The organism is Paraburkholderia sp. JPY419 (assembly GCF_050435705.1).
Taxonomy (GTDB): Bacteria; Pseudomonadota; Gammaproteobacteria; order Burkholderiales; family Burkholderiaceae; genus Paraburkholderia; species Paraburkholderia youngii.
This window is the reverse complement of record NZ_JBNDKV010000004.1, coordinates 1,955,015-2,012,685: the sequence shown is the minus strand read 5'-3', so window position 1 is coordinate 2,012,685 and position 57,671 is coordinate 1,955,015. Positions and strand designations below refer to the sequence as shown.

Genomic DNA, 57,671 nt, shown 5'->3' with positions numbered 1-57,671 from the left:
ACTTCGCGGCGAACCAGTTGCCGCCGGTGCGCGGATTTTGGACCATCACCGCGTACACGAAGGATGGCGCGCTGAGCGAGAACGCGCCGGCGCGGCTCGCGGTTGGCGATCGCAATGGCGCGCGCCGCAATCGCGACGGTTCGCTCGACGTGGTCGTGTCGTCGACGCGCAGCCGCACCGGCAACTGGCTGCCCGCACCGCGCGCGGACATGCAACTGGTGCTGCGCCTGTATGCGCCGAAGCCGCAAGCCACCGACGGCAGCTGGCAGCCGCCGCCGGTCGTGCGGCAATGACGTGAACGGCGCGCGGGCAAAGCGCGCGCCGTCCGGTGTCGTTATCTAACGCTCGCGATAATTTTCTTCGCGAGAAAACCGGTCGGTCAGCAGCACGAATCGTCAAGGCGGGCCTGACATTCCTGTCTAACCATTGATTCAAGACTTATACTGCCGCATGCGGGATTTCTGTTTTTCGCGGCGGGCTTGCCGCCGCATTCCTCCACATCGAGCATGGCAAGCCTCAATAAAGCATCGTTAGCCTCCTCCATTCAGACTGTGCGCGCAGTCGCGCAGTCGCACCGTACGCGGCGAATTCTCGTCGGTCTGTTGATCTTCGTCGTCGTAATCGGCCTGCTCGGCTTTTTCGCGGCGCCGCCGCTGATTCGCCATATCGCGAGCCAGCAACTGAGCAAGCAGCTCGAGCGGCCGGCGTCGATCGGCCGCGTGGCACTCAATCCGTACACCCTGCGTTTCGAGGCCGACAACGTGCATATCGGCGAGCGCGGCGGCGCCGGCGACTTCGTCGATATTTCGCGGCTCATCGTGAAGCCGTCGTGGAGTTCGCTGTTTCGCGGCGCGCCTATCGTCAATGAAGTGCAGGTCGATTCGCCGCGCTTTCATCTCGTTCGCCTCGATGCGCAGCACTTCAATTTCAGCGACCTGATCGAGAAGTTCGCGAACCAGCCGGCAAAACCCAACAGCAAACCGACGCAGTTCTCCGTCTCCAACATTCGCGTCGAAAACGGCCAGGTCAAGTTCGACGACCGCGTGCTCGGCACGAGCCACGTGATCGATCAATGGAAGCTCGGCATTCCGTTCATCGCGACGTTGCCGTCGAAGACCGATATCTTCGTCGAGCCGCTGCTGCGTGCGCGCATTGACGGCGACAGTCAGCTCGCGATCGACGGCAGGACCAAACCGTTCGCGGCGTCGCGCGAGTCGGAAGTGTCGCTGCGCTTCGACGATCTCGACGTGCCGAAGCTGGTGTCCTACGCGCCATCGAAGCTGCCGGTGATCGTGCAGTCGGGCAAGCTGTCCACTGACCTGAAGCTGAACTTCGTGATGGCGAACGACACGCCGTCGCTGCGCGTGGCCGGCACCGTCGACCTGAACGACGTGGACGTGCAGGATCAGGGCAAGGCGCCGTTCTTCGCCGCGCGCGCGGTGCATGTAGCGGCGGCATCGCTCGAGCCGTTGAAGAGCGTCTATCACTTCGACGATATCCGCATCGACGCGCCGAGCGCGAGTGTCGCGCGCGACAAGGACGGTGTATTGAGCGTCGAGCATATGTTTGCGCCCGCGCCCGGAAAACCGGCGGCAAAGGAAACCGCGGACACGAATGCCAAGCCCAAAACCGCCGCCGCCGAAAAAGCGGCCCCGCCGTTCGACGTCGCGATCAAACGTTTCATACTCAACGATGGCACCGTCAACGTACACGACGAGGCCGCGTCCCGTCCGGTCGAAGCCGGTCTGCAAAATCTCGCGGTCACGCTGACCGATTTCTCGACGCTCGCGTCTGCGCCCGCCCATTACACGCTGAACACGAACCTGAGGGACGGCGGCGGTTCGCTCGCCGCCGACGGCACGGTCCGCCTCGCAGCGAAGACGGCGAGCGCGAAGCTCGATCTGAAGTCGCTGAAGCTGCCGCCGCTGCAGCCGTATCTCGACACCGCAACGTCCGCGCAGGTGCTCGACGGTGCGTTGTCCGCGACGACGAATATCGACGCGAACTGGTCGAAGTCGCCCATTGCGCTGACGGTTGCGGACACGAAGCTGGACATGCAGAAGGTGAAGCTCGCGACGCGCGGCGACAAGACGCCGGTGATCTCGCTCGCGCAGGGCAACGTGGTGGTCAAGCAGGTCGACGTCGCGGCGCGCACGGCCGACGTGACGAGCGTCGACGCAACCGGCCTCGCGGTCGACGCGCAGCGCCTGAAGGACGGCACCGTCAATCTGAACGCGCTCGCGGGGTCGCATCAACAGGCGACGGAGCGCACGGCGATTCACGCGGCGAAAAAGGCGCAGGCCGAGGGCCCCGCATGGCGCTACAAAATCGGCGAATTGACGCTCAAAGACGCGACCGCCGAGTTCACCGACAACATGACGGCGCAGCCGGTCAAACTGAGCTTCACGCCGGTGCAGTTGAAGGTGCAGCAGATCAGCGACGACCTGAGCCGACCGCTGCCCGTCGATCTGCAGGCGACGTTGAACAAAAAGGGCACGCTCGGCGTAAAAGGCGACGTCACGGCGACGCCGCTCAAGCTGGCCGTCAAGGTCAACGCGAATCAGCTCGACGCGGCCGCGTTCGAGCCGTACTTCGGCAGCAAGCTGAACGCGTCGCTCGCTAGCGCGCTGCTGAATGCGAACGGTGATCTCTCGGTCAGCCAGGCGAAGTCGCTGAAGGCGAACTTTCGCGGCGACATGGCGCTCGTTGCCGTGCGCATGATCGACAAGGCGACCTCCGACCCGTTCGCGGGCTGGGGCTCGCTTGCGCTGACGAACCTGAAGGCCGATTACGACGAGCACGGGGGGACCGTGGTCGACGCGGGGCGTGTGACGTTCTCGAAGTTCTATGGCCGCGTGCTGCTCGACGCGCAAGGCAAGCTGAACTTGAAGGATGTGGTCGCGCACGAGGGCGGTACGACGCAGCCGCTGACGCGCAGCAAGAGCGGCTCGCACCCGATTCCGCTGACGCCCGAGGCGGTGTCGGAAGCGGTCGCGGCGTCGGCGCCGGCGGCGGTCGCGGCAGCATCGGCTGCGGCGCCGGGCAATGCAACCACCACGCCTGCGGCCACCGCCACGGCCGCGACGCCGCCACAAAATCCGCTCAAGATGCACTTCGGGCAACTGGTGTTGCAACAGGGCCGCGTGACCTATACCGACAACTTCGTCAAGCCGAACTACACGGCGAACCTCGTCGACATTCAGGGCACCATCGGCGCGTTCGGTACCGAAACGACCACGCCCGCACCGGTCGATGTCGCCGCGAAACTCGCGGCCAACGGTCCGCTGACGATTCGCGGCACCGTCAATCCGCTGATTGCGAAACCGGCGCTCGATCTGACCGCGACCGCGCACGACATCGAGCTGACCAACCTGACGCCGTATTCGGCGAAATACGCGGGCTATCCAATCACGAAGGGCAAGCTCAACGTCGATCTGCACTATCAGCTTGCGAACGACCAGCTGAACGCGAACAACCACTTGTTCATCGATCAGCTGACGTTCGGCGATCATATCGACAACGACACCGCGACCAAGCTGCCGGTGCGTTTCGCAATCTCGCTGCTGAAGAACTCGCGTGGCGAGATCGACGTGAACCTGCCGGTGTCGGGCTCGCTGTCGAACCCCGAGTTCAGCATCGGCGGGCTGATCTGGCATGCGGTGCTCAATCTGCTCGAGAAGGCGGTGACCGCGCCGTTCTCGCTGATCGCGCATGCGTTCGGCGGCAATGGCGAAGACCTCGGCTACGTCGAATTCGAGGCCGGCTCCGCCACGCTCACCGACGCCGACAAGCAGAAACTCGACACGATCGTCAAGGCACTCACCGACAAGCCGTCGATCCGCATGGACCTGATTGGCCGCGTCGATCCGAAGGTCGACGAGCCGGCGCTGCGCACGCGGTACGTCGATCAGATGGTGAAGCGGCAGAAGATCAAGGACGCGGTGGGTAACGGCGAGAGCGTCGATCCGTCGACGGTCACGGTCGATCAGAAAGACTACGAAAAGTATCTGACCAAGGCCTACAAGTCCTCCGACTTCAAGAAACCGCGCAACTTCATCGGCATGACGAAGACGCTGCCGGACGACGACATGAAGAGCGCGCTCGCGGCCAACGCGCCGATCGACGACGCAAGCCTGCGCCAGCTTGCGCAGCAGCGCGCACAGAGCGTGCAACAGTACCTGGAGGGCAAGATCGACAGCAGCCGCGTGTTTATCGTCGCGCCCAAGATGAATCCCGACGATATCAAGGACAAGGGTGCGACGACGCGGGTCGATTTCGGCTTGAAGTGATGGTGGCGGGCGATCAGGTCTGTTGCTTATCACCCGACAGATTTTGCCGCGGCGTATCGTGCAGGCGCGGGCACATGGCAGTGGGAAACCGCTTTCGTCCAAAGCGGAGGCGGTATCCCGAGCACCTTTCTGCGTAATGGCATAAGCCTTGCGAGTGGTCCGGTCACTCCCATCCCGACACAAGGACCATTGCCATGACGACTCTTACCATCCACGATTTGCCGCGTGTCGATCTGCTTGACAGAAAAGGCATGCACGCCATCCAAGGCGGTTTGGCGCTCTCCAGCGTGCTAGCTCCCACGGAGCCATGTCGATTGGCCATTCCGACTGATCCCTGTCGGTCGGTCATTCCCACCGAACCCTGCACGTCCTTCGCGAGCTAGGTGCGTTCCCGTCGAGTTGGGCACCAGAAAAACAAACGCGCCGGACATGGCGTACCGGCGCGTTTCATACAGGACACGTCTTTAGACGTATCTATCGGGACCGTTTAGTCCTGCGGGATGCTCGCTGGCTCTTACCGAAGCCCCGCGAGCGGCTTACATAGCAGTGGTCAGAGTCAGTATTCAAAGGCATTCCCTCCAAGGTGAAGTTGAGCATTCAGCCTGCGTTGCATCAGGAGGACACGTCTCACGGGGCGCCGCGGCCAGGGGACGGCGTGCGGCCGTCATATGTGCGCTGTGCACGAGCGCGGCGCTGACGCCCGGGGGTGAGACGCATCCCACACACGTCTTCTCATGATCGAAGACGCCCTCGGCGGCTACTCCAACTACTTCAACTGTTTGCCGCCTCAAGGAAAATGTAAGGGATTTCCCGCGAACAAGAAACCAGGCAGGTTGTCGCGCGGCATGTTGTCGTGATACCGAACTCCGCGTCAGGTTCGAGTCCCCTTCGCATCCTGCGTGGCACGCCGAGAAGAACTAAAAAAAAGCCCGACCTGAGGTCGGGCTCCAAAGTCGGCTGCGCCCTCCACAGGACGCAGCCCCTGCAAAACAGCGAGGCTACATGCGTTGCCGTGAGGCTCAAGCAGCCAGCAGCGAGCGCAGCACGAACGGCAGAATCCCGCCGTGCTTGTAGTAGTCCACTTCGATCGGCGTGTCGATACGCAGCAGCACCGGAACGCGCTTGTCGCCGTCCTTGCCGTGGATCACGAGCGTGACTTCCTGTTGCGGCTTGAAGTCGTCGCCGAGGCCTTCGATGTCGTACGTTTCTTCTCCGGTGATACCGAGCGACTGTACGCTATCCGAGCCCTTGAACTGCAGCGGCAGAACGCCCATGCCGACGAGGTTCGAACGGTGGATCCGCTCGAAGCTGCGTGCGACCACGGCCTTCACGCCCAGCAGCTGCGTGCCCTTGGCCGCCCAGTCGCGCGACGAACCCGTGCCGTACTCTTCACCCGCGAACACGATGGTCGGCGTGTCGGCGTCGATGTACTTCATCGCCGCGTCGTAGATCGACAGCTGTTCGCCGCTCGGCTGGTGAATCGTCAGGCCGCCTTCGACGCGCGTGCCGTCCGCCTTTGCCGGGATCATCAGGTTCTTGATACGGACGTTCGCGAACGTGCCGCGCATCATCACGTCGTGGTTGCCGCGACGCGAGCCGTAGCTGTTGAAGTCGGCCTTCTGCACGCCGTTTTCCTTCAGCCAGCGGCCTGCCGGCGAGTCTTCCTTGATCGAGCCTGCCGGGCTGATGTGGTCGGTCGTGACCGAGTCACCGAAGATGCCCAGAGCGCGCGCGCCCTTGACCGGCGCGATGCTGGAGGCCGGCGTCATCGAGAAGTCCTTGCCGAAGAACGGCGGCTCGGCGATGTAGGTCGACTTCGGCCAGTCGTAGACCTGACCTTCTTCGCCCTCGATCTTGCTCCACAGGTCGCCCTTCTTCGTGAGCTGCGAGTAGTTCTTGCGGAACGCGTCGGCATCCATCGCGTACTTCAGCAGCGCGTTGACTTCGTCGCTGGTCGGCCAGATGTCGCCGAGGTAGATGTCCTTGCCGCCCTTGCCCTTGCCGACCGGCTCGGTCATCAGGTCGCGCGTGATGTTGCCGGCGATCGCGTACGCGACGACGAGCGGCGGCGACGCGAGGAAGTTCGCGCGGATGTTCGGGTGGATACGCGCTTCGAAGTTACGGTTGCCCGACAGCACCGCTGCCGCGACGATGTCGTTCTTCGTGATCGCTTCGTTCAGTTCCGGCGTCAGGTCGCCCGCGTTGCCGATACAGGTCGTGCAGCCGTATGCGGCCAGCGTGAAGCCGAGCTTGTCGAGGTACTTCAGCAGGTCGGTCTTCGTCAGGTACTCGGTGACGATGCGCGATCCCGGAGCCAGCGACGTCTTGATGTGCGGAGCAACCGTCAGGCCAGCCTCGACAGCCTTCTTCGCGAGCAGACCGGCGGCGAGCAGCACGCTCGGGTTCGACGTGTTCGTGCACGACGTGATCGCGGCGATCAGCACGTCGCCGTTCTTCACGTCGACGCCGTTGCTCGTCGTGTATTTGGCGTCGAGATCGGCGGCCTTCTTCGCGAAGCCGTTTTCAGCGACCGGCTTCGAGAACAGGTCGATGAAGGTCGACTTCACGTGGCCGATCTCGATGCGGTCCTGCGGACGCTTCGGGCCTGCCAGCGACGGCGCGACCGTGGCGAGATCCAGCGTGACGACCTTCGTGTAGTCGATGTCGCCATCGTCCGGAATGCCGAACAGCTCCTGCGCCTTGAAGTAGTTTTCGAACGCCGAGATTTCCGCGTCCGTGCGGCCCGTGCCGTGGAAGAACTCGATGGTCTTTTCGTCGACCGGGAAGAAGCCCATCGTCGCGCCGTATTCCGGCGCCATGTTGCCGATCGTCGCGCGGTCCGGCACCGACAGCGAGCGCGTGCCTTCGCCGAAGAACTCGACGAACTTGCCGACGACCTTCTCCTTGCGCAGCAGTTCGGTGATCGTCAGCACGAGGTCGGTCGCGGTCACGCCTTCGATCAGCTTGCCCTTCAGGTGCACACCGACGACGTCCGGCGTCAGGAAGTACACCGGCTGGCCGAGCATGCCTGCTTCGGCTTCGATACCGCCTACGCCCCAGCCAACCACGCCGATGCCGTTGATCATCGTCGTGTGGCTGTCCGTGCCGACCAGCGAGTCCGGGTAGTACACGGTGTCCGCGCCGTCGGCCTTCTTGTGCACGCCGCGCGCGAGATATTCGAGGTTCACCTGGTGAACGATGCCGACGCCCGGCGGCACGACCTTGAACGTGTCGAACGCCTGCATGCCCCATTTCATGAACTGATAGCGCTCGTTGTTGCGCTGGAATTCCAGCTTCATGTTCAGGTCGAGCGCGTTCTTCTCGCGGAAATGGTCGATCTGCACCGAGTGGTCGACGACGAGGTCCACCGGCACCAAAGGCTCGATCGACTTCGGATTCTTGCCGACGGCCTTCGCGACGCCGCGCATCGCGGCGATGTCGGCGAGCAGCGGCACGCCGGTGAAGTCCTGCAGCACGACGCGCGACACGACGAACGGAATTTCATCGACGCGCGCCGCGTTCGGCTTCCAGTTCGCGAGTTGCGTGACGTGTTCTTCGGCGATTTTCTTGCCGTCGTAGTTGCGCAGCACCGATTCCAGCACGATACGGATCGAGACCGGCAGACGGTCGATTTTGAGGTTCAGAGCCTTGCCGAGTTGTGGCAGGGAGTAGAACTTGCCTTTGCCGGAACCGCTGTCGAATTCCTTGAGCGTTTTGTGGAGGTTGTGGGCCATGGTGTTTTCCTTGGTTTGGATCGCGGAACTACAGTACTCAGCCTAGATGACGTAAAAATCGACGTATTCATTGACCGGCGTCGCTTCGAGCTTGGCCTGGTCGAGCGAGACGTCGAGAATCGCCAGTTGTTGCTTGACCGGAAAGCGCCGCGCGAGGTTGGTCTTGAACTTCTCGACCAGCAACGGAATACCGTCGTCACGACGGCGCTTATGACCGATCGGGTATTCGACTACGACTTCCCCGAACTTCGACCCGTCGTTGAATTCGATCGTCAGTGCATTGGCGATCGAACGCTTCTCCGGGTCGTGATAATCCTTCGTGAACTGTGGATCTTCTACGCATTCCATTTTCGCGCGCAACGCATCGATACGCGAGTCCTGCGCCACTGAATCTTCGTAATCGGCAGCAGTCAGACGGCCGAAGATCAGCGGCACCGCGATCATGTACTGGATGCAATGATCACGGTCGGCCGGATTGTTCAGCGGGCCTTTTTTATCGATGATGCGAATCGCGGCTTCGTGCGTGCGGATCGTCACGCGGCGAATGTCTTCGACGCGCCGGCCTTGGCGCGAGAGCTGCGCATGCAGCGCGAGCGCGGCTTCCGCGGCGGTTTGCGCGTGGAACTCGGCCGGAAACGAGATCTTGAACAGCACGTTTTCCATCACGTACGAGCCGTACGGACGCTGGAACCGGAACGCGTTGCCGTTGAACAGCACGTCGTAGAAGCCCCACGTTTTCGCGCTGAGCACCGACGGATAGCCCATCTCGCCGGTCTTCGAGATCAGCGCGAGGCGCACGGCGCGCGCGGTGGCGTCGCCGGCAGCCCACGATTTGCGCGAACCAGTGTTCGGCGCATGGCGGTAGGTGCGCAGCGCCTGCCCATCGACGAGCGCCTGCGATACCGCGTTGATCAGCTCTTCGCGCGTGAGGCCGATCAGCTGGCCGACCACCGCGGTCGACGCGAGCTTGACGAGCAGCACATGATCGAGCCCGACCTTGTTGAACGAGTTCTCGAGCGCGATGCAGCCTTGAATTTCGTGCGCCTTGATCATTGCGATCAGGACGTCTTTCATCGTCAGCGGCGCTTTGCCGGCTGCGATGGCGGTACGCGAGAGCCAGTCGGCCGTCGCGAGAATGCCGCCGAGGTTATCGGACGGATGGCCCCATTCGGCCGCGAGCCAGGTGTCGTTGAAGTCGAGCCAGCGGATCATCGCGCCGATGTTGAAGGCGGCCTGAACGGGGTCCAGCTGGAACGACGTGCCTGGCACCTTCGCGCCGTTGGGGACGATCGTGCCTGCCACGATTGGTCCCATCAGCTTGGTGCAGGCCGGGTAGGTAAGCGCCTCGAGTCCGCAACCGAGCGTGTCGATCAGGCAATGACGCGCGGTTTCCAGCGCGAGCGCGCTGTCGATCCGGTAATCCAGCACGTAGTCGACGATATCGACCAGGACGGCGTCCGGGGCGGGTCGTACGTTGGAGATCGGGGCGGACATCGGGGGCTTCCCTGGCGGCGAAAATCAGTTGCCGGTCTTGTTAATCGCGTTCGATTGCGTTGCTGCGGGCGCGCCCTGTTCCATCGCGACCGTCTTGCACTCGTCGGCGAGACGCGAGCTGTCCTTGTCCTGGAACAGCATGGCCTTCGTCGGGATCACGACGAGGTCCATACCGGATGCCGCGTCGTGGAAGCGGTCGGCGCCCGTGGTGGTCGCTTCGCGCGGCAGGTTGTAGTTCTTGTTCGCCCAGTGAACCGTGACGATCTGGTCACGCTTCATGTCGCCTTTCATTTCGAAAGCCAGACCGTCCTTGCACGACCACTTTTCCGCCCCTTCCGGGATCGGATCGACCTTCGCTTCCTTCACCGGATTGGCCTTGCGCTTGACCAGGCGGCGCGGCTCCGGGCGCTTGGCGACGGCCTTCTTCGTGGTGGTGGTGGCCGTGTCCGCAGCAGCGGCGTCAGTCGCGACGGTCAGCATCGTCGTAGACAGGGCGCCAATCATGGCGGCGATCATCAGCTTTTTCATGGAAAAACCTTTCTATCAAATCAGTTAAACAGTGCGCGGACGACCGGTCCGGCGGCCGCGCGGGTTGAACTGCACGCGCTGTGGAGCGCACAGCGACCGCTATTTTCTCCTATTTAGCGGCACGTACTTTAAATTCTCGGGTCCGATGTAATTCGCGCTCGGCCGGATGATCTTGTTGTCGACGCGCTGCTCGATGATGTGCGCGCTCCATCCTGCCGTACGCGAGATCACGAACAGCGGCGTGAACATCGCGGTCGGCACGCCCATCATGTGATAAGACACCGCGCTGAACCAGTCGAGGTTCGGGAACATCTTCTTCGCTTCCCACATCACCGATTCGAGCCGCTCGGCGATCGAGAACAGCTTCATGTTGCCTGCTTCCTTCGACAGCTTCTTCGCGACTTCCTTGATGACCTTGTTGCGCGGGTCCGAAATCGTGTACACCGGATGGCCGAAGCCGATCACGACTTCCTTGTTCTCGACGCGGCGGCGGATGTCGGCTTCGGCTTCGTCGGGTGTCTGGTAGCGCGACTGGATGTCGAACGCGGCTTCGTTGGCGCCGCCGTGCTTCGGGCCGCGCAGCGCGCCGATCGCGCCGGTGATCGCCGAATACATGTCCGAGCCCGTGCCCGCGATCACGCGGCCCGTGAACGTCGACGCATTGAACTCGTGCTCCGCGTACAGGTTCAGCGACACGTGCATCGCCTCGACCCACGCCTTCGACGGCTCGACGCCATGCAGCAGATGCAGGAAATGGCCGCCGATCGAATCGTCGTCGGTTTCGACCTCGATGCGCTTGCCGTTGTGCGAGTAGTGATACCAGTACAGCAGCATCGAGCCGAGCGAGGCCATCAGCTTGTCGGCGATGTCGCGCGCGCCGGGCAGGTTGTGATCCTCCTTCTCGGGCAGCACCGTGCCGAGCACCGACACGCCGGTGCGCATCACGTCCATCGGATGCGCGGCGGCCGGAATCCATTCGAGCGCGGCCTTCACGTTGGCGGGCAGGCCGCGCATCGACTTCAGCTTCGTCTTGTAGGCGGTCAATTCGGCCTGCGTGGGCAGCTTGCCGTGGACCAGCAGGTAAGCGATCTCCTCGAATTCGCACGCCTCGGCGATATCAAGAATGTCGTAGCCGCGATAGTGCAGATCGTTGCCGGTCTTGCCGACCGTGCACAGCGCGGTGTTGCCCGCGGTCACGCCCGACAGCGCGACGGATTTCTTCGGTTTGAAGCCGCTTTGCGTTTCGTTGCCGCCTGTTGCGTCAGCGGCTTGCGTCGTCTCGCTCATGTTCCGCCTTCTCCTGTGTGCCGGCTCATCGCTGCCGCCGTTTGAAAAACGCGTCGCTTATGCCACTGACTGTCCGTTAGCGCCAACTTGCGCAAAGAGCGGCGCCGCTTCTTGAGGAACAGCGCGGCCGGTGTTCTGCGCGCGGCGCAGCACCGACCAGTAATAGCGGTAGCTCGCACGGTCGTGCAGCGTATCACCGTGACGCGTCGGGCCCCAATGCGCGGACTGCGCGGCCAGCAGGATTTCGGTGGCCGTCGCGATTTCTTCGTCGCGCGGCGCGAACGCGGCGACGATCGCCTCGATCTGCGCCGGATGAATGCTCCACATGCGCGTGTAGCCGAATTCATTGCGGGCGCGCTGCGCGTCATTTGCGACCACGCTCATGTCGCGCACTTCGGTGCTGACGTTGTGCGACGGCACCTTGCCGTACGCATGGCAGGCCGCCGAAATTTCGAGCTTCGCGCGCCGCACGAGCGGATGATCGAATTGGCCCGGCGAGCGCATCGCGGTATCGGGGATCGCGCCGTCGTGCGCGGAGACGAAGTCCATCAGGCCGAAGCTCAGCGCCTCGACGCCTGGCAGCGCGGCCAGTTCGAACACGCGCGTGAGCGCGCCGTGAGTTTCGACCAGCAACTGCACCGGCACCGGCTGCGCGATGCCGAGCTCGCGCCGCGTCGCCTCGATGAACGCGATCATTTCGGCGGCATCGTGGACGTTGCGGATTTTGGGCAGCGTGATATAGGCGGGTGCCCGCTTTGCGGCGCGCAGAATCAGGCGCACGTCGTCGCGCCAGTGCGCGTGAGCGAAGTCGTGGATGCGTACTCCGACGCGGCCGAAGCGGTCGTGCTCGCTGCCCAGCAGCGATGCGACCAGTTCCGCGTGCTCGGCCTCGCGGCCGACCTGCGCGCCGTCTTCGCAATCGAGTGTGATATCGAACACCGGGCCGAGTTGCTGCTGTAACGCGAGCGACTTCAGCATCAGCTTTTCGCTTCCCGCGTAGTGGTCGCAGGCAGGCAGCACAGCGGGCGGCGCTTCGCCCTCAAACAGCACTTCGGCGGGTGTGAGAACGCGCATCTTCGGCGTGTGGGGCGTGGTGAGGATTAGGAATGTCGGATTCGGGTGTGCTCTGCGCAAGCGCAGTCGGGCGACGGCAAAGCACGTTCGAATCAGAGGCGAACGGTGACCATCGCGGCGCCATTCGCACGAAAAAAACCGGAACCCGCCGCGCTAACGCTTCGGAGTTCCGGTTCATCGGCATCAGATCAGATGCTTAGCCGAGCAGGTGCTGAACGCCGTCGCGCTCTTCCAGCAGTTCCTGCAGCGTGGCGTCCATCTTTTCGCGCGAGAACGCGTCGATTGCCAGACCTTCGACGCGCTTGTACTCGCCGTTTTCGCAGGTCACGGGCACGCCGTAGATGATGTCTTCAGGGATGCCGTACGAGCCGTCCGACGGGATGCCCATCGTAACCCACTTGCCGTTCGTGCCGAGCACCCAGTCACGCACGTGATCGATCGCAGCGTTAGCCGCCGATGCCGCCGACGACAGGCCGCGCGCTTCGATGATCGCCGCGCCGCGCTTGCCGACGGTCGGGATGAACGTGTTGCGGTTCCATTCGTCGTCGTTGATCAGCTTGGTCAGGTCTTGACCTTCGGCCGTTGCGACGCGGAAGTCCGGGTACATGGTCGGCGAGTGGTTGCCCCACACCGCGAGCTTTTCGATCGACGCGACCGGCTTGCCCGACTTGGCGGCCAGTTGCGACAGCGCGCGGTTGTGGTCCAGACGCAGCATCGCGGTGAAGTTCTTCTTCGGCAGATCCGGTGCCGACTTCATGGCGATGTACGCGTTCGTGTTGGCCGGGTTGCCGACCACCAGCACCTTCACGTCGCGGCTGGCGACTTCGTTCAGCGCCTTGCCCTGAACCGTGAAGATTTCGGCGTTGGCCGACAGCAGGTCCTTACGCTCCATGCCCTTCGAACGGGGACGTGCACCGACGAGCAGTGCGATGTCGGCGTCCTTGAACGCGACCTTCGGGTCGTCCGTGATCACGACGCCCGACAGCAGCGGGAATGCGCAATCATCCAGTTCCATCACGACGCCTTTGACGGCGGCTTGCGCTTGCGGCAGATCGAGCAGTTGCAGGATCACCGGCTGGTCCTTGCCGAGCAGGTCGCCATTGGCGATGCGGAACAGCAGGGAGTAAGCGATTTGACCTGCGGCGCCGGTGACGGCAACGCGCTTTGCGGGCTTAGCCATTGAGAAATCTCCAGGACGATGCGTTAGACGCTAGGGAAAACGCCATTCTATATGCGCGTTCAGCGAAGCGTTATGAAACACGGCGGAATTCACTGTTCGCGTGCGGGCTCGGAATGTGCCGAGACCGGGCGGCGCGTTGCGGCAAGACCGCCGTGCCGGAAATCCGTACTACCGAGCGGGACGGGATGGCCCAGGGCTTACGCCGGGGCCGCAACTGCACGGTGCGAGCTCCTGCGAACAGCGCGTTTCGGCGAGTGTCGGGCCAGCGGCTGCAACACGGAACAGCACGCGAATGCAACGGATGGCGGCGAATCGAAACCTGGACTGCGTAGGGGACGGCATGGTGCAGAGTGGCGGCCGGAGCGTCGCGGCGCTGCATCAAACAGCTGCCGCAAAATCCCGCAAACCCTTGCTCGACAAGGAGTGTAGGAGTCGAAACTCACAAAGTCAACAGTATCTTATGTCTTATATAAGACACATCTATCGAAGGGAAAACCCTAGACGTGCCCCGGCGCTTTATGATGAAATGCGCGCATGAATTCGAACCCGGCGAATCCTGTAAACCCGAATGGCCAAGGGGCCGCGGGCGAAGCTGTATCCGCTGTTTCCGCTGCCGCGTCGCCGACCTTCAGCCCCTTGTATCAGCAAATCAAGGGCTTGATTACGCAAAGCCTCGAAAGCGGCGAATGGAAGCCGGGCGAGATCATTCCTAGCGAAGTCGAACTGGCCGCGCGTTTCAAGGTGAGTCAGGGTACGGTGCGCAAGGCGATCGACGAGCTGGCCGCCGACAACCTGCTGGTGCGCCGTCAGGGCAAGGGCACGTTCGTTGCGACGCACAACGAAGAACGCGCGCAGTTCCGTTTCCTGAGATTGCTCGCCGACGACGGCGCGGAGCATCCGCACGTGAGCCGTCTGCTCGAATGCCGGCGGCTGCGCGCATCGGCGGAAATCGCCCGGCAACTCGATCTGAAGCCGGCCGATCCGGTCGTGCTGATCAAGCGTTTGCTGCAGTTCGACGGCGAAGTGACCGTGCTCGACGAAATCTGGCTGCCGGGCGCCGTGTTCCGCGGGCTCACGCTCGAGCGGCTTTCGGAGTACAAAGGTCCCCTCTACGCGATGTTCGAGACCGAATTCGGCACCCGCATGATTCGCGCGACGGAAAAAATCCGCGCGGTCGCGGCGGAGCCTTCCGTGGCAGACCTGCTGCATGTGCCGGCGGGTTTTCCGTTGCTCTCGGTCGAGCGAGTGTCCTATACCTATGGGGACCGGCCGGTTGAGGTCCGGCGAGGTTGGTATGTCACAACCGGGTATTACTATCAGAACGATCTGAGCTGAATCGGGCTGAAACGAGGCGCGGCGTCCCACACGCGTGCCGATCGGAAGGCGCTTTCATAGCGCGCGCAGCAAGGACCTGGCGTGGTTTTCGCTGCAGCGCGATATAAAAAGGCGCTAAAATTGCGGATTAGTGTGACTACATAGTAGGGGTCTAGCATGGCAGAAGCGGTAAAGAAACCGAGGCCGGAATTCCGGAACATCGGTATTGGGCAAATATTGACGGCATACCGTCTCCCGCTGGCGGGGCGCGTGTCGATTCTGCATCGTGTGAGCGGTGCCTTGTTGTTTCTTTTCCTTCCGTTCCTGCTGTTCCTCTTCGATCAGAGCCTGACTTCCGAACTGAGCTTCGAAGTCTTCAAGGGCTTCCTCTCCAACATCATCGTCAAGCTGATCACGCTGGTTCTCGCGTGGGCTTTCCTGTTCCATTTCTGCGCCGGCATCCGTCACCTCTTGATGGATACGAATCACGATGCCGTGTCGAAAGAAAAGGGCAAGTCGACCTCTATCGTCGTGTTTGTCGTGTCGTCGCTGCTTACCATCGCATTCGCGGCAAAAACTGTTCGGAGCATTCTAAAAAATGGCAGCCAATAACCGAATCGGTTCGAAGCGTCTCGTCGTCGGCGCGCATTACGGTCTGCGCGACTGGCTCGCGCAACGCGTCACCGCCGTCGTGATGGCGGTGTACACGGTGATTCTGCTCGCGTGGTTCTTCCTCGCACGCGACTTCTCGTACGACGGCTGGGCGTCGATCTTCGCGACGCAGTGGATGAAGCTCGCCACGTTCGTCACGCTTCTCTCGCTGTTCTATCACGCGTGGGTGGGTGTGCGCGACATCTGGATGGATTACGTGAAGCCCGTTGGCACGCGTCTCGTCCTGCAGGCGCTGACGATCCTCTGGCTGCTCGCATGTGCGGGCTACGCTGCGCAGATTCTCTGGAGAGTATAAAAGCATGGTTGCAATCAAGAATTCTCTGCCGCGTCGCAAGTTTGACGTGGTTATCGTCGGCGCGGGCGGCTCGGGGATGCGCGCGTCGCTGCAACTGGCGCGCGCCGGTCTGTCGGTCTGCGTGCTGTCCAAGGTGTTTCCGACGCGTTCGCATACGGTCGCGGCCCAGGGCGGCATCGGCGCTTCGCTCGGCAACATGAGCGAAGACAACTGGCACTATCACTTCTACGACACGATCAAGGGCTCCGACTGGCTCGGCGACCAGGACGCGATCGAGTTCATGTGCCGTGAAGCACCGAACGCCGTCTACGAACTCGAACACTTCGGCATGCCGTTCGACCGTAACGCCGACGGCACGATCTATCAGCGCCCGTTCGGCGGCCACACCGCGAACTACGGCGAAAAGCCGGTGCAACGCGCTTGCGCAGCGGCTGACCGTACCGGTCACGCGCTGCTGCACACGCTGTACCAGCAGAACGTTGCTGCCAAGACGCAATTCTTCGTCGAATGGATGGCGCTGGACCTGATCCGCGACGCCGACGGCGACGTGCTCGGCGTGACCGCGCTGGAAATGGAAACCGGCGACGTCTACATCCTCGAAGGCAAGACCACGCTGTTCGCCACGGGCGGCGCAGGCCGGATCTTCGCGGCATCGACCAACGCGTTCATCAACACCGGTGACGGCCTCGGCATGGCGGCCCGGTCGGGCATCGCGCTGCAGGACATGGAATTCTGGCAATTCCACCCGACCGGCGTGGCCGGCGCGGGCGTGCTGATCACAGAAGGCGTGCGCGGCGAAGGCGGTATTCTGCGTAACTCGAACGGCGAGCGTTTCATGGAACGCTACGCGCCGACGCTGAAGGACCTGGCGCCGCGCGACTTCGTTTCTCGTTCGATGGACCAGGAAATCAAGGAAGGCCGCGGCGTGGGTCCGAACAAGGATCACGTGCTGCTCGACCTATCGCACATCGGCGCCGAGACGATCATGAAGCGTCTGCCGTCGATCCGCGAGATCGCGCTGAAGTTCGCGAACGTCGACTGCATCAAGGAGCCGATCCCGGTCGTGCCGACCATCCACTACCAGATGGGCGGTATTCCGACGAACATCAACGGCCAGGTCGTCGGTACGCCGAAGGGCCACGAAGAAGTCGTCAACGGTTTCTACGCAGTGGGCGAATGCTCGTGCGTGTCGGTGCACGGTGCGAACCGTCTCGGCACGAACTCGCTGCTCGACCTCGTGGTGTTCGGCCGTGCTGCCGGCAACCACATCGTCAAGCACGTGAAGGAACTGAAGGAACACAAGCCGCTGCCGGCAGATGCAGCCGACTTCGCGCTGTCGCGTCTGGCGAAGCTCGATAGCTCGTCGTCGGGCGAGTACGCCCAGTCGGTCGCGAACGACATCCGCGGCACGATGCAGAAGCACGCTGGCGTGTTCCGCACCTCGGCGCTGCTGGCCCAAGGTGTCGAAGCCATCCGCGAAGTGGCCGCACGCGTCGACAATATCCATCTGAAGGATAAGTCGAAGGTGTTCAACACGGCCCGCGTCGAAGCGCTGGAAGTGGCGAACCTGATCGAAGTGGCGCGCGCCACGATGGTCTCCGCCGAAGCGCGCAAGGAAAGCCGTGGCGCGCACGCGCAAAACGACTTCGAACATCGCGACGACGAAAACTGGCTGCGCCATACGTTGTGGTTCAGCGAAGGCGATCGCCTCGACTACAAGCCGGTGCACATGAAGCCGCTGACCGTCGAATCGGTTCCGCCGAAAGCGCGTACCTTCTAAGGCACAAGTCAAAGGAATTCAGAGAAATGGCCAAGCGTACATTTGAAATTTACCGCTACGATCCGGACAAGGACGCCGCTCCGCGCATGCAAACGTACGAGATCGAAATCGACTCGCACGAACGCATGCTGCTCGACGCGCTCGTCAAGCTGAAGGCGCTCGACGAAACCCTGTCGTTCCGTCGCTCGTGCCGCGAAGGCGTGTGCGGTTCGGACGCAATGAACATCAACGGCAAGAACGGCCTCGCGTGCCTGACGAACCTGAACGACCTGCCGCAGAAGATCGTGCTGCGTCCGCTGCCGGGCCTGCCCGTCGTGCGTGACCTGATCTGCGACTTCACGCAGTTCTTCAACCAGTATCACTCGATCAAGCCGTACCTGATCAACGATACGCCGCCGCCGGAAAAGGAGCGTCTGCAGTCGCCGGAAGAACGCGACGAGCTCGACGGCCTGTACGAATGTATCCTGTGCGCGAGCTGCTCGACGTCGTGCCCGAGCTTCTGGTGGAATCCGGACAAGTTCGTCGGCCCGGCCGGTCTGCTGCAAGCCTACCGCTTCATCGCGGACAGCCGCGACCAGGCAACCGGCGAGCGCCTCGATAACCTCGAAGACCCTTACCGTCTGTTCCGTTGCCACACGATCATGAACTGCGTCGACGTTTGCCCGAAGGGCCTGAACCCGACCAAGGCAATCGGCAAGATCAAGGAATTGATGGTTCGCCGCGCTGTCTAGTATCAATGAGCCCCGCGCTCCCTGGCGCAGGCTGTCCCCGAGAGGGCAGTCAGCGCGCCTGGGCGCGGCGCGGGGTGTACCGACATGACCGATACATCGCATCAGTCCGACCCTCTCCGCCGCGCGCGTCTTCGCTGGCGCGCACGGCGGGGCCTGCTGGAAAACGACCTGATTTTCGAGCGTTTTTTCAGCCGATATGAGCATGACCTCAGCGATGCCGACGTTGGCGCACTCACGCGCCTGCTCGAGCTGAGCGATAACGACCTGATGGACTTGCTGCTCGCACGCAAGGAACCAGAAGGCGATCTAGCCGACCCGGACGTGGTCCGGGTTCTGGAGTTGCTGCGCAATGCTTGAGCGCCGCCAGTCCGTTGTTCCAGGCGTGCAATTATCGAAACCCTGTATTCATACTTCGATTGAGGATGTGCTATGACCCCGTCAGATGTTAAAGCCACGCTATCGTTCAGCGACAATTCGCCGAGCGTTGAAATGCCGATTTACAAGGGCACGATTGGCCCGGATGTAATCGACATTCGCAAACTGTACGGCCAGACCGGCAAATTCACGTACGACCCGGGCTTCATGTCGACGGCGGCGTGCAATTCGGCGATCACCTACATCGACGGCGACAAGGGCGAATTGCTCTACCGCGGCTACGCGATCGACAACCTCGCGCAGAACGCCGACTTCCTCGAAACCTGCTATCTGCTGCTGAACGGCGAGCTGCCGAACGAAAAGCAGAAGACCGAATTCGTCGGCACCGTCACGAAGCACACGATGGTGCACGAGCAGATGCAGTTCTTCTTCCGCGGCTTCCGTCGCGACGCGCACCCGATGGCGATTCTGGTTGCCGCAGTCGGCGCGCTGTCGGCGTTCTATCACGACTCGCTCGACATCAATAACCCGCGTCACCGCGAAGTGTCGGCGATCCGCATGATCGCCAAGCTGCCCACGCTGGTCGCGATGGCGTACAAGTACAGCATCGGCCAGCCGTTCGTGTATCCGAAGAACGACCTGTCGTACAGCGCAAACTTCATGCGCATGATGTTCTCGAATCCGTGCGAAGAGTACGTGGTCAACGACGTGCTGGTGCGCGCGCTCGACCGCATCCTGATCCTGCACGCGGACCACGAGCAGAACGCGTCGACCTCGACCGTGCGTCTCGCCGGTTCGTCGGGTGCGAATCCGTTCGCGTGTATCGCAGCGGGTATCGCGTGTCTGTGGGGCCCAGCGCACGGCGGCGCGAACGAAGCCGCGCTGAACATGCTGGAAGAAATCGGCTCGGTCGACAACATCCCTGAGTTCATCAAGCAGGTGAAGGACAAGAACTCGGGCGTGAAGCTGATGGGCTTCGGCCACCGCGTGTACAAGAACTACGACCCGCGCGCGAAGCTGATGCGCGAAACCTGCCACGAAGTGCTCGAAGAGCTGGGCCTGCACGACGACCCGCTGTTCAAGCTCGCGATGGAACTCGAAAAGATCGCGCTCGAAGACGAATACTTCGTGTCGCGCAAGCTGTACCCGAACGTCGACTTCTACTCGGGTATCGTGCAGCGCGCGCTGGGCATTCCGACGTCGATGTTCACGTGTATCTTCGCGATGGCGCGTACGGTCGGCTGGATCGCGCAGTGGAACGAAATGATCGCCGATCCTGAGCAGAAGATTGGTCGTCCGCGTCAGCTGTTCGTCGGCGAGACACTGCGTCAAGCGAAGCCGATTGCACAGCGCTAAGCGCTGATCGACCGCGATACGCGCGCCTGGCCGCGGCATTCGTGCCGCGCACAAGCGCGAAATCGGAGCAAATGAAACGCCTCAACGGGTCTACCGTTGGGGCGTTTCCGTTTCTGCGGCCGCCGCGGATCGCGCATGCGGCGCATTGGCGCCGCCGCTCGCCGATGCTTGCCGGGTAACACCGATACAGGTATTGGCACTACCAGCCAACTCCATGTTTTTTATCGGTTTTTTCGCTGTTTAAGCAGTCCATCGCGGTGCGTCGCGTGGCATAATCGACCGACACAGTCAGCCCGCAGTCATTACTACCCCGCATACCATGGCACAGACTCTCTACGACAAATTGTGGAACACGCACGTGGTCCACACGGAAGACGACGGCACCGCGATTCTCTACATCGACCGTCACCTGCTGCATGAAGTGACCAGCCCGCAGGCGTTCGAAGGCCTGAAAATGGCTCACCGTCCGGTGTGGCGCATCAGCGCGAACCTGGCCGTGTCCGATCACAACGTGCCAACCACGGACCGCAGCCACGGCATCGCCGATCCGGTCTCGAAGCTCCAGGTCGACACGCTCGACGCGAACTGCGACGCCTTCGGCATCACGCAGTTCAAGATGAACGACCAGCGTCAGGGCATCGTCCACATCATCGGGCCGGAACAGGGCGCTACGCTGCCGGGTATGACGATCGTCTGCGGCGACTCGCACACGTCCACGCACGGCGCGTTCGGCGCGCTCGCGCATGGCATAGGCACGTCGGAAGTCGAGCACGTGCTGGCCACGCAAACGCTGCTGCAGAAGAAGAGCAAGAACATGCTCGTGAAGGTCGAGGGCCAACTGCCGCGCGGCTGTACCGCGAAGGACATCGTGCTCGCGATCATCGGCAAAATCGGCACCGCGGGCGGCACCGGTTACGCGATGGAATTCGGCGGCTCGACGATCCGTTCGCTGACGATGGAAGGCCGCATGACGGTCTGCAACATGGCGATCGAAGCGGGCGCGCGCGCCGGCATGGTCGCCGTCGACGACACCACGATCGAATACCTGAAAGGCCGTCCGTTCTCGCCGCAGGGCGTCGAGTGGGATCACGCGGTCGAGTACTGGAAGCAGTTCAAGTCGGACGAGGGCGCGCATTTCGATCGCGTGGTCGAGCTGAACGCGGCCGAAATCGTGCCGCAGGTCACTTGGGGCACGTCGCCGGAAATGGTCACACCGGTCGACGGCCGCGTGCCGGATCCGGAGCGCGAGAAGGACCCGGTCAAGCGCGACGCGATGGAGCGTGCGCTCAAGTACATGGCGCTCGAGCCGAACGCGCCGATCGAGTCGATCAAGCCGGATAAAATCTTCATCGGGTCGTGCACCAACGCGCGCATCGAAGACATTCGCGCCGCGGCTTACGTCGTGAAGAAGCTTGGCCGCCGCGTCGCGCCGAACATCCGTCTGGCGATGGTCGTGCCGGGTTCGGGTCTCGTGAAGGCGCAGGCGGAGCGTGAAGGCCTCGACAAGGTCTTTACCGAGGCCGGGTTCGAATGGCGTGAGCCGGGTTGCTCGATGTGTCTGGCAATGAACGCCGACCGGCTCGAGCCGGGCGAGCGCTGCGCGTCCACGTCGAACCGGAACTTCGAAGGTCGTCAGGGCGCCGGTGGGCGCACGCACCTGGTGAGCCCCGCAATGGCCGCGGCTGCGGCCATCGAAGGGCATTTCGTCGACATTCGCAAGCTTGGATGAATCGCATGATGAAGAACATGAATCGCATCACTCTATTGCGCCGCTTCGCACTCGGCACGCTCGTCGGGCTTCTGCTCGGGCTGGCCGGATGCAACACGGTGCACGGATTCGGCCAGGACATGTCGCACCTCGGCAATTCGATCAGCAATCACGCTGAGAAATAAGCGGTTTTTGATTTTTGCCGGCGATGCGGCGCGGGGGTCCAACCGCCGGTCGCATCGCCCGGTCCTGAACAGGCGCAAGCGTCATGGAAAAATTCATCGTACACACCGGCGTCGTGGCGCCGCTCGATCGCGAGAACGTCGACACGGACGCGATCATTCCGAAGCAGTTCTTGAAGTCGATCAAGCGCACGGGCTTCGGTCCGAACGCGTTCGACGAATGGCGCTACCTCGACCACGGCGAACCGGGTCAGGACAACTCGAAGCGTCCGCTGAACCCGGACTTCGTGCTGAACCAGCCGCGCTATCAGGGCGCTTCGGTGCTGCTCGCGCGCAAGAATTTCGGTTGCGGCAGCTCGCGCGAACACGCGCCCTGGGCGTTGCAGCAGTACGGCTTTCGCGCGCTGATCGCGCCGAGCTTCGCCGACATCTTCTACAACAACTGCTTCAAGAACGGCGTGCTGCCGATCGTGCTGACCGAACAGCAGGTCGATCATCTGTTCAACGAGACGTATGCGTTCAACGGCTTCGAGCTGACGATCGACCTCGAAGCGCAAGTCGTGCGCACGGCCGACGGCGGCACCGAATATCCGTTCGAAGTCGCGGCGTTCCGCAAATACTGCCTGCTGAACGGTTTCGACGACATCGGCCTCACGCTGCGTCACGCGGACAAGATCCGCCAATTCGAAGCGGAGCGTCTCGCGAAGCAGCCGTGGCTGAACAATCGCCTCGTCCGTTAAGCGAACCCGTGAGAATGTAGGCGCGTCTAGTCCGCGCCCGCGTCGGTTTGCGCGAGAAACACCCGAAAAAATCATCAAGGAATTCGCATGAAGATCGCAGTATTGCCGGGCGACGGCATCGGTCCCGAAATCGTCAAGGAGGCCGTCAAGGTCCTGAACGTGCTCGGCGAGAAGTTCGAACTCGAAGAAGCGCCGGTCGGCGGCGCGGGCTACGAAGCGAAGGGCCATCCGCTGCCCGATTCGACGCTCGCATTGGCGAAGGAAGCCGACGCGATCCTGTTCGGCGCGGTCGGCGACTGGAAATACGACAAGCTCGAACGCGCGCTGCGCCCGGAGCAGGCGATCCTCGGTCTGCGCAAGCACCTCGAACTGTTCGCGAACTTCCGTCCGGCGATCTGCTACCCGCAACTGACGGGTGCGTCGTCGCTGAAGGAAGAGATCGTTTCGGGTCTCGACATCCTGATCGTGCGCGAACTGAACGGCGACATCTACTTCGGCGCGCCGCGCGGCGTGCGTACGTCGCCGGACGGCCTGTTCGCCGGCGCAAAGGAAGGCTTCGACACGATGCGCTATTCGGAACCGGAAGTGCGCCGCATCGCGCGCGTCGCGTTCCAGGCGGCGCAAAAGCGCGGCAAGAAGCTGACCTCGGTCGATAAAGCCAACGTGCTCGAAACGTCGCAGTTCTGGAAGGACGTGATGATCGACGTGTCGAAGGAATATGCGGACGTCGAGCTGTCGCACATGTACGTCGACAACGCCGCGATGCAGCTCGTGAAGGCGCCGAAGTCGTTCGACGTGATCGTGACGGGCAACATGTTCGGCGACATCCTTTCCGACGAAGCGGCCATGCTGACCGGCTCGATCGGCATGCTGCCGTCGGCGTCGCTCGACAAGAACAACAAGGGCTTGTACGAGCCGTCGCACGGTTCCGCACCAGATATCGCCGGCAAGGGCGTTGCGAATCCACTCGCTACGATTCTCTCCGCCGCGATGATGTTGCGCTATTCGCTGAATAAGGCCGAGCAGGCTGATCGCATCGAAACCGCCGTGAAGAAGGTGCTCGAACAAGGCTATCGCACCGGCGACATTCTCACGCCGGGTTGCAAGCAGGTCGGCACCGCCGCGATGGGCGATGCCGTCGTGGCCGCGCTGTAAAACGCGTGCAGTAGTCAGGTCACAATACTGATCGTTAAAGCGCGAATCGTCCTTGAAACAGGCCGATTCGCGCATCATACGGCGAAGAACGCCGCCAGTTTTCTGTTTTCGTGTATATTGTTGCGATGGCTCAGATCTCCCAAATCTCCTCGATTTCCAAATTGCACGGCACAACGGCCCGTGCAATCGAGTTCGCCATTACCATCAAAACCATTACCCCGAAAACGATCACGAAGCGCTGATCGTCCGTCGTGCCCGCCCATCTTCCCCGCGCGGTCACTGCGGGCAAAGATGCGGGGAAGTTTCCATTCGAAGGGTATGAAGTCATGAACGTAGGTCTCGTAGGTTGGCGCGGCATGGTCGGCAGCGTCCTGATGCAACGCATGCAGCAGGAAGGCGATTTCGACTTGATCGAACCGGTGTTTTTCAGCACCAGCAACGCGGGTGGCAACGCGCCGTCGTTCGCCAAAAACGAGACCAAGCTCAAAGATGCGACAAGCATCGAAGACCTGAAGAAGTGCGACGCGATCATCTCCTGCCAGGGCGGTGACTACACGAACGAAGTGTTCCCGAAGCTGCGCGCGGCGGGCTGGAACGGGTACTGGATCGACGCGGCTTCGTCGCTGCGCATGAAGGACGATGCGGTCATCATTCTCGATCCGGTCAACCTCGACGTGATCAAGAACGCGCTCGTCAAAGGTCAGAAGAACTTCATCGGCGGCAACTGCACGGTCAGCCTCATGCTGATGGCGCTGGGCGGCCTGTTCCGCGAAAACCTCGTCGACTGGATGACGGCCATGACTTACCAGGCCGCATCGGGCGCGGGTGCGCAGAACATGCGCGAATTGCTGTCACAAATGGGCACGCTGAACGGCGCGGTGAAGAACGAACTGGCTGACCCGGCTTCGGCGATTCTCGACATCGACCGCCGCGTGCTCGAAGCGATGAACAGCGACAGCATGCCGACCGACCATTTCGGCGTGCCGCTCGCGGGCTCGCTGATTCCGTGGATCGATAAGGATCTCGGTAACGGCATGTCGAAGGAAGAGTGGAAGGGCGGCGCGGAAACCAACAAGATTCTCGGCAAGCCGGCCATGGGCACGCCGGGTTCGATTCCGGTCGACGGGCTGTGCGTGCGAATCGGCGCAATGCGCTGTCACTCGCAAGCGCTGACGATCAAGCTGAACAAGGACGTGCCGCTCGACGAAGTGAACAGCATCCTCGCGTCGGGCAACGACTGGGTCAAGGTCGTGCCGAACGAGCGCGAAGCGTCGATACGCGATCTGTCCCCGGCGGTCGTCACCGGTACGCTGACGGTGCCGGTCGGCCGCGTGCGCAAGCTCGCGATGGGTGGCGAATATCTGTCGGCCTTCACGGTCGGCGATCAGCTGCTGTGGGGCGCAGCTGAACCGCTGCGTCGTATGCTTCGCATTGTGCTCGACAAGTAAAGTAAACTACGCGCTCACGACGCGTAGACAACTCAAGAAGCGTCGCGCTTGCGCGGCGCTTTTTTCATTCTGTGCTCCGATCATCTTGTCTCTTTCCACTCGCAAAAAAGGCAGCGCGCTGACGCGCCAGGAGTCCCGATGAACTTTCGACGCTCCGCTCTTCGGGCCACGTTCATTCGTCACGAGAAGGTGCGATCCAGCAGCCGTCCGGCGGCGATGGCCGCTGGTGCCGCTTTCGCCATTGCTTTGCTCGGCGGTGGCGCGGGCAATGCGCTTGCCGCGCCGGCTCGTGCCACGGGCACGCCGGATACCGCTTCCGCTGGCAGTTCCACTACCGCTGTCGTTGCCGTCGTCGCGGGCGCGCAGTACACCGTACACGCAGGGCAGTCGCTGAACGATGTCGCGATCGCTATTACGCAGTCGCATGACCGCGCGGTTCTCGCGCGCGCGACGCGCGCATTGTTCGACACGAATCCGGCTGCGTTCATGAATCACGATCCGAGCCGCATGCGTGTGGGCGCGGTGTTGATTGTGCCGGCTCTCGATGCGTCGGGGGCCTTGGCTTCGTCGACTGGGGCCGCGGCGGGGGCGTCCGAGTCCACGGCGGCTGCGCCCGCTTCCGCGCCGACGGCGGCACCTGTCGAGGCTGCGGCCAGCACGGCGAGTGCGGCCAGCGCCGCAGCTCAAGCGACGACGCCAGCCGCATCCGAGGTCTCTGGCGCGGCCAGCGCGGCGGTATCGACTGGCGCGGCGGCGGGCGGCTTGGCTTCGTCCGCGCCAGTGGCCGGTTCGGCGTCCGTGGCGGCGAGTGGCACCCAGGAATGGACCGGATCGATTCAACCGGCGGCGAGCGCGCGTGCCGGGCAAGCGCCGTCGGCGGCAACCGCTATTGCACCGGCGGCCACAGCCGCGCAGGCGGCTTCGCAGCCGCGTCAGCAGGTGTCGAGTCTGCAGCAACTGCTGGCGCTGAAAAACCGTGTGCTGATGGAATTGCAGAAACACGGTATTGGCGGGGTGCCGGTCGCTTCGGGCCCGAAGCCGACGAGCGCTGCGCAGCTCACAGCGGCAGGCTCAGCGGCGACAGTGCCCGTGGCGCCGCAGCACGCGAATGCGGCGACGTCGCCGTCGAATGGCGGCGGCCTGTCTCAGCGCAATTTGAGCATCGCGGCGGCGGTGGGCGCGGCATTGGTCGTTCTGCTCGCTGCTCTGCGCATGGGTCGCCGCACGCGCGAAAAGGAGGCTGCGGCGCGGGGTGCCGAGGCAACTGATACCGCAGTGGCGGGATCGGCGGGTAACGCCGATTCGCACGATGGCAGCGCGGTGGCAGGGCAGGCAGCGGTCACGGAAGCATCGGACACGCAAGATCAGGAGCGTGCGCGGCAGGCCGCTGCGGAGCATGCGGCTGCGGAGCGCGAGGCAGCCGAGCAGGCAGCGGCAGAAAGCGCGGCGGCAGAACGTGCAGAGGCCGAGCAGCAGGCCGCTGCGGAAAGAGCCGCAGCCGAACAGGCCGCAGAGGAGCGAGCAGCAGCAGAGCGAGCAGGAGCCGAGGAACATGCCGCGGCGGAACGCGTCGCAGCGGAACGGGCGGCAGCCGAACAAGCAGCAGCCGAACAAGCAGCGGCACGCGTCGCCGCCGAACATGCGGAAGCGGAACGCACAGCAGCAGCGCGCATCGCAGCCGAGCGCGCCGCAGAGGAACAGGCGACACAGCATGCAGGCACGCCCGAACCTACCGCACCGACGGCGCCACTCGCCGGCATCGCGCCGTCCAGCGAAAGTGAGCCGTCCACTGAGCCTCCATCGGTCGCACCGGCCACCGACGAGACGCTGCGCTCCGCGGCCACGGCCGCCAATCTCGCCGCCGCGGCAGAGCTCGGCGCCGACGCGTTGCCGCTGGGGCCGCACGAACCGGCCATCGGTGCGACGCAGGACGAGAACGCGCATCGCGTGCAATGGGACGAGGAATCCACAGAAAGCCCGAGCGCACCGCACACCGCGACGGCCGAACCGCAGTCCCCCTTGGACGTTCCACCCCCAGTGATCGATTTCACGCAACACCAGATCGAACCGCGCGCCACCACGTCGCTCGGTCAGCCGTCAGGCGACATCCCCGTGCCGACGCAACCCGCGCCGTCCGCGCCGACCGAATTCCCGCGCGACGCCGTCGACGCATTCGGCAGCCTGAACATGCCGCTGCCGCCGCGCATCGAAGTGCCCACCGTCGGCGAAGCGGTGCCGGCCACGTCGCTGTCGACGCAACCCGTCGCATCGCCCGACACGACCGCGCAGCAGGCCTTCGGCGTCCACGGCGCGGACAACGATGCGCCGCACATCGCCGACCAGATCGCCGCCGGCACAGCGGGTCACGGCGCCGTCGCGGGTCTCGGCGCGGCTGGCTTCGGCGCGCTGAAGCTCGACTTCGACCTCGAGTTGCCGCCGAGCCCGGCCCAGCCGCTGCCGACCTTCACGCCGGCCGATCTCGCCCATATCGCGCGCAACAAGCTGGAGTTGGCCTCCGAGTACATCGAGCTCGGCGATCTGGGGGGCGCCCGCGCGCTCATCAACGAAGTGATCGAAGCGAACGATCCAGCCACGCGCACCGAAGCCCGCGCATTGCTTTCGACCCTCGCGCCGCTGTCGTGAAGCGCATCGCATTAGGCGTCCAGTACGACGGCGCCGCGTTCGCTGGATGGCAGTCGCAGCCGCACGGCAACACGGTTCAGGACGAACTCGAACGGGCGCTGCGCGAATTCACGCGCACGCCCGTGCACACGGTGGTCGCCGGCCGCACTGACCGCGGCGTGCATGGCTTGGGCCAGGTCGTACATTTCGACACCGAACTCGACCGCGTCGATATCTCCTGGGTACGCGGCCCGAACGCGTTTCTGCCGAAGACGATCCGGGTGCAATGGGCCAAGCCGATGCCCGACGATTTTCACGCGCGGTTTTCGGCATTCGAGCGGACCTATTACTACTTGCTGTATGTCAGTCCGGTTCGCTCACCGATGCTCACGACCCGCGCCGGCTGGGTGCACACGCCACTCGACGTCGGCGCGATGCGCTCGGCCGCGGAGCACCTGATCGGCGAGCACGACTTTTCGGCCTTTCGTTCGTCGCAATGCCAGTCGAAGACGCCGTTCAAGCATCTGTACCAGATCGACGTCAAACGACAGGGTAACTTCGTGCATTTCCGCTTTCGCGCGAACGCGTTCCTGCATCACATGGTGCGCAACGTGATGGGCTGTCTGATCGAAATCGGCAGCGGCCGCCGCCCGGCCGCGTGGATGGCCGACGTGCTCGCGAGCCGCAGCCGCGACTGCGCGGCGCCCACCTTCATGCCCGACGGCCTGTATCTCGCGCAAGTGGGCTATCCTGAGCAATTCGGCGTGCCCGACCCGGCGACGGGCAGCGTGCCGTGGAGCAGCGTATGGACAGAACAACCGGAAACATGAAAGCCGCAGAGACCCCCGCCAACCAGGCCCACGCCACCGCCTTGCAAAGTGTGCCGCATCGCACGCGCATCAAGCTGTGCGGACTGTCGAAGCCCGCCGACATCGCACACGCGATCGACCTCGGCGCCGACGCCATCGGCCTGGTGTTCTATCCGCCGAGCGCGCGCTCGGTGAGCGTCGCGCAAGCGGTCGAACTCGTGCACGACATGCCGCCGTTCGTGTCGGTCGTCGGCCTGTTCGTCAACGCGACGCCGGACTGGGTCCAGGAAGTCGCGAGCAATGTGAACCTGACGATGTTGCAGTTCCACGGCGACGAGACGCCGGAACAGTGCGAGACGCTCGCCGGCGTTGCGGGTTTGCCTTGGTTGCGTGCGCTGCGGGTCGCGGCGGATACTCGGTCGGCCGATTTGGTAAAATCGGCGTTCAACTATTCAGCAGCCAGTGGTCTTCTGTTCGACACCCATGTCGAAGGCTACGGCGGCGGCGGGAAGGTTTTCGATTGGTCACTTATTCCAGCAGAGCTCGCGCATCGGGCCGTTTTGAGTGGTGGGTTGAACACGCAAAACGTCAGTGATGCGATCCATCGCGTGCGCCCGTACGCGGTCGATGTCTCGAGCGGCATCGAAGTGCCGGGCGCCCGGGGTGTGAAAGATCACGCCCGGATGGCGGCGTTCGTACGCGCGGTGCGCGCCGCGGACGCTGAATGATTCAGGCTCGCGGGCGCTTTCCGAGGAAAGCCGCGAGCCATCCTGAGAAGAGTGATCACCATGTACAACTTGCCTGACGAAAGAGGCCACTTCGGCCAGTTTGGGGGCGTGTTCGTAGCCGAAACGCTGTTTTCCGCACTCGACGAGTTGCGCGAAGCGTACGAGAAATATCAGAAAGACCCGGAATTCGTCGCCGAATACGAACGCGAACTGAAGTATTTCGTGGGTCGCCCCTCCCCGATTTATCACGCACAGCGCTGGAGCGAATTGCTCGGCGGCGCGCAGGTTTATCTGAAGCGTGAAGACCTGAATCACACCGGCGCGCACAAGATCAACAACGTGATCGGCCAGGCGCTGCTCGCCAAGCGCATGGGCAAGCCGCGCGTGATCGCGGAAACCGGTGCCGGTCAGCACGGCGTGGCCACGGCGACGATCTGCGCGCGCTTCGGCATGGAGTGCGTGGTCTACATGGGCGCCGAGGATGTACGCCGCCAGGCCGCCAACGTGTACCGCATGAAGCTGCTCGGCGCGACCGTTGTGCCGGTCGAATCGGGTTCGCGCACGCTGAAGGACGCGCTGAACGAAGCGATGCGCGACTGGGTCACCAACGTCGAAAATACGTTCTATATCATCGGCACAGTTGCGGGTCCGCATCCGTATCCGATGATGGTGCGCGACTTCCAGCGTGTGATCGGCGACGAATGCCGCGTGCAAATGCCCGAACTCGCCGGGCGCCAGCCGGATGCGGTCATCGCATGTGTTGGCGGCGGTTCGAATGCAATGGGTATCTTTTATCCGTACATCGACGACAAATCCGTGCAGTTGATTGGTGTCGAAGCGGCCGGCGACGGCATCGAAACGGGTCGCCACGCGGCTTCGCTGATCGGCGGCAGCCCCGGGGTGTTGCACGGCAATCGTACGTATCTGCTGCAGGATGAAGACGGCCAGATCATCGAGACGCACTCGGTATCGGCAGGTCTTGACTATCCGGGCGTCGGCCCCGAGCACGCGTGGCTAAAAGAGAGCAACCGCGCGCAATATGTCGGCATCACCGACGAAGAAGCGTTGAAGGCGTTCCACGACTGCTGCCGCATCGAGGGCATTATTCCTGCGCTGGAGTCGAGCCACGCGCTCGCGTACGCCACGAAGCTCGCGCCGACCTTGTCGAAAGACAAGATCCTGCTGGTCAACCTGTCGGGCCGCGGCGACAAGGACATGCACACGGTCGCCGAGCGATCGGGTATCCAGTTCTGAGCCGCGGCGATGCGCGACGAGTTCGACGAGCCGCAGCCGGCGATTGAAACCACGAATCCAGCCGCCAAAGTACCGGCGGCCGCGGCATCTGCACCGCTGCTTGCGCAAGTGCCGGCCGGCATTCAGCTGTTGAACCGCGATTTTCTGACCGATGTAGCGAACATTCCTGACGGGTCGATCGACCTGATCGTCTGCGATCCGCCTTACGGACTGGGGAAGGACTATGGCAACGACTCGGACATGCGCACGGGTGAGGAATTTCTCGTCTGGACGCGTGGCTGGCTCGATCTGGCTGTCCCGAAGCTCAAGCCGTCGGGTTCGCTGTACATTTTCTGCACCTGGCAATACGCGCCGGAAATCTTCAGTTTTCTGAAGACGAAACTCGTGATGGTTAACGAGATCATCTGGGACCGGCGCGTGCCGAGTATGGGCGGCACCACGCGCCGCTTCACGTCGGTGCACGACAACATCGGTTTTTTCGCGGTGTCGAAGGACTATTTCTTCGATCTCGATCCCGTGCGCATCCCGTACGACGCAGTCACGAAGAAGGCGCGTTCGCGAAAGTTGTTCGAAGGAAGCAAGTGGTTGGAGCTTGGCTATAATCCGAAGGATGTCTGGTCGGTCTCGCGTCTGCATCGGCAACATGCCGAGCGCGTCGCGCATCCGACCCAGAAACCTCTGGAAATCGTCGAGCGGATGGTGCTGTCCAGTTGCCCGAAGGGCGGCCGCGTGCTCGACCCGTTCATGGGCAGCGGCACCACCGCAGTCGCTTGCGTCCGTCATCAGCGCGAATTCGTCGGCTATGAGATCAACGAGAGCTATTGCGCGATAGCGCGCGAGCGCGTCAGCGCCGCCGCAACGCCTGCTGCGCCGCGTCGGACCCGAGCGAAGCCGAAAATGCAGCCGTCGACCGAAGTGCAGTGAAAAGCGCGAAATATGCCGCTAATTTCGCTTAAATATGTACGGCGATGAGCGCGCAGTAGCCCTAATTCGAGAATACTTCCATGTCCCGTATCAAGAACACGTTTGCCGCGCTGTCCGCCCAAGGTAAGAAAGGCTTGATTCCGTTCATGACCGCTGGCGATCCGGACCCGGCGCGCACGGTCGAATTCATGCACGCGCTCGCCGCCGGCGGCGCCGATGTGATTGAACTCGGCGTGCCGTTTTCCGACCCAATGGCCGACGGTCCGGTGATCCAGCAGTCGTCCGAACGTGCACTCGCAAAGGGCGTGTCGCTGCGTCACGTGCTGGCCGACGTCCAACGCTTCCGCGAAACCGACGACAAAACCCCCGTTGTGCTGATGGGCTATGCGAACCCTATCGAGCGAATGGGCGCCGAGGCCTTCGCGAAAGCCGCGAAGGAAGCCGGTGTCGATGGCGTGCTGGTGGTCGATTATCCGCCTGAAGAGTGCGCTAACTTCGCCCAACAGATGCAGTCTGCTGGTATCGATCCGATCTTTTTGCTCGCGCCGACCTCAACCGACGAACGTATCGCCGAAGTCGGCCGTATCGCCAGTGGCTACGTCTACTATGTGTCGCTGAAAGGGGTCACCGGCGCCGCAAATCTGGACGTTTCCAGCATCGCGAGTAAAATCCCGGCCATCAAGTCGCGCGTCCCCCTGCCAGTGGGCGTCGGTTTCGGCATTCGCGACGCGCAAACGGCGCGTGCGGTGGGTGAGGTGGCCGATGCCGTCGTGATCGGCAGCCGTATCGTTCAATTGCTCGAACAGGCAGCGCCCGACGCCGCTGCCGAGACGCTCAAGCGTTTCGTTGCCGAAGTGCGCGAGGCGCTCGATAGCGTCGCGACTGCCCGATAACAGTTATTTTTGTCGCGGTAACGTGAGCGGCGGGCTCGTCCCGCCGTTTGCGCGACTGCTGACCCAGAAGGATTCCCTATGAGCTGGCTCGACAAGCTGCTGCCGCCAAAAATCAAACAAACCGATCCGAAGAACCGCAAGGGAATTCCGGAAGGCCTGTGGATCAAGTGCCCGTCGTGCGAAGCCGTGCTGTATCGCAACGACGTGGAGGCCAATCTGCATGTTTGCCCGAAGTGCGACCATCACATGCGCATCGGCGCGCGTGAGCGGCTGGACAGCCTGCTCGACCCTGAAGGCCGCTACGAAATCGGCCAGGAAATCGTTCCGGTCGACGCGCTGAAGTTCAAAGATAGCCGCAAGTATCCTGAGCGCATCAAAGAGGCGATGGACGAAACGGACGAGACCGATGCAATGGTCGTGATGGGCGGCGCGATTCACACGCTGCCGGTCGTCGTGGCGAACTTCGAGTTCTCGTTCATGGGCGGCTCGATGGGGTCGGTGGTCGGCGAGCGTTTCGCGCGCGGCGCACAGAACGCGCTCGAACAGAAAGTGCCGTTCATCTGCGTCACCGCTTCGGGCGGTGCGCGGATGCAGGAAAGCCTGCTGTCGCTGATGCAGATGGCGAAGACCACCGCGATGCTCACGAAGCTGGCCGAAGCCAAGCTGCCGTTCATCTCGGTGCTGACCGACCCGACGATGGGCGGCGTGTCCGCGAGTTTCGCGTTTCTCGGCGACGTCGTGATCGCCGAGCCCAAGGCGCTGATCGGCTTTGCCGGCCCGCGCGTGATCGAACAGACTGTGCGCGAGAAACTGCCGGAAGGCTTCCAGCGCGCCGAGTTCCTGCTGCAAAAGGGCGCGATCGACATGATCGTCGATCGTCGCAAGCTGCGCGAAGAGATCGCGCAATTGCTGGCCCTGTTGAGCCATCAGCCGGCGGACGCGGTCGCGTAAGAACCGGGCACCGAAGCAATCAAGAAAATAGCGCGCCGCGTGAGCAATCAAGCGGCGCGCTGTCATTTCCGGGATAATTACGGTCGCCTGCGATGCCGTTTCGCGGTTTATGCGCACAAACCCGGCCTCCACGTGACCGGCGACCCGCGACCCGGACCGCAACCGCCTGACCAGCACCCTTCGCAGCACTGCAGAACCGAACTACCGCGACTCACTCAAGATTCACCCGATGACGACATTCCCCACCCTCGACGCGTGGCTCACGCACCTTGAATCCGCGCATCCGGTCGGCATCGACATGGGTTTGAGCCGCATCTCCCAGGTACGCGATGCGATGCAGCTGTCGTTCGCGTGCCCGATCATCACGGTCGGCGGCACGAACGGCAAAGGCTCGACCTGCGCGATTCTCGAAGCGATTCTGCTGCGCGCGGGCTACACCGTCGGCTGCCACACGTCGCCGCATCTGCTGTCGTTCAACGAGCGCGCGCGCATCAACGGCGCAATGGCGAGCGACGCAGATCTGCTGCCGCACTTCGAAGCGGTCGAAGCCGCGCGCCAGAGCCTGGCCAAACCGGTTTCGCTGACCTACTTCGAATTCACGACGCTGGCGATCATGAGCCTGTTCGCATCGCGCGGCCTCGACGCGGTGATTTTCGAGGTCGGCCTCGGCGGGCGTCTCGACGCGGTCAATATCCTCGATACCGACTGCGCGATCATCACCAGCATCGACATCGATCACACCGACTATCTCGGCGACACGCGCGAGAAAATCGCCTTCGAAAAGGCCGGTATCTTCCGCCCCGGCAAGCCGGCAATCTGCGCGGACCCGGTGCCGCCGCAATCGCTGATCGATCACGCGGAAAAGATCGGCGCACACTTGTGGCTGTTCGGCCGCGACTTCCGTTACGAAGGCCAAGCCGGTAGCGAGCGTCAGCAGTGGAGCTACGTCGGACCGACGCTGCGGCGCTCGGCGCTCGCCTATCCGTCGCTGCGCGGCGCGAATCAGCTAATCAACACGTCGGCGGCGCTGGCCGGGCTCGAAGCACTGCGCGACCGTCTGCCGGTGTCGGCGCAGGACATCCGGCTCGGCATCGCCAACGTGGATTTGCCGGGCCGTTTCCAGGTGCTGCCGGGCAAGCCGTCCATCGTGCTCGATGTCGGCCACAACCCGCATGCCGCCGCGGTGCTTGGACAGAATCTCGGCAACATGGGCTTCTTTCCGTACACGTACGCCGTGTTCGGTGCGATGCGCGACAAGGACATCGCCGGCGTGCTCAGTCATCTGAAAGGCGAGATCGATCACTGGTGCGTGACCGATCTGCCGACCCCGCGCGCCGCGTCCGCGCAAGAGCTGGAAACCGCGTTGCGCGAACTGGGCGTGGACGACAGCGCCGACAGCAGCGTCACGCGTTACGCGACGCCGGCAGAGGCTTTCCAGGACGCGCTAAAACGTGCGTCAGAGAATGATAGAATCGTGGTTTTCGGCAGTTTCTATACGGTAGCGGGTGTGATGGCCTACCGGAAATCGCAGCAACACTGAGCGGGCGCCAGGCTCGAACCAAGCGATTCATGGGAATTTTCTCGTTCGGCAAGAAAGACGACGCGCCCAGCCGGCGCGGCGCAAACACCAGTTCCAATCGGGCCGCCCGCGGTGAGCGCGTCGAGCGGCGTACCCGCCGCACCGAGCGCACCGTCGATGCAGATGCAATGCTGCTCGACCCCACGCTGCCGGAAAAGCAGCGCGCGCGCCGCCGGCTCGTCGGCGCAATCGCACTGGTCGTCGCGGCGGTAATCATTCTGCCGATGGTGCTGGATTCGCACCCGAAGCCCGTCACCGACGACATCTCGATCGACATTCCTAACCGGCCCGCGCCGAGGCTCTCCAGATCCACCGCCAACGAAGACGTGCAAGCTGGCGTCGCGCCGGACAATCCGCCGGCCGCCGACAGCGGCATCGCCGCGTCCAGCCTCGCACCGGCAGCAACCGCGGCGTCCGCGGCGACAACGGCGGCGGCCCCTGCCTCTGCCGCGAAACCAACACAATCGACTCAATCGACCGCAGCGAAACAGGGCACGGCCCCGTCCGTCGCCACCGGCACCGTTACCGCCGCGACGCCGAAGCCCGCCGCGAAGCCGCAAACGCAGTCACTTGCTGCCAACACCATTCCCGCCGCGCCCGCCAAACAGACGAAACCGCCCGCCGCCGCACCGTCGGCATCGACTGACGACGACGCGAATCCGGCCACCGCCAGCGCCGACGCGAACTCCGGCACGCCGGCCTCGCCGCCGGGCAACCGTTTCGCGGTGCAACTCGGCGCCTTCTCGAACGAAGCGAATGCGCGCAATTGGGCCGCAAAGTTGAAAGCGGCGGGCGTGCCCACATATACCGAGCACCGGAAGCAAGCCGACGGTTCGACGCTGACATTGCTGCGTGCGGGCCCATTCGCCGACCGCGCCGCGGCCACCGCCGCTGTCGCGAAGGTCCGCGAGGCGGGCCTCGTGTCGGGCTCGAACGGCGGCAGCGCACAGTAAGCGAGCGATGTTCACTGCCTTCGACTACGCTGTAATCGCGGTGATCGGTTTGTCGGCGCTGCGAGGCGCCTGGCGCGGTTTGCTGTCGGAAGTGTTTGGTTTGATCGGCTGGGTCGCGGCGTTTTTCGTCGCCTGCGAGTTCGTCGGCTACGTGGTCCCGTACATCCCGTCCACTTGGCCGGGCGGCGCGTTGACGCAGTGGCTGCTGGCTTTTTCGCTCGTGGTGATCGGCGTAGTGCTGGTCACGAGCGTGGTGAGCGCGCTGCTAAGCCGTCTCGTGCAGGTCACGGGCCTGGGCGGTGCGGACCGCTCGCTCGGTTTGATGTTCGGCCTCGTCCGCGGGGTCGTTCTGGTGCTGATTCTGGTCGCCCTCGCGGGCTTGACCGAACTGCCCAAAGAGGAATTCTGGCGCAACGCGCTGCTTCGTCCATATGCGGTTGCGGGCGTACGCGCAATGAAACCGCTGCTCCCCGAGGCGCTCGCCGCTTACGTCCATGTGGACGATCTGGGCGCCCCGAGCAACGCGCAACAGGACTCCGGCGCATACCGGCTGCCATGACGGCGTAGCGCGTCGCGTCGCATCGAAGCGCGGGCGCGAGCATAGGCACCGGTCGCCATCACGAATTTTGTACCTTTGAAGGACATGCCATGTGCGGCATCGTAGGCGTAGTTTCCCACTCCCCGGTCAACCAGCTGATCTATGACAGCCTGCTGCTGCTGCAGCATCGCGGTCAGGACGCCGCCGGCATCGCGACGGCGAACGGCAGCAATTTTCACATGCACAAGGCCAACGGCATGGTGCGCGACGTGTTCCGCACGCGCAACATGCGTAGCCTGCCGGGCACGACCGGCATCGGCCAGGTCCGTTACCCGACCGCCGGTTCGGCGTCGAGCGAAGAAGAGGCGCAGCCGTTCTACGTGAACGCGCCGTTCGGCATCATCCTCGCGCACAACGGCAACCTGACGAACTGGCAGCAGCTGAAAGATGAGATGTTCCGCATCGATCGCCGCCACGTGAACACCAATTCCGATACCGAAGTGCTGCTCAACGTGTTCGCGCACGAATTGCAACTGTCGAGTTCGGGTCTGCAACTCGATCCGGCCGCGCTGTTCAAGGCGGTATCGGGCGTGCATCGGCGGGTGCGCGGTTCTTACGCGATCGTCGCGCTGATCGCCGGCTACGGTCTGCTCGGCGTCCGCGACCCGTTCGGTATTCGCCCGCTGTGCCTCGGCAAGCTGGAAACGGCTGAAGGCGTCGAGTGGATGCTGGCGTCGGAATCGGTGGCGATCGAAGGCATTGGTTTCGAATTCGTGCGCGACGTGCAGCCGGGAGAGGCGGTTTTCATCGACGCGGAAGGCCAACTGCATTCGCAGCAGTGCGCGACGGCTCCGAGCCTGAACCCCTGCATCTTCGAACTCGTGTATCTGGCGCGTCCGGATTCGGTGCTCGACGGCGTGCCGGTCTACAACGTGCGTCTGCGCATGGGTGACTACCTCGCCGAGAAGATCAAGCGCGAGCTGCCCGACGTCGCGATCGACGTCGTGATGCCGATTCCCGACTCGTCGCGCCCGGCCGCGATGCAGGTCGCGAAGAAGCTGGGCGTCGAGTATCGCGAGGGCTTCTTCAAAAACCGCTATGTAGGCCGTACCTTCATCATGCCGGGCCAGGCGGTGCGCAAGAAGTCGGTGCGCCAGAAGCTGAACGCGATGAACATCGAGTTCAAGGGCAAGAACGTGCTGATCGTCGACGACTCGATCGTGCGCGGCACGACCTCGCACGAAATCGTGCAGATGGCGCGCGATGCGGGCGCGAACAAGGTGATTTTCGCGTCGGCGGCGCCGCCGGTGAAATTCCCGAACGTCTACGGCATCGACATGCCGACGCGCGGCGAACTGGTCGCGCACGGCCGCTCGGACGAGGAAGTCGCGCGCATGATCGGCGCGGATCACCTCGTGTACCAGGACGTCGACGCGCTGAAGCAGGCGGTGCGCGATATCAACCCGGCGCTGAAGGCGTTCGAGGCATCGTGCTTCGACGGCAACTACGTGACCGGCGACATCACGACCGAGTACCTCGACCGCATCGAAAGCGCGCGTCTCGCGCCGTCGTCGCAATCGGATCGCGATGCCGCGAGCGAAGCGATCGACGGTGGCGGCCCGGCGCGTTCGCAGCTGCATCTGCAACTGTCGGTGGGTTGAGCGCACACACCGCACCTTTCCGCACACGAAGCCCGCTTATGCCGACGCAAAGCGGGCTTTTTTCTTGCTGCCTCATTTAGCCGCCGAGGCAGCGACCGACTCCTGGAGACCAGACCCAACATGGACGACTCCCTGAACCTCGACTTCGACACGCTGGCCGTCCGCTCGGGCACCGCGCGCAGCGACTTCAACGAGCACTCGGAAGCGATCTTCCTGACCTCGAGCTTCGTGTTCGCGAGCGCCGCGGAAGCCGCCGAGCGCTTTAAGAACTCCGAAGTCTATTTCACGTACTCGCGCTTCTCGAATCCGACCGTCTCGATGTTCCAGGACCGGCTGGCCGCGCTCGAAGGCGGCGAGGCCTGTATCGCGACGGCGTCGGGGATGGCCGCGATCATGTCGGTCGTGATGTCGACGTTGCAGGCGGGCGACCACCTCGTGAGCTCGCGGGCGCTGTTCGGCTCGACGCTCGGCATGTTCTCGCAGATCTTCAGCAAGTTCGGCATCACGACAACGTTCGTCGATCCGACCGATTTGAACGCGTGGAACGAAGCGGTGCGTCCCGAAACGAAGATGTTCTTCCTCGAAACGCCTTCCAACCCGCTGACCGAGATCTCGGATATCGAAGCGATCGGCAGGATCGCGAAGGCCGCGAATGCGCTGTTCGTCGTCGATAACTGCTTCTGCAGCCCGGCGTTGCAGCAGCCGCTGAAACTGGGCGCGGACGTCGTCATGCATTCGGCGACCAAGTTCCTCGACGGCCAGGGCCGTGTGCTCGGCGGCGCGCTGGTCGGTTCGAAGCAATTCATCATGGAAAAGGTGTTTCCGTTCGTGCGCAGTGCCGGGCCGACGCTGTCCGCGTTCAACGCGTGGGTACTGTTGAAAGGCATGGAAACGCTGTCGCTGCGTGTCGAAAAGCAGTCGGCGAATGCGCTCGAAATCGCGCGCTGGCTCGACTCGCATCCGGCCATCAATCGCGTGTTCTATCCGGGACTCGAATCGCATCCGCAGCATGCGCTCGCGATGCGTCAGCAGAAGTCGGGCGGCGCGATCGTGTCGTTCGAACTGAAGGGCGACACGCCCGAACAGATGCGTGCGAACGCATGGCGCGTGATCGACGGCACGAAGGTCTGTTCGATCACCGGCAACCTGGGCGACACGCGTACGACGATCACGCATCCGGCGACGACCACGCACGGCCGCATCACACCCGAAGCGCGCGCGGCGGCGGGCATCAGCGAAGGTCTGATCCGGCTTGCGGTGGGGCTCGAAAACGCGGGAGATATCCGTGCGGATCTGCAGCGTGGGTTAAAAGGCTGACCGGACCTTCGCCGCCCTCAGTGCCGCAGCGCGCGCCACTGCCCGGGCGCCAGCCCAAAACGCCGCGTAAATGCGTGCGTGTAAGCGCTCTGATCGCCGAAGCCGATGTCGAGCGCGATATCGGTCAACGAAAGACGCGGGTTCGCGAGCAGCGTGATCGACGTGTCGAGCCGCAGCCGCTGCAAATAGCGATGCGGTGTCTCGCCGAACGCATCGGTAAACAGTTGGTGAAAACGCCGCATGCCGAAGCCGCAGTGCGCGGCGAGGTCGGCAATCTTCAGCGGCTCGGACAGATGCGCGCGCAGCCAGCGGTCGATGCGCGCGAAATCGAGCCGAACGCCTTCGCTTTGCGCACCGGCGAGCGCCCCGGAATCGACGACCAGCGCGGCGCCCAGACGTGCGGCGGCATCCCAATGGAAGCGACGATGACCGAAGGCATCGTCTTGCGCTTCGCCCACGCCGCCCGCCGCATGCGCGGCAATCGTGTGGACGAGTTGCGTGAGCGCTGGATCGACGGCCACGGCTCGCGCGCGCTCGAACAGCCGCTCGGGCACCGCCAGCGACGCCGCGGGCAAATCGAGTACGAGCTGCCGGTTGGTGCCGACGCCCGAATATTCGTGCTGCGCGCCGGCCGGGATCAGCCATGCGGAGCCGGCGTCGATCTGCTCCGCTACGCCGTCCACCGCCATCACCATCGCGCCGTCGAGCCCCAGCACGACCTGGTGGAAGTCGTGCACGTCCGACGCTTCGATCGCGCCATAGCAGCGCAGCGAAACGTTAGGGGCGGTGACGGCGGCGTGGCTCATAACAACACTTAGGTGCAGCTCAGACTGCGAGCAGTTCGACCTCGAACACGAGCGTCGCGTTCGGCGGAATCACGCCGCCCGCGCCGCGCACGCCGTAGCCGAGTTGCGGCGGAATGGTCAGCTTGCGCTTGCCGCCGATCTTCATGCCTTGCACGCCTTCGTCCCAGCCCTTGATGACCATGCCGCCGCCCAGCACGAACGCGAACGGGTCATTGCGGTCCTTGCTCGAATCGAACTTCTGGCCGTCGGTCAGCCAGCCCGTGTAGTGCACGGTCACGGTCTTGCCGGCGACGGCTTCGGCGCCGGAGCCTTCCACGAGGTCTTCGTACTTCAGGCCGGATTCGGTCGTCACAGTCGACATGCGTTGCTCCTCAGATCAAAAAACGTAAAAGCGACATTGTAGGCGCGTTGACGCCGATCGCCGAATCTTGTCCGGTTTCGCGCATGGCATGCGGATTGCGGCGCGCCTCGCGGTTCGGCCTGGACTGGTCGGTCGGAACCGGATGCCTATAATGAGGCTTCCCCCATCATCCAGCACTGCCTGAGAGGACTCGATCGTGACTACGTCACCCACCGGGACTGCTGGCGCCCAGCCGGCGTCGGCCGGCTTCGTCATCTCCGAACGCAGCGCGCTGCTGCGCGCGGAAACCGCGTTGTTCATGCGCGATCATGTGCTGTCGCTGGTGTCGCACGACCTGCGCGGTCCGTTGAATGCGATTCATAGCTGGGCTTACGTGCTCGAGCGCAAGCTCGACGCGAACGATCCCAACTCGCAGCGCGCGATCACCGGCATTCGCAGCGGCGTCGATCAGCAGGTGAAGCTGCTCGAGACGATCGTCGATACGACGCGCTCCGAAACGAAATCGCTCGTGCTCACGTATGAACCTTTTCCGCTGCATCCGCTGCTCGCCGAAACCGTCGAGGAAGTCCGCGCCGGCCTCGCCCGCGCGCGCGGCGTCGAAGTGCGGCTCGACTCGCAGATCGCCACCGAGCAACTGAACGGCGACCGCGCTCGTCTCGCCGCCGCGCTGTGGCTGATGCTGACGTTCGCCGTCGAAGCGAGCGCGCGGGGCGCCGAGGTCGCACTGGCCGCGCGCGCGGACAACGGCACATGGCATGCGAGCGTCGCGTACGAGCCGAACGAGGCCGCGTTGAACGACGCCGCGCTGCCGCATGTGCTCGAAGCGTTCGCGCGCAAGCAGGCGGGCGAGCCGCGCGAGGCGAAGCGCATCGCGTGGGTGTTCGCGTTGTGCAAGCGCGTCGCGGAGGCGCATGGCGGCAGCTTCGAGCAAAGCGATTCGACGGAAGCGGGCAGCGTCACCGCGACGCCCGCCACGCTCGTGCTGCGCGTGCCGTTCAGCGCGACGGTGCCGAAATGAGCGTCGCGCGCGAATGCGTTCGCGCACAATAAATATTTCATAGAGCTTTCAACTCTATACTGACAACTTTTGTTGCCGGAGCCCGTCGCTTTGATACAGGTTGTCGCCCTCATCGGTGCAATGTTTCTGGTTGCACTCAATGGCTTTTTCGTCGCTGCCGAATTCGGTCTGGTCAAACTCCGGCAGACCCGCGTGCAAAGCCTCGCCACCCAGCATGGCATGCGCGGCCGTCTGCTCGCGAAGGTTCACGGACAGCTCGACGCATATCTGTCGGCGTGTCAGCTGGGCATCACGCTCGCGTCGCTCGGGCTCGGCTGGATCGGCGAGCCGGCTTTCGCGCAACTGCTGATGCCCCTCTTCTCGTTGATTGGCGTCGAGTCCGAGAGGCTGACCCACGGCATTTCGCTGTTCTTCGCGTTTTCGTGTATTTCGTTCCTGCATATCGTGGTCGGCGAGCTCGCGCCGAAGTCTCTGGCGATCCGCGAGGCGGAGAAAATTTCGCTGTGGGCCGCAGCACCGCTGTACGGTTTCTACTGGGCGATGTACCCCGCCATCTGGTTGCTCAACACGAGCGCGAACACGGTGCTGAAGGCCGCGGGCCTCGATACCGACCACGGCCACGACTCGCATTACTCGACCGAGGAACTCAAGCTGATCCTGCGCGGCCGCCGCGCGAACGTCGCGAGCGAACTCGGTTCGTCGACCGGCGCGTACAGCCAGGACGAATGGAACACGATCGCGCATTCGCTCGACTTCTCGCGTATGACCGTATCGGACCTGATGCGGCCGTCGCATGAAATGGTCTGCCTGCGGCGCGATCTGCCGCTGCGCGAGAACATGCAGGTGGTCGCGCGGCACCGCTTCAGCCGCTATCCGCTGTTCGAGGATGCCTCGGGCCAACGCGTGGCCGGCATGATCCATCTGAAGGACCTGCTGCTCGCGCGTCAGGCGGGCAGCACGCTCGAAGACCTGTCGCGCTACGTGCGCCCCGTGCAGTACGTGAAACCGGACATGCCGGCGCTCGAACTGTTCCGGCGCTTTCGCAAAGGCGCGCCGCACTTCGCGCTGGTCGGCCACAAGAACGAAAAACCGATCGGCTTCCTGACGCTCGACAACCTGCTCGGCGCGCTGGTCGGACAGATCCACGACGAGTTTCGCCAGGGCGACGCCGACTGGACCCGCATGGACGACGGCACGCTGATGGGCAAGGGCAGCTTGCCGGTGGTGTCGCTCGAACGGGCGCTGGGTATCGATATCGATGAGGGCAAGGCCGAGTCCGTGGGCGGCCTCGTGATCCAGGCCCTCAACGATCTGCCCGGCGAAGGGCAGCGCGTCGAATTCGAAGACTTCGACGTGGTGGTCAAGAAGATGAAGGGACCGCGCATCGTGCTGGTGCGCGTGTATCCGAAGGTGTTCGACGACGAGGGCGGTTGAGGCCCGAGCCGACCCGAAGCCTCAACCCTGTTCATCCGCCTCAGCTTCGAGGCACCCCATCCTCCACCAGCACCGCGACCGGCATTGCGGCGAGCGCGTCGCGCAGATGCAGCAGCCCGTGATCGTCGACTTTCGGCGCGGCGGGGCTCAACCAGTCGAACAGCGCGCGCGCCGACAGATCGGGCGGCATTTCGACGGCCGTATTCGCCCATTGCGCCGGCTCGACGAGCGGCAGATCGGCATCGTCGCCAAGCAAGCCCGCCGCCAACCGGCTGGCGATCACTACGGCCCACGCATTGCCGTGGCGCCGCGCAAACGCGATCACATTCGACGCATGCGCGCCGCGCACCGTGAGCGGCAGATACGTGCCCTGACTCAGCAACTCCGGCAGATGCGTGCGCAGCGCCAGCACGCGTTGGATCACCGCGAGCTTCACGCGTCCGTCGCGCCAGTCCGCGAGGAATTCCGACGGCGGCGTCTGCGCTTGGGGCAGCCACGCCTCGCGTTGCGCGAAATCGACGGGCCGCCGATTGTCCGGATCGACGAGGCTGAAGTCCCACAGCTCGGTGCCTTGGTAAAGATCGGGGATTCCGGGTGACGCAAGACGCAGCACTGTCTGCTGCAGACTGTTGAGCGCGCCCGCGCGGCCAATCCGCTCGACGAACGCCGACAGCTCCTTTAGAAAGGCGTCGCGCCGCTGCGGCGCGAGGATGCCGAACAGGAACTCGCGGCAGCCGGCTTCGTAGGCTTCGTCGGGGGCGAGCCAGCTGGTTTGCAGTTTCGCCTCGCGCAGCTCCTTCAACTGCCATTGCGCGACGCGTTCGGCCAGCTCCTTGACGCCGGCTTCGTCGTCGGCACGCAGATCGGGCGGCCAACAACCCACTAGGGTTTGGTACAGCATATCCTCGGCGGCGGGGCCGGGAGCCCATGCGTCGCTCTTGTCCTGGCTCACGCTGCTGATCGGCGTACCGTCGAGCGCGCGACGCTGCGGCGCGTTCAACGTCGACCATGCACGCAGCGTCGCGCCCCATTCGTCGGCGATCTCACTCAACACTGCGAGCCGCGCGCGCACGTCTTCACCGCGCTTGTGATCGTGCGTGGCGGTCGCCAGCATCGCATGCGGAAAACGCTGCGCGCGCTCGAGATTGCCCGCATGAAACTGCTCGACCGACAGCGCGAACTCGCCCGGGTCCGAGCCGACTTCGTTACGCGACAGCAGACGGCCATAGCGATAGCACGCGGTGTCCTCGATCGCCTTGGCGGCGAGCGGCGCGGTCAGCTGCGAAAACAGCGTTTGCGCGCTGCGCCGGGACGATCCCGCATGCGGCGGCGCTCCGCCGCCTTGCGCCTGCTGCTGCGACTGCGCGCCGGGCCGCGCGGGCGGCGCCTCTTCTGCGCTGCCGCCGAGCCATGCATTCACGCGCTCGAGCGCCGCGTCGTCCGAGCGCGGCAGCGAAGCGCGCGCGCCCGCGAGCGCCTGCTCGAAATAGACGTTGTCGGCGGCGCTGCGCAGTCCGCCCAGCGGATACATGCGGTACACGGGGAAATGCACGACCAGTTCGGTCAGCACGCGGCGCAGCGCCGGGTACGTGAAGTCGCGCGTGCTCAGCGAATCGCGTGCGATCCGATGCAGCGCGCGCGCCGCGCGGTCCAGTTCCGCCGAGAAGTTTTCCGCGAGAATCTTGCGCCGTGCCGCGTGCGCTTCATCGGCGAAGCGCGCGCTTCGGCCGGTGAGCTCGGCCCACGTGTTGGCGAGCGGCTCGGCGCCGGCCGGATCGTGCAGCAGCGCGCCGACGTCGCTCATGAAGTCGTAGCCGGTCGTACCGTCGACGGGCCAGTCGTCGCGCAACGGCTCGCCGCGGCCGAGAATCTTTTCGACCACCACGTACGGCGCGGTGTCGCGCAACTCGCTGAGCCGCTGGCGCAAACGCTGGCAGTATTCGCGCGGCTCGGCGAGCCCGTCGATATGATCGATCCGCAAGCCGTCGATGAGCCCTTCGCGGTAGAGGCGAAAGATCAGCGCATGCACCGCCTCGAACACCTCGGGCCGCTCGACGCGCACGGCGGCGAGCGTCGAGATGTCGAAGAAGCGCCGCCAGTTCACTTCGTCGGAGGCGGTGCGCCACCACGCGAGCCGGAAATGCTGCCGCTCGATCAGCCGATGCAGCCGGTCGCGCGTGACCGGATCTTGCGGCGCGTAAGTCTCCAGCACGAACTCGATCGCCGACGCACCTTCGCGCGCGACGAACTCGCGCAGCGCGTCGCGCGCTTCGGCGGCGCGCGGCTGATCGGCGGGCTGCGTCGTGAGTCCGTGAAAGCGATTGGCGAGCGCGCTCAGATCGGCGCGGTCGGCGCCTTGCAGGATCGCCGCGTAATCGACCGGGCAGACCGGGAACACGTGCGGGCCGTAGCCGATATAAAAGCGACCGCTGTCGGCGGCGAAATGCAGCGCGATGCGGCCCGCCACCAGTTCATCGCCGTACGACGCCCCGAGCGTCGGCAGCAGCACCTTGCCGCGCAGCGCGGGATCGGGCGAATGCCAGTCGACGTCGAAATGACGCGCAAACGCGCTGTGGCGGCCCCATTCGAGGATATCGAGCCACCACGCGTTGCTCGAACCGCCGACGCCCATATGATTCGGCACGATGTCGACGATGAGCCCCATGCCGTGCGCGCGCAGCTTGTCGACGAGGCGCTTCAAGCCCGCCTCGCCGCCGTATTCGGCGCTGACCTGGGTGTAGTCGACGGTGTCGTAGCCGTGCATCGAGCCGGGCTCGGCCGTCGTGATCGGCGACGCGTACAGATGGCTGATGCCGAGCGCGGCGAAGTATTCGACGTGGCGCGCGGCGTCGTCGAAAGTGAAGCCCCGATGGAACTGGAGGCGCAGTGTGGAGCGTGGGACGGTCATGGCGTGTCGGGCTCCGCGGAAGTGTTCGGTGAAGGCGCGGCGGCGCGGCGAGCGGCGTCGACGGCCAGCAGTCGGTCGGTGAATACGGGGTCGTCGAACATAGCGTCGATGGGCAGCGCCATGCGGCGGCGCCAGTTCGGATGTTCGTCGATCGAGCCCGGCAGGTTCGGCTGCTCGGCGAGCGCGAGCAGGTCTTCGAGCGGGAACGTGACGAGCGGCCCGGGCGTCGCGGCGACGAATGCGAGCGCTTCGTCGACGGGCGGGTTGTCGGCGTCCGGCGGCGCGACGTCGGGCGCGGCCACGCCCGCTCGCTGAAACGCGCGCCATAAATCGGCGCGCTGCTGAGCGCGCTCTTCGAGCGCCGCTTCTTCGGGGTCGCGGCCGTCGGCGCGCGCCATCGTCTGGCCGATGCGGTTGCGCCACATGATGTCGCTGCCGCGCCACCAGCCGGCGACAGTCGGCAGATCGTGCGTGGTCGTCGTGCCGACCGCGTAGCTGTCCCAATCGGCCGGCGCCTTGAAGCCGTGGCCGTCGGGCGCGCCTTCGAACCACAGCACGCGAATCCCTTCGATGCCGTGCTCGTCGAGCCGCTCGCGAAAACCGGACGGCACGGTGCCGAGATCCTCGCCGATCACGATCGCGCGATGCCGCCACGATTCGAGCGCGATCAGCCGCAGCAGGTCTTCGAGCGGATAGCGCAGATACGCGCCGTTGCGCGCGCTTTCGCCTTCGGGCACGAGCCACAGACGCCGCAAGCCGAGAATGTGATCGATGCGGATGCCGCCCGCATGCGCGAACGCCGCGCGCAGCATGTCGATGAACGCGGCGAAGCCTTGCGTGCGCATCGCGCGCGGCGAAAAGGTCGTGAGTCCCCACGACTGGCCGGCCTGGTTGAACAGATCGGGCGGCGCGCCGACCGACACGCCCTGCAGCATGTCGTCGGGGTAGGACCATGCATGACTGCCGGCGCTGTCGCAACCCACCGCGAGATCGGCGATCAGGCCGACCGCCATGCCGGCTTCGCGCGCGGTGTGCTGCGCGTGCAACAAGCCGCGCGATGCCAGCCACTGCAGGAACAGATGAAAATCGACCTCGTCGCGATGCGCGGCGGCGAACGCGTCGACTTCGGGGCTGCGCGGGTCGCGCAACGCGTCGGGCCAATTGCGCCAATGGCCGTCGCCGCCTTGCGCGAGTTGCGCGGCTTGCAGCGCTTCGAAGCGCGCGTGATCTTCGAGCGCGCGCCCCGCGCGTTCGCAGAAGCCGTGAAATTCGAGGGCGCGCGGCGAGTGTTGCGGGCGCTCGTTCTCGTTGAACTGTTCGTACAGCGCGCGCAATACCGAGAGTTTCAACGCTGTCGCGTGCGGCCAGTCGATCAGCGGCAGGTCTTCGTACTTCGACGATGCGTTGCCGGCCTGCGCCAATGCCGATGCGCACGCGTGGGCGCCGAACACCGCCGCCGGATCGATATGTGTGACGTTGAGCCACAAACGCGACGACGGTGCGTACGGGCTGAAGCGCTCGGGCTGTGCGCTGAACATTGCGTGGGTCGGACTGACGGCGAGCGCGTGCGCGCCGCGCTGCGCGCCGTGCCGTGCAAGCTGCGCGAGCGCAGTGTAATCGCCGATGCCGCCATCGCCGACGCGACGCAAGCCATACAGTTGCGCAGCGATGCCCCATAGTGGCGGCATGGGCGGCGAGACGTCGCCGTCGCCATCGCCGCCGTGCAGCGTGCGCCATGCGTCGGCGACGGTGTAGCAGCGCGGCGGCGCGACCGCGAGCGTCATGCGCTGATCGTTGATCACGAGCGTGTGATAGCCGGCTTCGTCGATCGGCGCGAGCAACGCTTCCTCGCCTTTCGGCGCGGTGAAGCGGCCGTCGATGATCGCGCCGCTCTCCAGCTCGATCCGGTAATGGCTGCCCGACTTGACCGCGGCCGCCGGCAGCGCGATGCCACGCCCGATCACCGCGGTCATCAGCGGCGGCAGCCTGCGGCCCGATAGTTCGGCCTCCAGAGCAGCGGCGCTGTGGCGGATATCGGTGGCGTTGCGGCACGGCAGACCCATGCGTTCGAGCAGCGTGCCGAGTGTTTTTTCAGGCACGTGCTGCGTGTTGTGGTGCGCGTCCTGCCACTGCACCTCGAAGCCTGCGCGGGTGGCGAGCGCGGCGAGCCGGTCGTTGGGGCGTCGGGTCGTCACGCGCGCTGCTCCTCGTGCGACGCGATGCGCGCATCGTGGCGGCTCGCGAATTCGTTGATGTCGCCGGTCAGCCATGCGATGCACGCATCAGCGGGCAATACCCGCGCGTCGGCCTGCTCGCGCGCGCGTGGCGGCGTCTCGAAAACGATCTTGCCGGCGGGGATGTCGTCGAATGCGACGTTCTGTTGCGACAGATTCAGCGCGATCGACAGCGTCTCGCCATCACCGAGTTTCCAACGCGCGACCAGCGCGTTCGCGTCGCCGCCACCTGCGTCGCGCAGCACGGTCGCGCCGCACGCCTTCGTATGTTTCAGGCGCGGCGTGATCAGCTTCGCGCGCACCGCGAGCGCGGACTTGTAGTAGTGCATCCAGTCGAGCCGATCCGGTGTCGGCTTCGCATCGGGCGCGGGTGGCGACGACGCGGCGAAGGTCTGGGCATCGTTCGGATCGGGAATCTGCGCGCGGCTTTTCTCGTCGCTGAACGCGGCGAAACGCGCGAATTCACGGCGTCGCCCTTCGCGCACGGCATCGGCGAGAGCGCCGGTGTAATCGGTGAAAAACAGGAACGGTTGCGTCGAGCCGTATTCTTCGTCCATGAACAGCAGCGGAATTTGCGGCGACAGCAACAGCAACGCGGTCGCGGCGCGCAGCGCGTCGTCCGAGGTCAGCTTGCGCAGACGTTCGCCGAACGCACGGTTGCCGATCTGATCGTGGTTCTGCAAAAACATCACGAACGACGTGGGCGGCAGATGCGCGCTCGCTTCGCCACGCGGCGCACCATCGTGCAGCGGCGACGGCTCGCCCTGATACGCGAAGCCTTCGGACAGCACGCGCGCGAGCCGGCGAATCGGTTCGCTCGCATACGCGTGGTAATAGCCTTCGGTTTCGCCGGTCAGCAGCACGTGCAGCGTGTTGTGCGCGTCGTCGTTCCATTGCGCGTCGAAATGCGCGTCGAGCAGGCTCGCGTTGTTGTGCTCGTTTTCGAGCACCAGATGCACGTGGCGGCCATGCTGCACGCGCGCGCGGATATGGTCCGACAGCTCGCGCAGCCACGCGGGGTTGTCGATCGCATGCACCGCGTCGAAGCGCAGTCCGTCGAAGCGGTACTCGTTGATCCAGTAGACCGCGTTGTCGGTGAAGAAGTCGCTGACTTCGCTGCGCTCGAAGTCGATCGCGGGGCCCCATGGCGTGTTCACTCCCGCGCGGAAAAACGGCTCTGCGTACGTATGCAGATAGTTGCCGTCCGGTCCGAAGTGGTTGTAGACGACATCGAGAAACACCATCAGGCCGACACCATGCGCGGCGTCGATCAGTGCCTTCAGTTCTTCGGGACGGCCGTAGGCGGAGTCGGGCGCGTACGGCAGCACGCCGTCGTAACCCCAGTTGTGACCGCCGGGAAAGTCGTTCAACGGCATCAGTTCGATTGCGGTGACGCCGAGCGCGGCGAACTCGGGCAGGCGTTTTTGCACGCCCGCATAGCCGCCCATTGCACCGACGTGCAATTCGTACAGTACCGTTTCTTCCCAGGGCCGGCCGTGCCATTCGGTGTGTTCCCAGTGGTACGCGCGCGGATCGATGACCTCGCTCGGGCCATGCACGTCCCGCGGCTGGAATCGCGAGGCCGGATCGGGCACTGTCTGCTTGCCGTCGAGCTGGAACATATACAGCGTGCCCGCGCCGCTCTCCACGGTGGCCTCGAACCAGCCGTTGCCGGTCGGAGCCATGTCGTGTGTGCCTTGCGCGTGGCCGCTTTCGATGACCACCTGCACGCTATTGCACGACGGTGCCCAAAAACGGAACCGCGTGCGCGGTCGCGTGCCGCTCGCGCCGATCAACTGCGCGCTGAACGGCAGGCAGTGCGCGTGATGATGCGTGTGAGGATCAATCGGACTATCGGACATGTCTTCACCATTCGACTCTGCAAACGCGCCTGGATAGCAAGGTGACGCGACGCAAGCATTGCGTTGCAACATTCTTGCCACCCCGGCTGCGTTGCGATTTGTCCACGCGCAAACTATGTGGCCGCAGTGCATCGTTCATTGCGAGCCATCATCGTTTGGTGTCTGCGCGCCGGGGTCGGGCGGCAGCGCGGTCAACAACCGCGGCCCGTGCTGCGCGCCAGCCACCCAGCCGGCTTGCCAATCCGCTTCGCCGGTCGGCTGCGCGGCGAGTATCACGAGGCCGTGTGCGCCGACCTCGAGTTCTGCCGTCGCTAGCCGCTGCGGCGCACGGTCCGGATCGGCGGTGTCCAGCAGCACATGCCATTCCAGGTGCGGCGCGGGAGGCGAGAACTGCAGCGGTTCGTCGTGAGCGTTGAGCATCAATAACAATACTTCGGTTTCGCCATTCAGGCCCGGTCCCGCGCGACGCAATGTGAACGCGCGGCCCTCCGGGTCCTGCCACGCTTCGATCGTCAGCGGATCGCCGTGTTCATCGAACCAGCCGACGTCGAACAGGCCGGGCAGCACCTCACGGTCGCCGAACAGAAAGCGCGTTTCACGCAACAGCGGGTGGCGCTTGCGCAAGCCGATCACGCGCGCGACGAACTCGGTCATGCGCCGGCCTTCCGCCGAATCCGCAAGGTCCCAGTCGATCCAGGATAGGTCGTTATCCTGACAGTAAGCATTGTTGTTGCCGCGCTGGGTGCGCAGCGCTTCGTCGCCGGCGAGCAGCATCGGCGTGCCGAGCGCGATCATCAGTGTCGCGATCAGCGAGCGCGACACGCGGCGGCGCGTGGCGAGAATCGCGGGGTCGTCGGTCGCGCCTTCGACACCCCAGTTGCGGCTGCAATTCTCGTTGTGGCCGTCGTTGTTGTCTTCCTGGTTGGCTTCGTTGTGCTTCTGCTCGTACGCGGTGACATCGGCCAACGTGAAGCCGTCATGCGACGTGACGAAGTTGAGCGACGCCCACGGCTTGCGATGCCGCCGGTTGAACAGATCGGCCGAACCGGTCAGGCGCGCGGCGAGGTCGGGCCGCAGGCCGGCGTCGCCGCGCCAGAACCGTCGCACCGTGTCACGGAAACGGTCGTTCCATTCGCTGAAACCCGGCGGGTGATTGCCTAGCTGATAGCCGCCAGGGCCGAGATCCCAGGGCTCGGAAATCAGCTTGCGTTGCGACAGCACCGGGTCCTGGCGCAACGCGTCGAACAGGCCCGAACCCGGGTCGAAGCCGTGGCTTTCGCGCCCGAGCGTCACGCCGAGATCGAAACGGAAGCCGTCGATGTTGAACGCGGTCGACCAGTAGCGCAGCGAATCCATCACCATCTGCATCACGCGCGGATGCGGCAGATTGACCGTATTGCCGCAGCCGGTGTCGTTGATATGGTGACGCTCGTCGCCGGGGATCAGCCGGTAGTAGCTGGCGTTGTCGAGGCCGCGCCATGAGACGGTCGGGCCCATCTCGTTGCTTTCGCAGGTGTGGTTGTAGACCACGTCGAGAATCACCTCGATGCCGGCCGCGTGCAGTTGCCGCACGGCGATGCGCATTTCGTCGAGCCGGTGCGTGCTCAGGTAGGTCGGCTCCGGCGCGAAGAACGCGGCCGTGTTGTAGCCCCAGTAGTTGCGCAGGCCGCGCTCCACGAGGAAGCGGTCGTTCAGAAACGCGTGCACGGGCAGCAGCTCGACCGCGGTCACGCCAAGCTTCAGCAGATGCTCGATGAACTCGGGCGCGGCGAGCGCCGCGAACGTGCCGCGCTCATGCTGGCGCAGGTCGGAGCGCAGCATCGACGCGCCGCGCAAATGCGTTTCGTAGATCACGGCTTCGCCCCACGGCACGTCGGGACGCCGGTCGTGCGACGAGTCGAACGCCTCGTCGACGACGACGCACTTGGGCATCGCGGGCGCGGAATCGCGCCGGTCGATCGAAAGGTCCGCGCGATTCGAATGCACGCGATAGCCGAACAGCGCGTCGGACCAGCGAAACTGCCCGACGAGCTTGCGCGCATACGGGTCGAGCAGCAGCTTGTGCGGATTGAAGCGATGCCCGAAATGCGGCTGATACGGCCCGTGCGCGCGAAAGCCGTACGCGGTGCCAGGATGCGCGTTCGGCAGATAGCCGTGCCAGATCTCGTCGGTGCATTCGGGCATGGCGAAGCGGCGGATCTCCTTGCGTCCGGTGGAATCGAACAGGCACAGCTCGATTTTTTGCGCATTGGCCGAGAACACCGCGAAGTTGACACCCAACCCGTCCCAGCTCGCGCCGAGCGGATACGGTGAGCCGGGCAGCAACCGGTCGGGCAACGCATGCGACATGTTTTCCCTTTCCTGTTCTGATTGTCGAGCTAGAGCCCGGGTCTGTCCGAGTCTTCATGCAACGGGGGCGCGGCGCTTGCCTTCGCGCCGCGCGCCTGTGCTGCGGCACGTTTCCTTAGTCCGCGCGCAAGACGATCGTTGCGAGTGGCGGCAAAGTCAGCGCGGCCGAATGCGGCCTGCCGTGGCTCGTTACCTGGTCGGAATGGATCAGCCCGCCGTTGCCCATGTTCGAGCCGCCGTACACGGCCGCATCGGTATTGAGCACTTCCACCCAGCGGCCGCCGCGCGGCATGCCGAGCCGATAGCCGAGTCGCGGCACCGGCGTCATGTTGCACACCACGACGAACTCCTGGCCCGCGCCGTCGGTGCGCCGATAGGCGAACACGCTGTTGGCGCTGTCGTCGCCGATCAACCATTCGAAGCCGCCCGGTTCGCTGTCGAGCAGATGCAGCGCCGGCTCGTTGCGATACAGATGGTTGAGGTCGCGCACCAGCAACTGCACGCCGTGGTGGGCCGGATCGTCGAGAAGATGCCAATGCGGCGAGCCGTCATGATCGAACTCCGCCATCTGGCCGAATTCGCCGCCCATGAACATCAGCTTCTTGCCCGGGTGCGTCCACATGAAACCGAAGTACGCGCGCAGATTCGCGAAACGCTGCCAGCGGTCGCCGGGCATCTTGCCGAGCAGCGAGCCCTTGCCGTGCACCACCTCGTCGTGCGAAAGCGGCAGCACGAAACGCTCGGAATACGCGTACACCATGCCGAACGTCATGTTGTGGTGGTGATACTGGCGATACACCGGGTCTTCGTGCATGTAGTGCAGCGTGTCGTGCATCCAGCCCATGTTCCACTTGAAGTCGAAGCCGAGACCGCCATCCGCGACGCGCGCGGTCACGCCCGGCCATGCGGTCGATTCCTCGGCGACCGTGATCGCGCCGGGTGCGCCCGGCACATAGCGGACTTCATGATTCAAGCGCTTCAGGAACGCGATCGATTCGAGATTCTCGCGGCCGCCATAAATGTTCGGCACCCACTCGCCGGCCGCGCGCGAGTAGTCGCGATACAGCATCGACGCGACCGCATCCACGCGCAGCCCGTCGACGTGATAGCGCTGCAGCCACGCGAGCCCCGACGCGATCAGGAACGCGCTGACCTCGTTGCGGCCGAGGTTGTAGATCATCGTGTTCCAGTCCTGGTGATAGCCCTCGCGCGGATCGGCATGTTCGTAGAGCGGCGTGCCGTCGAAATCGATCAGGCCATGCGCGTCGTTTGGGAAATGCGCGGGCACCCAGTCGAGAATCACGCCGAGCCCCGCTTCGTGCGCGCGATCGACGAAACGCGCGAACTGCTCGGGCTTGCCGAAGCGCGCGGACGGCGCGAACTGCCCGAGCGGCTGATAGCCCCACGAGCCGCCGAACGGATGCTCGGCGATCGGCAGAAATTCGATGTGCGTGAAGCCCATGCTCTTCGCGTAGGGAATCAGCCGCTCGGCGAGCTCTTCCCAGACGAGACCGCGCTGGCCTTCCTCGGCGATGCGCAGCCACGACTCCGCGTGCACTTCGTAAATCGTGATCGGCGTGCGCGCGGTCTGCCTGCCGGCGCGCGACTGGATCCACTCGTGATCGGTCCACGGAAACTGCTCGATCTCGTCGACGTGCGCGACGATCGACGCGGTGCCCGGCGGCTTTTCCGTCTGCATCGCACACGGATCCGCTTTCAAAGGCAGCGGATGGCCGTCGCGCGACAGCAGCTCGTACTTGTAGCGCGTGCCGGCGCCGACGCGCGGTACGAACAGCTCCCACACACCCGCCTCGTGACGCAGCCGCATCGGATGACGGCGGCCGTCCCACGCGTTGAAGTCGCCGACCACCGACACGCGCCGCGCATTCGGCGCCCACACGGCAAAACGCACGCCCGGCACGCCGTCGATGTCGACTGGCCGCGCGCCCAGACATTCGAGCACCGCGTACGGATCGCCGTGGGCGAGACGTTGGAGCGGCTCGTCGCCGAGCATCGGACCGAACGAATAGGTATCCTCCACTTCCTGCACGACGCCATGCCAGTCGATGCGCAAGCGATACGGCATCGCCGACGTGATGCGGCCCGCGAAAAGGCCAGGCCGCAATTGCTCGAGCTCGCCGAGCGTCGCGCCATCGGCGCGCGAAATCACGGTGACGTGCGCGGCATTCGGCAGCAGCGCGCGCACGATCGGACCCGCGTCCGTCTGATGCAGCCCCAGCTGCGAAAACGGATCGGGGTGGCGCGCTTCGACGAGCGCGTCGATATCGACGGGTTGAAGGCCTGCGGCCGGATCATGCTCACTCATAGTCGCCCTCGGCCGGGTTGGGCGGCGTGGCGGAGCCGGACACCCGGGTTGATGGATCGTAATGCGGCGGTGCGCCCGTGTCGCCGAGCAGACGGCTCGTGAGCGCCGCGAGGCCGCGCACCGGTAAGCCGAGCCACGTCGGCCGGTTGGCCGCCTCGTAGCGAATCTCGTAAGCGGCCTTCTCGATCAGGAACAGATCGAGCAGCGCCTCTTCGGATTCGGGCGCGACGAGCGGTTCCGACGACTGAGCGGCGGCCGCGCGGTATTCAGCGAGGAACGCCGTGGTCGCGTGGGAGCGGAAGCGCTCGAACAGAGCACGCTTGCGATCGGCGGTCTGTTGTGGCGCGCTTTCGGTGGTCGATTGCGCGGCCGCGCTCGCATACGACAGCGAGCGCATCAGACCGGCTACGTCACGCAACGGGCTCGATTTCTGGCGACGCTCCTCGAGCGAACGCGCGGGCTCGCCCTCGAAGTCGATCAGATACGCGTCGCCGTGCGCGACCAATACCTGACCGAGATGGAAGTCGCCGTGGATGCGGATGCGCAACGCGCCCGCGTCGCCCGGCACGAGATTGTCGACCGCCTCGACCAGCGCGGAGCGCCGATCGATCAGACTTTGCGCGAGCCCCTTCGTGTCCGCATCGCTCATGTCCGCGATGCGCGGCGCGAGCAGATCGAGCGCGCTCGCGAGCATCGTCTGCGTCGCGTCGACCCATGCTTTCACCTGTTCGGCGTTGGCATGTTCCGGCGCGAACGCGGGGTCGTCGCTCGGCGTGGCGAGCGCGACGTGCAGCTCGCCGAGCCGTCGGCCGATGATGCCCGCGAGTTCGCCGTAGCCGTCCAGCAAGATCGACTCGTTCGTGCGGTCGGGGGCGGTCTGCGTTTCGGTGTCGACCGCGATCGCGAGTTCGTCGACCGAGCGGCGCAGATAATCGAGCGACCAGTTCCACGCATCGCCCTGATTGTCGATAAAGCCCTGCAGGATCGCGAGCGTATGCGGCACGCCCTCGGGATCGACGCGCACCACTTCGCCATACAGCGGCGCGGTGTTCGCATAGCCGAGCTGCGTCAGATAGCGGCTGATTTCCGCTTCCGGATGGATGCCGCTGACGAGGCGCCGCACCAGCTTCAGCACCGCGGCATCGGCGATGATGAGCGAGCTGTTGCTCTGCTCGGCCGCAAGCCAGCGTATCTCGGGCCGCTCGCCGAGATTGTCGAGTTCGGCGAAGCGCTCGGTCGGCAGGAACTTGATTTCGCTCTTCTGCACGGTCGGGACGACCGCGTGTTCGCGCATCTTGCGCAGCACGTTGTGCGCGAAGATCGGCAGCGAGAACGCGTCGGTCAGATGGCCGACGTTACGGCCGCGCCGCACGCGCGCCAACGCCAGTTGCAGGAACAGCGGCGTGGTGGTTTCACCGCCCCACGTGATCGCGATCGGCACCACGTAGCGCTCGGTGTGATCGCCGACGTCCGCTTCGATTTCAGTGAACGCGAAGCCGCCGTTCGGAATCGTGGTCAGCGCGGCGAGCCGCACCGCATGCATCTTCTGATCCTTCGACGCGAACCAGCGGCGCCGGCTCAGCCACGACGGCAGCACTTCGGATTCGAGCAGCCGCACGTTTTCGGGCGTCGGCCCGGTCTGCCCCTCGCGGATCACGATCGTCACGAACTCGGGCAGCGGCTCGGAATGCGCCTGCGCCCACGTCGGACGCCCACCGCCTTCGCACAGCATGAACCACAGGAAGCCGTACGGCGGGAACGTCAGCAGATAGGTCAGCTGGCCGATCGCGGGGAACACCGAATCGGCGGTCATCTCGATCGGCACGAAGCCGTTGAATTCGGACAGGTCCAGCTCGACCGCCTGCGGCGCCCGCGACAGATTCGCGACGCACAGGATCGGCGCCTCGCCGGGCATCTCGCGCAGATACGCGAGAATCTTGCGGTTTTCCGGCTTCAGAAAGCGGATCGTGCCGCGTCCGAAGGTCTGCTTCGCGCGCCGCGTCGCCAGCATGCGGCGCGTCCAGTTCAACAGCGAATGCGGGTCGCGGCTCTGCGCTTCGACGTTGACCGCGTCGAAGCCGTACAGCGTACCCATCACGGGCGGCAGCACCAGTTGCTCGGGGTCGGCGCGCGAGAAACCGCCGTTGCGATCCGACGACCACTGCATCGGCGTGCGCACGCCGTCGCGGTCGCCGAGGTGGATGTTGTCGCCCATGCCGAGTTCGTCGCCGTAGTAGATGACGGGGGTACCGGGCATCGACAGCAGCAGCGAGTTGATCAGCTCGATGCGGCGGCGGTCGCGCTCCATCAGCGGCGCGAGACGGCGGCGAATGCCGAGATTCAAACGTGCGCGGCGATCGCTCGCATAGGTGTTCCACAGATAGTCGCGCTCGGAATCGGTGACCATTTCGAGCGTCAGCTCGTCGTGATTGCGCAGGAAGATCGCCCACTGGTTCGAATCGGGGAGGTCCGGCGTCTGCTTCATGATGTCGGTGATCGGGAAGCGGTCCTCGCTCGCGATCGACATATAGATGCGCGGCATCAGCGGGAAGTGGAACGCCATATGGCATTCGTCTTCGTTGCCGAAGTACTCCTTGACGTCCTCGGGCCACTGGTTCGCCTCGGCGAGCAGCATCCGGTTCGGATACTCGGCGTCGATGGTCGCGCGAATCCGCTTCAGGATCTCGTGCGTTTCCGGCAGGTTCTCGTTGTTGGTGCCTTCACGCTCGACGAGGTACGGCACCGCATCGAGCCTTAGCCCATCGATTCCCATGTCGAGCCAGAAGCGCATCACCTGCAGCA

General features: G+C 64.2%; 41 protein-coding genes and 1 pseudogene (2 of these 42 running past the window's edge). 28 read left to right on the top strand and 14 right to left on the bottom strand.

The window, feature by feature from the left end:
* Both QFZ91_RS37650 and QFZ91_RS37645 read left to right on the top strand, forming a co-directional pair.
* Positions 1-293, top strand: the 3' portion of a protein-coding gene (locus QFZ91_RS37650) for a DUF1254 domain-containing protein (RefSeq protein ID WP_429570385.1). Its footprint begins 1,126 nt before the window's first position; only the last 293 of its 1,419 coding nucleotides appear in the window; its start codon lies off the left edge, out of view; it ends in the stop codon at positions 291-293.
* 213 nt (positions 294-506) lie between these two features.
* Positions 507-4,289 (top strand): DUF748 domain-containing protein, encoded by a 3,783-nt coding sequence (locus tag QFZ91_RS37645; protein ID WP_429570384.1) that lies wholly within the window; start codon positions 507-509, stop codon positions 4,287-4,289.
* 1,019 nt (positions 4,290-5,308) lie between these two features.
* Here the strand turns inward: QFZ91_RS37645 and acnA are convergent.
* From acnA to QFZ91_RS37615, 6 genes are all read right to left on the bottom strand, one after another.
* Entirely contained in the window at positions 5,309-8,023 is a 2,715-nt protein-coding gene (acnA, locus tag QFZ91_RS37640; RefSeq protein ID WP_429570383.1) for an aconitate hydratase AcnA, read from the bottom strand.
* Positions 8,024-8,065: 42 nt separating this feature from the next.
* Complete coding sequence (locus tag QFZ91_RS37635; RefSeq protein WP_429570382.1) at positions 8,066-9,517, bottom strand: bifunctional 2-methylcitrate dehydratase/aconitate hydratase; 1,452 nt, start codon at positions 9,515-9,517, stop codon at positions 8,066-8,068.
* Positions 9,518-9,541: 24 nt separating this feature from the next.
* Complete coding sequence (locus QFZ91_RS37630) at positions 9,542-10,045, bottom strand: hypothetical protein (RefSeq protein ID WP_176107162.1); 504 nt, start codon at positions 10,043-10,045, stop codon at positions 9,542-9,544.
* Between the two features lie 99 nt (positions 10,046-10,144).
* Positions 10,145-11,332, bottom strand: a complete 1,188-nt coding sequence (gene prpC, locus QFZ91_RS37625) for a bifunctional 2-methylcitrate synthase/citrate synthase (protein WP_429570381.1) — start codon at positions 11,330-11,332, stop codon at positions 10,145-10,147.
* 57 nt (positions 11,333-11,389) lie between these two features.
* The gene (locus QFZ91_RS37620) at positions 11,390-12,406 is read right to left on the bottom strand and encodes an HpcH/HpaI aldolase/citrate lyase family protein (protein WP_176378860.1); all 1,017 of its coding nucleotides are present in this window, start codon (positions 12,404-12,406) and stop codon (positions 11,390-11,392) included.
* Between the two features lie 196 nt (positions 12,407-12,602).
* On the bottom strand, positions 12,603-13,586 hold the full coding sequence (locus QFZ91_RS37615) for a malate dehydrogenase (protein ID WP_429570380.1): 984 nt from the start codon (positions 13,584-13,586) through the stop codon (positions 12,603-12,605).
* 534 nt (positions 13,587-14,120) lie between these two features.
* Between QFZ91_RS37615 and QFZ91_RS37610 the strand changes: the two genes are divergently transcribed.
* The 24 genes and pseudogenes from QFZ91_RS37610 (at position 14,121) to QFZ91_RS37495 (ending at position 39,571) form a co-directional block, all read left to right on the top strand.
* Positions 14,121-14,921 carry a GntR family transcriptional regulator gene (locus tag QFZ91_RS37610; RefSeq protein WP_176107165.1) on the top strand — a complete coding sequence of 267 codons (801 nt, stop codon included), beginning with the start codon at positions 14,121-14,123 and terminating at the stop codon, positions 14,919-14,921.
* A gap of 156 nt (positions 14,922-15,077) precedes the next feature.
* Positions 15,078-15,495, top strand: a pseudogene (gene sdhC, locus QFZ91_RS37605) (succinate dehydrogenase, cytochrome b556 subunit).
* Between the two features lie 3 nt (positions 15,496-15,498).
* Entirely contained in the window at positions 15,499-15,867 is a 369-nt protein-coding gene (sdhD, locus tag QFZ91_RS37600; RefSeq protein WP_013092932.1) for a succinate dehydrogenase, hydrophobic membrane anchor protein, read from the top strand.
* Between the two features lie 4 nt (positions 15,868-15,871).
* Positions 15,872-17,647, top strand: a complete 1,776-nt coding sequence (gene sdhA / locus QFZ91_RS37595; RefSeq protein ID WP_176107166.1) for a succinate dehydrogenase flavoprotein subunit — start codon at positions 15,872-15,874, stop codon at positions 17,645-17,647.
* 26 nt (positions 17,648-17,673) lie between these two features.
* A complete protein-coding gene (locus QFZ91_RS37590; protein ID WP_008924387.1) occupies positions 17,674-18,378 on the top strand; it encodes a succinate dehydrogenase iron-sulfur subunit in 705 nt (234 codons plus the stop codon).
* 84 nt (positions 18,379-18,462) lie between these two features.
* On the top strand, positions 18,463-18,735 hold the full coding sequence (locus QFZ91_RS37585) for a succinate dehydrogenase assembly factor 2 (protein ID WP_008924386.1): 273 nt from the start codon (positions 18,463-18,465) through the stop codon (positions 18,733-18,735).
* Between the two features lie 72 nt (positions 18,736-18,807).
* Positions 18,808-20,109, top strand: a complete 1,302-nt coding sequence (gltA, locus tag QFZ91_RS37580; RefSeq protein WP_176107167.1) for a citrate synthase — start codon at positions 18,808-18,810, stop codon at positions 20,107-20,109.
* A gap of 319 nt (positions 20,110-20,428) precedes the next feature.
* A complete protein-coding gene (gene leuC, locus QFZ91_RS37575) occupies positions 20,429-21,838 on the top strand; it encodes a 3-isopropylmalate dehydratase large subunit (RefSeq protein WP_176378862.1) in 1,410 nt (469 codons plus the stop codon).
* 5 nt (positions 21,839-21,843) lie between these two features.
* Positions 21,844-22,002 (top strand): entericidin A/B family lipoprotein, encoded by a 159-nt coding sequence (locus tag QFZ91_RS37570; protein ID WP_429570379.1) that lies wholly within the window; start codon positions 21,844-21,846, stop codon positions 22,000-22,002.
* A gap of 83 nt (positions 22,003-22,085) precedes the next feature.
* A complete protein-coding gene (gene leuD, locus QFZ91_RS37565; RefSeq protein WP_429570378.1) occupies positions 22,086-22,739 on the top strand; it encodes a 3-isopropylmalate dehydratase small subunit in 654 nt (217 codons plus the stop codon).
* A gap of 87 nt (positions 22,740-22,826) precedes the next feature.
* On the top strand, positions 22,827-23,894 hold the full coding sequence (gene leuB / locus QFZ91_RS37560; RefSeq protein ID WP_429570377.1) for a 3-isopropylmalate dehydrogenase: 1,068 nt from the start codon (positions 22,827-22,829) through the stop codon (positions 23,892-23,894).
* Between the two features lie 326 nt (positions 23,895-24,220).
* Positions 24,221-25,342, top strand: a complete 1,122-nt coding sequence (gene asd / locus QFZ91_RS37555; RefSeq protein ID WP_176378867.1) for an aspartate-semialdehyde dehydrogenase — start codon at positions 24,221-24,223, stop codon at positions 25,340-25,342.
* Between the two features lie 138 nt (positions 25,343-25,480).
* Positions 25,481-27,985 carry a FimV/HubP family polar landmark protein gene (locus QFZ91_RS37550; protein WP_429570376.1) on the top strand — a complete coding sequence of 835 codons (2,505 nt, stop codon included), beginning with the start codon at positions 25,481-25,483 and terminating at the stop codon, positions 27,983-27,985.
* Positions 27,982-28,794 (top strand): tRNA pseudouridine(38-40) synthase TruA, encoded by an 813-nt coding sequence (truA, locus tag QFZ91_RS37545; protein WP_429570375.1) that lies wholly within the window; start codon positions 27,982-27,984, stop codon positions 28,792-28,794. The genes QFZ91_RS37550 and truA overlap by 4 nt, the downstream gene beginning before the upstream one ends.
* Positions 28,791-29,501 carry a phosphoribosylanthranilate isomerase gene (locus QFZ91_RS37540; RefSeq protein WP_429570958.1) on the top strand — a complete coding sequence of 237 codons (711 nt, stop codon included), beginning with the start codon at positions 28,791-28,793 and terminating at the stop codon, positions 29,499-29,501. Before truA ends, QFZ91_RS37540 begins: the two co-directional genes overlap by 4 nt.
* Positions 29,502-29,561: 60 nt before the next feature.
* On the top strand, positions 29,562-30,755 hold the full coding sequence (gene trpB, locus QFZ91_RS37535) for a tryptophan synthase subunit beta (RefSeq protein WP_013092943.1): 1,194 nt from the start codon (positions 29,562-29,564) through the stop codon (positions 30,753-30,755).
* A gap of 9 nt (positions 30,756-30,764) precedes the next feature.
* The gene (locus tag QFZ91_RS37530) at positions 30,765-31,679 is read left to right on the top strand and encodes a DNA-methyltransferase (RefSeq protein WP_429570374.1); all 915 of its coding nucleotides are present in this window, start codon (positions 30,765-30,767) and stop codon (positions 31,677-31,679) included.
* Between the two features lie 80 nt (positions 31,680-31,759).
* The gene (trpA, locus tag QFZ91_RS37525) at positions 31,760-32,572 is read left to right on the top strand and encodes a tryptophan synthase subunit alpha (protein WP_429570373.1); all 813 of its coding nucleotides are present in this window, start codon (positions 31,760-31,762) and stop codon (positions 32,570-32,572) included.
* A 78-nt stretch (positions 32,573-32,650) separates the two neighbouring features.
* On the top strand, positions 32,651-33,523 hold the full coding sequence (accD, locus tag QFZ91_RS37520) for an acetyl-CoA carboxylase, carboxyltransferase subunit beta (protein ID WP_176378872.1): 873 nt from the start codon (positions 32,651-32,653) through the stop codon (positions 33,521-33,523).
* A 229-nt stretch (positions 33,524-33,752) separates the two neighbouring features.
* Positions 33,753-35,063 (top strand): bifunctional tetrahydrofolate synthase/dihydrofolate synthase, encoded by a 1,311-nt coding sequence (folC, locus tag QFZ91_RS37515; RefSeq protein ID WP_429485451.1) that lies wholly within the window; start codon positions 33,753-33,755, stop codon positions 35,061-35,063.
* 29 nt (positions 35,064-35,092) lie between these two features.
* Positions 35,093-36,055, top strand: coding sequence for an SPOR domain-containing protein (locus QFZ91_RS37510; protein WP_429570372.1), 963 nt, complete (start codon positions 35,093-35,095; stop codon positions 36,053-36,055).
* Between the two features lie 7 nt (positions 36,056-36,062).
* Positions 36,063-36,614, top strand: coding sequence for a CvpA family protein (locus QFZ91_RS37505; protein ID WP_429570371.1), 552 nt, complete (start codon positions 36,063-36,065; stop codon positions 36,612-36,614).
* Positions 36,615-36,703: 89 nt separating this feature from the next.
* Positions 36,704-38,254, top strand: coding sequence for an amidophosphoribosyltransferase (purF, locus tag QFZ91_RS37500; protein ID WP_176107179.1), 1,551 nt, complete (start codon positions 36,704-36,706; stop codon positions 38,252-38,254).
* Positions 38,255-38,374: 120 nt separating this feature from the next.
* A complete protein-coding gene (locus QFZ91_RS37495; RefSeq protein WP_429570370.1) occupies positions 38,375-39,571 on the top strand; it encodes an O-succinylhomoserine sulfhydrylase in 1,197 nt (398 codons plus the stop codon).
* Between the two features lie 17 nt (positions 39,572-39,588).
* Here QFZ91_RS37495 and QFZ91_RS37490 read toward each other — a convergent pair whose 3' ends face one another.
* Both QFZ91_RS37490 and QFZ91_RS37485 read right to left on the bottom strand, forming a co-directional pair.
* Positions 39,589-40,377 carry an AraC family transcriptional regulator gene (locus QFZ91_RS37490; RefSeq protein ID WP_429570369.1) on the bottom strand — a complete coding sequence of 263 codons (789 nt, stop codon included), beginning with the start codon at positions 40,375-40,377 and terminating at the stop codon, positions 39,589-39,591.
* Positions 40,378-40,396: 19 nt separating this feature from the next.
* Entirely contained in the window at positions 40,397-40,738 is a 342-nt protein-coding gene (locus QFZ91_RS37485; RefSeq protein WP_429570368.1) for an FKBP-type peptidyl-prolyl cis-trans isomerase, read from the bottom strand.
* Between the two features lie 196 nt (positions 40,739-40,934).
* Between QFZ91_RS37485 and QFZ91_RS37480 the strand changes: the two genes are divergently transcribed.
* A complete protein-coding gene (locus tag QFZ91_RS37480; protein ID WP_429570367.1) occupies positions 40,935-41,756 on the top strand; it encodes a sensor histidine kinase in 822 nt (273 codons plus the stop codon).
* A 90-nt stretch (positions 41,757-41,846) separates the two neighbouring features.
* On the top strand, positions 41,847-43,190 hold the full coding sequence (locus QFZ91_RS37475) for a hemolysin family protein (protein WP_429570366.1): 1,344 nt from the start codon (positions 41,847-41,849) through the stop codon (positions 43,188-43,190).
* A gap of 40 nt (positions 43,191-43,230) precedes the next feature.
* Here QFZ91_RS37475 and treY read toward each other — a convergent pair whose 3' ends face one another.
* The 6 genes from treY to treS all read right to left on the bottom strand — a co-directional run.
* Positions 43,231-46,098 (bottom strand): malto-oligosyltrehalose synthase, encoded by a 2,868-nt coding sequence (treY, locus tag QFZ91_RS37470; RefSeq protein WP_429570365.1) that lies wholly within the window; start codon positions 46,096-46,098, stop codon positions 43,231-43,233.
* Positions 46,095-48,293 (bottom strand): 4-alpha-glucanotransferase, encoded by a 2,199-nt coding sequence (gene malQ / locus QFZ91_RS37465; RefSeq protein WP_429570364.1) that lies wholly within the window; start codon positions 48,291-48,293, stop codon positions 46,095-46,097. Before malQ ends, treY begins: the two co-directional genes overlap by 4 nt.
* Positions 48,290-50,194, bottom strand: a complete 1,905-nt coding sequence (gene treZ, locus QFZ91_RS37460; RefSeq protein ID WP_429570363.1) for a malto-oligosyltrehalose trehalohydrolase — start codon at positions 50,192-50,194, stop codon at positions 48,290-48,292. The genes malQ and treZ overlap by 4 nt, the downstream gene beginning before the upstream one ends.
* A 135-nt stretch (positions 50,195-50,329) precedes the next feature.
* Positions 50,330-52,543: a glycogen debranching protein GlgX gene (gene glgX, locus QFZ91_RS37455; protein WP_429570362.1), complete on the bottom strand. Its 2,214-nt coding sequence runs from the start codon at positions 52,541-52,543 to the stop codon at positions 50,330-50,332.
* Between the two features lie 115 nt (positions 52,544-52,658).
* Entirely contained in the window at positions 52,659-54,869 is a 2,211-nt protein-coding gene (gene glgB / locus QFZ91_RS37450; RefSeq protein WP_429570361.1) for a 1,4-alpha-glucan branching protein GlgB, read from the bottom strand.
* On the bottom strand, positions 54,862-57,671 hold the 3' portion of the coding sequence (gene treS, locus QFZ91_RS37445; protein ID WP_429570360.1) for a maltose alpha-D-glucosyltransferase. It continues 658 nt past the right edge of the window; the window shows 2,810 of its 3,468 coding nt (coding positions 659-3,468); the start codon falls outside the window, past its right edge; it ends in the stop codon at positions 54,862-54,864. Before treS ends, glgB begins: the two co-directional genes overlap by 8 nt.

Coding starts and splice junctions, on each gene's coding strand:
- QFZ91_RS37645 (WP_429570384.1), top strand. CDS start 507: ATGGCAAGCCTCAATAAAGCATCGTTAGCCTCCTCCATTCAGACTGTG.
- acnA (WP_429570383.1), bottom strand. CDS start 8,023: ATGGCCCACAACCTCCACAAAACGCTCAAGGAATTCGACAGCGGTTCC.
- QFZ91_RS37635 (WP_429570382.1), bottom strand. CDS start 9,517: ATGTCCGCCCCGATCTCCAACGTACGACCCGCCCCGGACGCCGTCCTG.
- QFZ91_RS37630 (WP_176107162.1), bottom strand. CDS start 10,045: ATGAAAAAGCTGATGATCGCCGCCATGATTGGCGCCCTGTCTACGACG.
- prpC (WP_429570381.1), bottom strand. CDS start 11,332: ATGAGCGAGACGACGCAAGCCGCTGACGCAACAGGCGGCAACGAAACG.
- QFZ91_RS37620 (WP_176378860.1), bottom strand. CDS start 12,406: ATGCGCGTTCTCACACCCGCCGAAGTGCTGTTTGAGGGCGAAGCGCCG.
- QFZ91_RS37615 (WP_429570380.1), bottom strand. CDS start 13,586: ATGGCTAAGCCCGCAAAGCGCGTTGCCGTCACCGGCGCCGCAGGTCAA.
- QFZ91_RS37610 (WP_176107165.1), top strand. CDS start 14,121: ATGAATTCGAACCCGGCGAATCCTGTAAACCCGAATGGCCAAGGGGCC.
- sdhD (WP_013092932.1), top strand. CDS start 15,499: ATGGCAGCCAATAACCGAATCGGTTCGAAGCGTCTCGTCGTCGGCGCG.
- sdhA (WP_176107166.1), top strand. CDS start 15,872: ATGGTTGCAATCAAGAATTCTCTGCCGCGTCGCAAGTTTGACGTGGTT.
- QFZ91_RS37590 (WP_008924387.1), top strand. CDS start 17,674: ATGGCCAAGCGTACATTTGAAATTTACCGCTACGATCCGGACAAGGAC.
- QFZ91_RS37585 (WP_008924386.1), top strand. CDS start 18,463: ATGACCGATACATCGCATCAGTCCGACCCTCTCCGCCGCGCGCGTCTT.
- gltA (WP_176107167.1), top strand. CDS start 18,808: ATGACCCCGTCAGATGTTAAAGCCACGCTATCGTTCAGCGACAATTCG.
- leuC (WP_176378862.1), top strand. CDS start 20,429: ATGGCACAGACTCTCTACGACAAATTGTGGAACACGCACGTGGTCCAC.
- QFZ91_RS37570 (WP_429570379.1), top strand. CDS start 21,844: ATGATGAAGAACATGAATCGCATCACTCTATTGCGCCGCTTCGCACTC.
- leuD (WP_429570378.1), top strand. CDS start 22,086: ATGGAAAAATTCATCGTACACACCGGCGTCGTGGCGCCGCTCGATCGC.
- leuB (WP_429570377.1), top strand. CDS start 22,827: ATGAAGATCGCAGTATTGCCGGGCGACGGCATCGGTCCCGAAATCGTC.
- asd (WP_176378867.1), top strand. CDS start 24,221: ATGAACGTAGGTCTCGTAGGTTGGCGCGGCATGGTCGGCAGCGTCCTG.
- QFZ91_RS37550 (WP_429570376.1), top strand. CDS start 25,481: ATGAACTTTCGACGCTCCGCTCTTCGGGCCACGTTCATTCGTCACGAG.
- QFZ91_RS37540 (WP_429570958.1), top strand. CDS start 28,791: ATGAAAGCCGCAGAGACCCCCGCCAACCAGGCCCACGCCACCGCCTTG.
- trpB (WP_013092943.1), top strand. CDS start 29,562: ATGTACAACTTGCCTGACGAAAGAGGCCACTTCGGCCAGTTTGGGGGC.
- QFZ91_RS37530 (WP_429570374.1), top strand. CDS start 30,765: ATGCGCGACGAGTTCGACGAGCCGCAGCCGGCGATTGAAACCACGAAT.
- trpA (WP_429570373.1), top strand. CDS start 31,760: ATGTCCCGTATCAAGAACACGTTTGCCGCGCTGTCCGCCCAAGGTAAG.
- accD (WP_176378872.1), top strand. CDS start 32,651: ATGAGCTGGCTCGACAAGCTGCTGCCGCCAAAAATCAAACAAACCGAT.
- folC (WP_429485451.1), top strand. CDS start 33,753: ATGACGACATTCCCCACCCTCGACGCGTGGCTCACGCACCTTGAATCC.
- QFZ91_RS37510 (WP_429570372.1), top strand. CDS start 35,093: ATGGGAATTTTCTCGTTCGGCAAGAAAGACGACGCGCCCAGCCGGCGC.
- QFZ91_RS37505 (WP_429570371.1), top strand. CDS start 36,063: ATGTTCACTGCCTTCGACTACGCTGTAATCGCGGTGATCGGTTTGTCG.
- purF (WP_176107179.1), top strand. CDS start 36,704: ATGTGCGGCATCGTAGGCGTAGTTTCCCACTCCCCGGTCAACCAGCTG.
- QFZ91_RS37495 (WP_429570370.1), top strand. CDS start 38,375: ATGGACGACTCCCTGAACCTCGACTTCGACACGCTGGCCGTCCGCTCG.
- QFZ91_RS37490 (WP_429570369.1), bottom strand. CDS start 40,377: ATGAGCCACGCCGCCGTCACCGCCCCTAACGTTTCGCTGCGCTGCTAT.
- QFZ91_RS37485 (WP_429570368.1), bottom strand. CDS start 40,738: ATGTCGACTGTGACGACCGAATCCGGCCTGAAGTACGAAGACCTCGTG.
- treY (WP_429570365.1), bottom strand. CDS start 46,098: ATGACCGTCCCACGCTCCACACTGCGCCTCCAGTTCCATCGGGGCTTC.
- treZ (WP_429570363.1), bottom strand. CDS start 50,194: ATGTCCGATAGTCCGATTGATCCTCACACGCATCATCACGCGCACTGC.
- glgX (WP_429570362.1), bottom strand. CDS start 52,543: ATGTCGCATGCGTTGCCCGACCGGTTGCTGCCCGGCTCACCGTATCCG.
- glgB (WP_429570361.1), bottom strand. CDS start 54,869: ATGAGTGAGCATGATCCGGCCGCAGGCCTTCAACCCGTCGATATCGAC.